Below are 56,012 nucleotides of genomic sequence, written 5' to 3'. Positions count from 1 at the left end.
TCGCGGGGCTGCCCGGCCTGAGCACCACGGCGGAGCGGATCACCGGCTACCGGCACGGTCTGGCGCGGGCCGGACTCCCCTACGACGAACGGCTCGTGGCGCACGGCGACTCCCGGACGGAGGCGGCCGAGGCGGCCACCCACCGGCTGCTGTCGCTCGGGGCTCCGCCGGGCGCGCTGGTCACCGCCGACAACGCGATGACTGTCGGCGCGCTGCGCGCCCTGCGCGACCGGGGCCTGTCCGTGCCCGACGACCTCGCGCTGTGCTGCTTCGACGACTTCTCCTGGGCGGATCTGTTCACACCGCGGCTCACCGTGATCGCGCAGCCGAGCAAAGAGATCGGGGCCACGGCCGTCCGGCTGCTGCTGGAGCGGCTGGCGTCCCCGCACCGCGAGAGCCGCACCGTCCGGCTTCCTTCCGCGTTCGTCCACCGCACCTCGTGCGGCTGCCCCTCCGGCGTTCCGCGCGGTGAGGGCCCCGAGTCAGAGTCAGCGTCACCGAGGAAAGGACCCGAGTCGTGATCGTCGTCGCCGGTGAGGCCCTGATCGACCTGGTGCCGCAGGGCTCCGGTGCCCTGGCGGATCTGCTGCCGCGCCGGGGCGGCGGCCCCTACAACACGGCGGTGGCGCTCGGCCGCCTCGGCTCCCGCACCGCGTTCTGCTCCCGCGTCTCCCGGGACGCGTACGGCGAGGCTCTTCTCGACGGGCTGGTGGACGCCGGCGTCGACGTGTCGTGCGTCCAGCGGGGCGGCGAGCCGACGACCCTGGCCGCCGCCACGATCGGGCCGGACGGCTCGGCCGCGTACTCCTTCTACGTCGAGGGCACCGCCGACCGTCTCTTCACGACCCCGGACCGCCTCCCCGACGAGACGCGGGCGGTGTCCTTCGGTACCTGTTCCCTCGTCCTGGAACCGGGAGCGAGCGCGTACGAGGAACTGTTGCGGACCGCCGCCGCGCGAGGCGTCCTCACGGCACTCGACCCGAACATCCGCGCCGGTCTGATCCCCGATCCGGACGCCTACCGCGCCCGTTTCAAGAGCTGGCTGCCGTCGGTGTCGCTGCTCAAGCTGTCCGAGGAGGACGCCCGGTGGCTCGGCGGCACCCCGCTCGAATGGCTGGCGGCCGGTCCCTCGGCGGTGGTGATCACACGGGGCGGCGACGGTCTCACCGCGTTCACCCCGGACGGCTCGGTGCACTCCGTGCCGGGCGAGCGGGTGGACGTGGTGGACACGATCGGCGCGGGTGACACGGTGAACGCGGCGCTGCTGCACGGCCTGGCCGTCCGCGACGCCCTGTCCCCGGCCGCGCTGTCGGAACTCGGCGCCCGGGGCTGGACCGAGCTTCTCGGCTTCGCGGCCCGTGCGGCGGCCGTCACCTGCTCCCGCGCCGGAGCCGAACCGCCGTACGCCCGCGAACTCGGCGACCTCTAGGAACCACTCCGGACAGGTGCCCCCGGCCCGGACCATGATGTGCGGGGCCGCCGACCTCTCAACGGACGGCGCCCCGCGGGGAGTTCCCACGGGGCGCCGCCTTGGAGACTCGGCCTGTCCCACGCGTCGGACAGGCCGCGTCAGGCCTTCCGGGCCCGCGTGGTCTTCTTCACGGGGGTCGCCTTCTTAGCCGCCGCCTTCGTGGCGGTCTTCTTCACGGCGGCCGTCTTCTTGGCCGCCGTGCCGTCGACCGTCTTCGTGGCCGTCTTCCGTGCCGTCGTCCCGGCGGCGACCGTCTTCCTGGCGGCCGTCTTGCGGGGGGCCTTCACGGGGGCGGCGTCGCTGATCCGGTCGGCGCCCAGGATCTCGCGCAGGAACTTGCCGGTGTGGCTGGCCGGGACGCCGGCGACCTCCTCGGGCGTGCCCTCGGCGATCACCAGACCGCCGCCGTTGCCACCCTCGGGGCCCATGTCGACGACCCAGTCCGCGGTCTTGATGACATCGAGGTTGTGCTCGATGACGATGACCGTGTTGCCCTTGTCGACCAGGCCGGACAGCACCGTGATGAGCTTGCTGATGTCCTCGAAGTGCAGACCGGTGGTCGGCTCGTCGAGGACGTACACGGTGCGGCCGGTGGAGCGCTTCTGGAGCTCGCTGGCGAGCTTGACGCGCTGCGCCTCGCCGCCGGACAGCGTCGGCGCGGACTGACCGAGCCTGACGTAGCCGAGGCCGACGTCGTTGAGGGTCCTGAGGTGGCGGGCGATCGCCGGAACCGCCTCGAAGAAGTCCAGCGCCTCCTCGATCGGCATGTCCAGGACCTCGGAGATGGACTTGCCCTTGTAGTGGACCTCCAGGGTCTCCCGGTTGTAGCGCGCCCCGTGGCAGACCTCGCAGGGGACGTACACGTCCGGCAGGAAGTTCATCTCGATCTTGATGGTGCCGTCGCCCGAGCAGTTCTCGCAGCGGCCGCCCTTGACGTTGAAGGAGAAGCGGCCGGGCAGATAGCCCCGCACCTTCGCCTCGGTGGTCTCGGCGAACAGCTTGCGGACGTGGTCGAAGACTCCGGTGTACGTCGCCGGGTTGGAGCGGGGCGTACGGCCGATGGGCGACTGGTCGACGTGCACGACCTTGTCGACGAGGTCGTCGCCGTCCACGCGCGTGTGGCGTCCCGGCACGTTCCTGGCGCCGTTCAGCTCGCGGGCCAGGTGGGTGTACAGGATGTCGTTGACCAGGGTCGACTTGCCGGAGCCCGACACGCCGGTCACGGCGGTGAGGACGCCCAGCGGGAAGGACACGTCGATGTCCCGGAGGTTGTTCTCGCGGGCTCCGTGCACGGTGAGCCTGCGCCCGGGGTCGACGGGACGCCGGATGTCCGGCGTCGGGATCTGCCGCTTGCGCGACAGGTACTGCCCGGTCATCGACTCCTTGTTGGCGAGGAGCTCCTTCAGCGGACCGCTGTGCACGACCTTGCCGCCGTGCTCGCCCGCGCCGGGACCGATGTCGACGACCCAGTCGGCGACCTTGATCGTGTCCTCGTCGTGCTCGACGACGATGAGCGTGTTGCCCATGTCGCGCAGGCGGACGAGGGTCTCGATCAGCCGGTGGTTGTCCCGCTGGTGCAGACCGATGGAGGGCTCGTCGAGGACGTACAGGACGCCGACGAGTCCGGAGCCGATCTGGGTGGCCAGGCGGATGCGCTGCGCTTCGCCTCCGGAGAGCGTTCCGGCGGCGCGGTTCAGCGACAGGTAGTCGAGGCCCACGTCGACCAGGAAGCGCAGCCGTTCGTTGACCTCCTTCAGCACGCGCTCGGCGATCTTCTTGTCGCGGGCGTTGAGCTTCAGCTGCCCCAGGAAGTCCGCGCAGTCGCTGATGGACATGGCGGCGACCTCGGCGATGGACTTCTCCATCACCGTGACGGCGAGGACCAGAGGCTTCAGACGCGTGCCCTGGCAGGTGGGGCAGGGCACCTCGCGCATGTAGCCCTCGAAGCGCTCACGGCTGGCGTCGCTCTCGGACTCGCTGTGGCGCCGCTTGACGAAGGGGACGGCCCCCTCGAAGGGCGTGGTGTACACGCGCTCGCGTCCGTACCGGTTGCGGTAGCGGACCTCGATCTGCGTCTTGTGGCCGTACAGGAGGGCCTTCTTCGCGCGCTGCGGCAGCCCGGCGAAGGGGATGTCGGTCCGGAAGCCCAGCGCGTCCGCGAGGGCGCCGATCAGCCGGCCGAAGTAGTCCTTGGTGTGCCCGTGCGACCAGGCGTGGATGGCGCCCTCGTCGAGGGACTTGTCCTCGTCCGGGACGATCAGCTCGGGGTCGACCTCCATGCGCGTACCGATGCCGGTGCACTCGGGGCAGGCGCCGAACGGCGAGTTGAAGGAGAAGGAGCGGGGCTCCAGTTCCTCGAAGGAGAGGTCGTCGTACGGGCAGTACAGGTGCTCCGAGTACATGCGCTCGCGCTCGGGGTCGTCCTCGGGGAGGTCGACGAAGTCGAGCACGACCATGCCGCCGGACAGGCCGAGGGCGGTCTCCACGGAGTCGGTGAGACGGCGCTTGGCGGAGTCCTTCACCGTGAGACGGTCGATGACCACCTCGATGGTGTGCTTCTCCTGCTTCTTCAGCGTCGGCGGCTCGCTGAGCTGGATGGTCTCGCCGTCGACCCGGGCACGGCTGTACCCCTTGGTCTGGAGGTCGGCGAAGAGGTCGACGAACTCGCCCTTGCGCTCGCGCACCAGCGGCGACAGGACCTGGAAGCGGCTTCCCTCGGGGAGCTCCAGCACCTTGTCGACGATGGCCTGCGGCGACTGGCGCGAGATGGGACGACGGCACTCGGGGCAGTGCGGCTTGCCGATGCGCGCGAAGAGCAGCCGCAGGTAGTCGTAGACCTCGGTGATGGTGCCGACCGTCGAGCGCGGGTTGCGCGAGGTCGACTTCTGGTCGATGGAGACGGCCGGGGAGAGACCCTCGATGAAGTCCACGTCCGGCTTGTCCATCTGGCCGAGGAACTGCCGGGCGTACGAGGAGAGGGACTCCACGTAGCGCCGCTGGCCCTCGGCGAAGATCGTGTCGAAGGCGAGGGAGGACTTGCCCGACCCCGACAAGCCCGTGAACACGATGAGCGAGTCGCGCGGGAGGTCGAGCGAGACATTCTTCAGGTTGTGCTCGCGCGCTCCACGGACGATGAGACGGTCGGCCACGCCGGTCCGCACCTTTCTTCAGAGAAGTGACAGGGGCCGCGGGCCCCCGTCATCTCAGACTAGGGCGAGCCACTGACAGCGCCGGTTGCTTTCGCTGGTTCACAACAATCCCGGACCGTCCAGCATGCCCGACGCCACCGTCGAGCCTATAGCACGTGCATTCGATTTAAGGGCGGGGCCGACCTGCTTCACCCGAACGTGTGGTGGAGCTAGGGTCGACGGCATGATGGATCATGTGCGCGACCTGGCGTCTGTACGTGACGCTACGGAACGACTGCTCAGCGCGGTCGCCGAACTGGACAACGCCGCAGCGGCCGAGCCGTCACGGCTTCCCGGCTGGAGCCGCGGTCATGTGCTCGCCCACCTGTCCCGCAACGCGGACGCCCTGGTGAACGTTCTGGAGGGGCGCCCCATGTACGCCTCCGCGAGCGCCCGGGACGCCGACATCGCACGGGACGCGGGGCGCCCCCTGGACGTGCAGCTCGCGGACCTGCGCAAGAGCGCGGCCCTCTTCGAGGACACGGGAGCCGCCCCCGCTGACTGGTCCCGCACGGTGGAGCTGCGCAACGGGGTCACCGACTCCGCGGCCCGGGTGCCGTTCCGGCGCTGGGTCGAGGTCGACCTGCACCACGTCGACCTGGGGATCGGGTACGAGCTGGAGGACCTGCCGGAGGAGTTCACGGCCCGGGAGATCGACTTCCTCGCCGAGCGCTTCGCCGGCCATCAGGACGTGCCCGCCACGACCCTGGACGCGGGCGACGGCCGGACGCGGACCACGGGCGGCGGCGCCGGGGGCGGACCGGTCGAGGTCCGGGGCACCGCGGCCGATCTGCTCGGCTGGCTCTGCGGCCGCCGCGACGGCACGGCACTGACGGTCCGCGGCGGCCCTCTTCCGGCCCTGCCTCCGCTATAGGCTGCCGTCATGACGTACAGCGGAGCGGTGACGGTCGGCGGCCCTGCCGACGTGCACGAGCTGCAGGACCTGATGATCTCCAAGGTCGCGGTCGGCCCCATGGACAACAACGCGTATCTGCTGCGCTGCCGGGCCACCGACGAGCAGCTCCTGATCGACGCGGCGAACGAGGCCTCGACGCTGCTCACCCTGATCGGTGACGACGGCATCGCGTCCGTCGTGACCACCCATCAGCACGGCGACCACTGGCAGGCGCTCGCCGAGGTCGTGGCCGCCACGGGCGCGCGGACCTACGCGGGCAGGGAGGACGCCGACGGCATCCCGGTGCCGACGGACGTCCCCCTCGGGGACGGCGACACGGTCCGGGTGGGGAACGTCGAGCTCACCGCGCGCCACCTGGTCGGCCACACCCCGGGCTCGATCGCGCTCGTCTACGACGACCCGCACGGGCATCCCCACGTCTTCACCGGCGACTGCCTCTTCCCCGGCGGCGTGGGCAACACGCGCAAGGACCCGGAAGCCTTCGCGCGGCTCCTCCACGACGTCGAGACGAGGATCTTCGACGTGCTGCCGGACGAGACCTGGGTGTACCCGGGCCACGGCGACGACACGACGCTGGGCGCCGAGCGCCCTCACCTGCCGGAGTGGAGGGCACGGGGCTGGTGATCCACCGGCCGGAGCGGGGCGGTCCCGAAGAGGGAAGGCCCCGCTTCTCGGCCTCGGCACCCGGGTCGCGGGAGGCGGCCGCACCGCGTGGGTTCACACCGTTGCAACACCCGTTCCCACCATGCGGACAATCAGCCCTGTGACCTGGACAAACAGCTGCTGCGCTGTCACTCTCCCGCCATGTACCGACCTCGACGCGCCCTGCGCCCCGCCCTGTCCGCCTGCACCGTGGCCCTGTTCGCCCTCGCCGTGGGCTGCGCTCCGCAGCCGCAGAGCACGGCGTCCGGCAAAGCCTCCGGGAGCACCGCCGAGAGCTGCGCCAAGGGCTCGTTGAGCACCCGGACCTCCGGCAAGCTCACCGTCGCCACCGACGAGCCGGCGTACGACCCCTGGTTCAAGGACGACAAGCCCGCCAACGGAAAGGGCTTCGAGTCGGCGGTGACGTACGCCGTGGCACGGCAGCTCGGTTACGCCGACGGCGATGTCGTCTGGCAGAGCGTTCCCTTCAACAAGGCCTTCGCTCCCGGCACCAAGACCTTCGACTTCGACATCAACCAGGTGTCGATCAGCGCGGAACGCAAGAAGGCCGTGGACTTCTCTTCCGGTTACTACGACGTGCGCCAGGCGGTCATCGCGCTGAAGAACTCCAAGGCCGCGAAGGCGACTAGTCTCGCCGACCTCAGGAAGCTGAAGCTGGGCGCGCAGGTCGGGACCACCAGCCTGGACTACATCGACGACGTGGTGAAGCCGACCGCCGAACCGGCCGCGTACGCGAAGAACGACCAGGCCAAGTCCGCCCTGAAGAACGGTCAGGTCGACGCCATCGTCACCGATCTGCCGACCGCCTTCTACATCACGGCCGCCGAGGTGACCGACGCGAAGATCGTCGGGCAGTTCGAGAACAAGGGCGGCACGCCGGAGCAGTTCGGTCTCGTCCTCGACAAGGGCAGCGCGCTGACCTCCTGCGTGACCAAGGCCGTGGACGCCCTGCGCGCGGACGGCACGCTCGCGAGGATCGAGAAGCAGTGGCTGTCCGAGGCCGTCGACGCCCCGGTGCTCAAGTGACCGCGACGAAGGAGCAGTCGGGCGAGGACGGCCCCGAGGGAGAGATGCCCCCGGAGGGAGCGCACGGCGGGGACGTGCGCCGGGCGGAGGGGTCCGAGGACGGCACGCCCGTACCGGGCCTGCCCCGGAGCAGGACGGCCGAACCCGACCCGCCCGCCGGTGCCGCGCCCGGACGGAGCGAGATGTACGTCCCGTCCCGGCGGAGGATCGAGCGCGAGCGCCACAAGCGCGGCCGGGCCCGCCGTTCGGCAGCCGTGGCCGCGCTCTCCACGCTCGTCACGGCCCTCGTGCTCTACCTCGTCGTGGTCAATGCCCCTGGCTGGCCGCGTACGAAGGAGACGTTCTTCGACGCCTCGTTCGCGCGGGAGGCCCTCCCCAAGGTCCTCGACGGGCTCTGGCTCAACCTGAGGCTGTTCGTGGTGTGCGGTGTCGTGGTGCTCGTGCTGGGCACCCTGACGGCCGTGGCGCGCACGCTGAAAGGGCCGGTGTACTGGCCGGTCCGCGCCCTCGCCACCGCGTACACCGACTTCTTCCGCGGTCTGCCGCTGATCATCTGTCTCTCGATCGTCGTGTTCGGCGTACCCGCGCTCCAGTTGCAGGGCGTCACCACGGACCCCGTCCTCCTCGGCGGAGCGGGCCTGGTGCTGACGTATTCGGCGTACGTCGCCGAGGTCGTCCGCGCCGGCATCGAGTCCGTGCATCCCTCGCAGCGGGCCGCGGCGCGCTCCCTGGGCCTCACCACGCGGCAGACCCTTCGTCATGTGGTGCTGCCCCAGGCCGTACGCCGGCAGGTCCCGCCGCTCCTCAACGACATGGTGTCCCTCCAGAAGGACACCAGCCTCGTGTCGATCGGCGGCGCGGTGGAGGCGATGCGTTCCGCGGACATCATCGTCGGCCGGAGCCTCAACTACACCGCCTACGTCGTCGCGGCCCTGCTCTTCGTGGCCCTGACCATCCCGATGACACGCTTCACCGACTGGGTCACCGCCCGCATGGACCGGCGCCGCGGCCAGGGAGGCATCGTATGAGCACGGCACCCGTACCCGACGGCCCGCTGCTGCGGATGGAGTCCGTCCGCAAGACCTTCGGCGACTCGGTGGTCCTGCGGGACGTCAGCCTGGAGGTCGCCCCGCACACCGTCACCACGCTGATCGGCGCGTCCGGCTCCGGGAAGTCCACGCTGCTGCGCTGCGCCAACCTCCTGGAGGAGGTGGACGACGGGGCGATCTGGCTGGACGGCGAGGAGATCACCGACCCGCGGACCGACCAGGACGCGGTCCGCCGGCGCATCGGCATCGTCTTCCAGTCCTACAACCTGTTCCCGCACATGACGGTCCTGGAGAACGTCACCCTCGCCCCGCGCCGCGTGCACGGGGTGAGCCGTGGGGACGCCGAGACCCACGCGCGCGAGCTGCTCGAACGGCTCGGGCTCGGTGCCAAGGCGGGCGAGTACCCGGACCGGTTGAGCGGTGGCCAGCAGCAACGGGCCGCGATCGTCCGCGCCCTGGCCGTGCGCCCGCGGCTGCTCCTCCTCGACGAGATCACCGCCGCCCTCGACCCCGAGCTCGTGGGCGAGGTCCTGGACGTGGTGCGTGACGTGAAGGAGGACGGCATGACCATGGTGCTGGCCACGCACGAGATGAGCTTCGCGCGCGAGGTCTCGGACCAGGTCTGCTTCCTGGAGGACGGGGTGATCCTGGAGCGCGGCACGCCCGAGCAGGTCTTCGGCGACCCGCGGCAGGAGCGCACACGGCGCTTCCTGGGACGGATCGTGGAGGCGGGGCGCCTGTGACGGCGGGCGGACACGCGCGGCCGGACGTCCAAGGCCTCCCGTGTCCGCCCGCTCCGTCCTGATCGGGCCACGGGCGGGAATCCCGTGCTCAGGTGTCCGCCCGGCCCGTTCCCGCCAGCGCCGCCACCCGCTCCACCCCGAACGCGTACCCCTGCACACCGCAGCCCGCGATCACCCCGTCGGCCCGCAGCGAGACGTACGAGTGGTGCCGGAACTCCTCCCGCTGGTGGATGTTGGAGATGTGGACCTCCACCACGGGAAGCCCGTCGCAGGTGTTGAGGGCGTCGAGGAGGGCGATGGAGGTGTGGGAGTACGCGGCCGGGTTGATCACGATCCCGGCGTGGTGCAGCCGGGCCTCGTGGATCCAGTCCACCAGCTCGCCCTCGTGGTTGGACTGCCGGAAGTCGACCGTGCCGCCGTGCGCGGCCGCCGTCTTCACGCACAGCGCCTCGACGTCCGCCAGCGTGTCGGAGCCGTAGATCTCCGGCTGCCGCTGCCCGAGGAGATTCAGGTTGGGCCCGTTGAGAATCATGATCGGGGCGCTGGCGAGGGTGCGGGGCACGTTTCCTCCGGTCCTTCGGTTCTGCCGGCCCGTCAAGGACCGCTGCTCGACCCCGGTTTATCACGATGCGCCGACCAGCCGGCGGCTCGTAGTCTCCGGCCATGACGACGCCCGCGTACCCTCCCAAGCCCGTACCCGGCGACCGGATCGCCGTGATCTCGCCGTCCAGCGGTCTGCCCGGCCTCCTCCCGCTGCCCCACGAACTGGGCCTGGAGCGGCTGCGCGAGGAGTTCGGTCTGCAACCGGTCGAGTACCCGGCCACCCGGAGGATGGGCTCGACCCCGCGGGAACGGGCCGACGACATCCACGCGGCCTTCGCCGATCCGACGGTCAAGGCGGTCATCGCGTCCATCGGGGGCGACGATCAGATCACCGTACTTCCCCTGCTGGACCGCGAGTTGATCAGGACGAACCCGAAGCCGTTCTTCGGGTACAGCGACAACACGAACCTCCTCCTCCACCTGTGGAACACCGGGATCGTCGGCTATCACGGCGGGACGGTGATGTGCGAGCTCGGCCGGCCCGGCGCCATGGACCCGCTGACCGCGGAGTCGCTGCGGGCCGCCCTGTTCACGTCCGGCCCCTACGAGCTGCGCCCCGCCGACCGCTTCCGGCAGGTCGACGTGCCCTGGGACGAGCCGGAGAGCTTCCTCGCCGAGCCGCCGACCGAGCCGGGCACGGGCTGGAGCTGGATCCGCCCGGACCGGGTGGTCGAGGGCCGCTCCTGGGGCGGCAACATCGAGATCCTGTCGTGGCTGCTGATGGCCGACCGCGAGATCGCCCGCGATCCGTCCGTGTACGACGGTCACGTGCTGTTCCTGGAGACCTCGGAGGAGATGCCCACGGCCGACGAGGTCTTCCGGATCCTCCGCAACATGGGCGAGCGCGGGCTGCTGGGGCGCTTTCCGGCGCTCCTCATGGGGCGCCCGAAGGCCTGGTCGTTCGCCCGGCCCCTCGACCCCGAGGCCAGGACGCGCTACGCCCGGGACCAGCGCGAAGCGGTCCTGCGCGCCATCGACGTGTACGCCCCTGACGCGATGGTCGTCTTCGACGTGGATCTCGGCCACACCGACCCCCAGGTCGTCATCCCCTACGGCGGAACGGTCCGCGTCGACGGCCCGGCCCGGCGCATCACCGTCACCTACTGACACACGCCGCGCTCCCGTGCGCCCCCGTAACCGCCGATCACTGTGGGTAGTTGATCCGGCATGCACGACGTACGCACCGTAAGGACGCCCTCCATGCTGCGGCTCGCGGCCGCCTCGCTCATCGGGACGGCCGTCGAGTTCTACGACTTCTTCGTCTACGGGACCGCGGCGGCGCTCGTCCTCGGGCCCCTGTTCTTCCCGACGTTCTCGCCACTGGCGGGGACACTGGCCGCCTTCGGCACGTTCGGCGTCGGGTTCCTCGCCCGTCCGCTGGGCTCGGTGCTGTTCGGGCACATCGGGGACCGGCACGGTCGACGACCGGTCCTGCTGGCGTCGCTGCTGCTGACCGGCGCGGCGACCGTCGCCGTCGGCTGCGTTCCGGCCTACGACCGCATCGGCGCCGCGGCACCCGTACTGCTGCTGGTGCTGCGTTTCCTTCAGGGGCTCGGGCTGGGCGGTGAGTGGGGCGGGGCCGTGCTGCTGACGGTCGAGCACGCGCCCGCCGGGCGGCGCGGGCTGTGGTCGAGCTTCCCCCAGATCGGCCCTTCGGTGGGGTTCGTGCTGGCCAACGGTGTGATGCTGGCGCTGTCGTCGCTCCTGTCCGACGCGCAGTTCGCGCAGTGGGGCTGGCGGATTCCGTTCTGGGGAGCGGGGGTGCTGGCCGTGGCGGGGCTGTGGCTGCGCGGTTCGCTCGACGAGAGCCCGCGGTTCCTCGAAATGGGTGACCGCGCGCGCGTGCCGCTCGCCGAGGTGGTGCGCGACCACTGGCGGCTCGTCCTGCTGACGGCCGGCGGGCTCGCCGTCGGCTACGCCGTCTTCTACGCGGTGACGACCTGGGCGCTCGCCTACGGCGTCGAGCGGCTCGGTGTGAGCCGCACCGTCATGCTGACCTGCATCATGGCCGCCGTGGTGCTGCAGGGGTGGCTGACTCCCCTGGCGGCGCTGCTGGGTGACCGCTACGGACGGCGGCCCCTGTGCATGGCGGGCTGCGCCGCCTGCGCACTGTGGATGTTCCCGATGATCGGCCTGCTGTCTACCGGTGAACCGCTGCTGATGTTCGCCGGTTTCCTGGTGGCGCTCATCGCCTTCATCACCATGTTCGCGGTGATCGCCGCCTACCTCCCGGAGCTGTACGAACCGCGGGTGCGCTGCACGGGCGCGGCCGTCGGCTACAACCTGGGCGGTGTCCTCGGGGGCGCGCTCACACCGGTCGTGGCGACGGTGGTGGCGAGCGGGGAGCGCGTGCCCTGGGGTGTCGCCGCCTATCTGACGGGGATCGCGCTGCTGAGCCTCGGGTGCTTCGCCCTGCTGCCGGAGACCCGGCCGGTACCCAGACTGTCCGCCGTACCCGTCACGGAGTGAGCACCGCCGGCCCGGCGCCCGCCGGTCCGGTCAGGGGTTGACGGCCAGTTCCAGATAGGCGGCGAACAGGACCAGATGGACGCCTCCCTGGAGCGGGGTGGCGCGCCCGGGCACGACCGTCAGGGAGCTCACGACCACGGTCAGCGCGAGCAGCACCATCTCGGTGGCGCCGAGGCCGAGAACGAGCGGTCCGGAGAGCCAGAGCGAGGCCAGGGCGACGGCGGGGATGGTCAGTCCGATGCTGGCCATCGCGGATCCGAGGGCGAGGTTCAGGCTGGTCTGCACCCGGTCCCGGCGGGCGGCGCGCAGTGCCGCGATGGTCTCGGGGAGCAGCACCAGCAGGGCGATGATCACACCGACCACGGAGTGGGGCATGCCGGCCGCCTCGACCCCGGACTCGATGGTGGGCGACACGCCTTTGGCGAGGCCTACGACACCGACCAGGGCCAGGCCGAGGAGCCCCAGGCTGACCCTGGCCTCGCGGGCGGAGGGCGCGTCGGCGTGCTCGTCCACGTCGATGACCTTGCCCTGCTGGGTGATCGGCAGGAAGTAGTCGCGGTGCCGGACGGTCTGGGTCGCCACGAACAGGCCGTACAGCACCAGGGAGGCGACCGCGGCGAAGGTGAGTTGCGCGGAGGAGAACTCCGGGCCCGGCTTGCTGGTGGTGAAGGTCGGGAAGACGAGGCTGAGTGTCGCGAGCGTCGCGACGGTCGCGAGGGCGGCTCCTGTTCCTTCGGCGTTGAACACGGCGAGCCCGTGGCGCAGCGAGGCGACGAGCAGGCACACGCCGACGATCCCGTTGCAGGTGATCATCACCGCGGCGAAGACGGTGTCGCGGGCCAGTGTCGAACTCTTGGCACCGCCGTCCGCCATCAGGGTGACGATGAGGGCGACTTCGATGATCGTGACCGCGACGGCGAGGACGAGGGATCCGAAGGGTTCCCCGACCCGGTGCGCGACGACCTCGGCGTGGTGCACCGCGGCGAGCACGGAACCCGCGAGGACCAGAGTCACCAGGGCGACGACGGCGCCCGGCAGGTCGCGCCCCCAGGTGAACGCCAGCAGCACCACCGCGATCACGGGCACCACGGCGGTCCACCGTGTCACGAGTGATCCGAGCCGAACGATCATGCCGCGATCGTCGCAGCCCCGGACGTCCCCCGCACTCCGGCGGTGCGGGGGCGTTCGTCGTCGTGTGTCACGCGGTCAGGCGTCAACGCTCTCCTTCGAGGCGCTCTCCGCGCGCTCGCGTGCCGCCTGCTTCCTGGTGGCGGCGAGGCTGGTGATCGTCGTGACCACCAGGACCGCGCAGATCACGCCGAGGGAGACCGGGATGGATATCTCGGGGACATGGACGCCGGACTCGTACAGCGCGTGCAGGACGAGCTTGACGCCGATGAATCCGAGGATGACGGACAGGCCGTAGCTGAGGTGGACCAGCTTCTTGAGCAGGCCGCCGATGAGGAAGTACAGCTGGCGCAGGCCCATCAGCGCGAAGGCGTTGGCCGTGAAGACGATGTACGGGTCCTGGGTCAGGCCGAAGATCGCGGGGATCGAGTCGAGGGCGAAGAGCACGTCGGTGGTGCCGATCGCCAGCATCACGACCAGCATCGGCGTCATGACGCGCTTGCCGTTCTGACGTATCCACAGCTTGGTGCCGTGATAGCGGTCGGCCACGCCGAACCGTCGCTCGGCGGCCTTGAGGAGCTTGTTCTCCTCGAACTCCTCGTCGTCCTCGTCGGCACGGGCCTCCTGGATCAGCTTCCAGGCGGTGTAGATGAGGAACGCGCCGAAGATGTAGAAGACCCACGCGAAGTTCGCGATGATCGCGGCGCCCGCGGCGATGAACACCGCGCGCAGGACGAGCGCTACGAGTACGCCCACCAGGAGCACCCGTTGCTGGTACTTCGAGGGCACCGCGAACTTCGCCATGATCAGGACGAAGACGAAGAGGTTGTCGACGCTCAGGGACTTCTCGGTGATGAAGCCGGCGAAGAACTCTCCGGCGGGCTGTCCGCCGGCGAAGAGGAGCAGTCCGAGTCCGAACAGCCCGGCGAGGGCTATCCAGACGACCGTCCAGATTCCGGCTTCCTTGATCGATACGTCGTGCGGCTTGCGGCCGATGAAGAAGTCGACCGCGATCAGTGCGGCCAGCCCCACGATGGTCAGGACCCACAGGGTCAGGGAAACATTCACTGCGCCTCCGGCAGTACGTAACGGCAGATTTCAGCGTCGTTCGCCACCGGAGGTCTCTTCCACCCGCGGCCGCCCGGGCGCCGGATGCGCCTCGGGAGCCTGCGGGCCGACGCCCCGGGATTCAGGTTCGATCCGTATTGACGGGTGCGTCGCAGCAGGTAGGGAGTACTCCCCTCCGTATGGAAAAAGAGTACCCGAATCACCAAGGAAAGGTAAAGAGACTAGTAAAAGAAGGACCAAATTCCCTGGCCAGAGGGCTTTACGATTGCTTGGTGAGTGGCTCGGTCCCCGTGTTCGGCGGGGCCGCGAGGGTTCCGGACCGCCGGGGCCGGGTCAGCGGTTCCAGGACCGGCGGGCCGCCGCCACCTGGGCGAGAACCTGCTGGAGCACCTGGCTGTTCGCCGGCACCAGCGCGGGCTCGTACGTCCACGCGTGTCCCACCCACGGATCGGCGAGATGGTCGTCGGGCACCGGCGTGATCCGCAGCAGCGACCGCCAGAGGGGGTCGAGCAGCGGTCCGTAGGCCGCGGCGTCCTCCCGGTCCGCCACCATCATCAGATGGACACCGACGGCCGGTCCCTCGTCCGCCAGGTAGCGGAGCTGGGTGACGGCCCGGTCGTCGAAACCGTGCGGGAAGTCGTTGACGATCAGCAGTTGCTCGGCGGTGTCGAGATCCGGCGGCAGCGAGTCCGCCGCTCCCCCGCGCAACGCCATCTGCACCAGGTCGACCCGCTGGGTGAGGCGGTTCAGCACGTCCGCCACGCCCTTGGCACCCGCGGCAGGAGCACTGCCGAGCACTCCGGACCCCGTCAGGGGCGCCAGGGACGAGGCTCCGGTACCGGCAGGGTCGATGACATGCACGGTGAACTCGCCCGCGGGATAGACCGCGAGCAGCCGGGCCGCGTGTGCCACGGCGGTATCCATGGCCAGCCGGCGCACCTGGTCGGAATCGGCGAGCGTGCCCTCCAGGGAGGTGCGGCCGCTGTCGATCCACAGGCCGCGCTCCAGGGGCAGGCGGACCAGCATCGGAATGCTCAGGTTCTCGGTCTCGGGCAGCCGGAGGTCGCCGAGCCGCAGCGCCATGGGTATCTCCATGGGGGCGCGGTAGCCGTGCCAGACCGGGTTGTCCCAGCGCGCGTAGGCCATCGGGAGCGCGGGCTCCACGACCTCGGCCTCGGCGGTGAGCTGGGCGAGGTCCCGGTCGAGGGCGGCCCGGGCCTGGTCGACCAGCCGGGCGTGTTTGGCACGGGCGGCTTCGCGAGCGGCGTCGCCCTGCCCCCCGATCCGGCTGCGCGGGTCGGAGAGAACCTGGTCGAGCTCCTTCTCCATGCGGGAGTCGGCGAAGTCCACGGCGCTGCGGTACGCGGCGACGGTCCTGGCCAGGTCCTCGAACATCCCCCAGACCTGGTTGTACAGCCGCTCCTCCATGGACCAGCCGGTCGCGTCGCCCGCGACCGGCTGCGCGGGTTCTCCGGGCCGGCCCGGCGGAGCGGTCGGCGGGGGTGGCGGCGGAGCGGCGGTCTGCCGTCCGGGGTGGCTGTAGTCGACCGGGCCGCCGGCGGTGGGCGACGCCGGGGCGCCCGCGGTGGGCGCGGGCTGCGCGGAGCCCGCTGGACGACCGGTCCCGCCGGCCGTGGCTCCCTGCGGAGCGGGGGTGTACGGGGTCTGCTGCGGCGGCACGGTCCCGGCGGCTCCCTGGGGCCCGGCTCCGGGGCGGGTCTGGTCCGGTCCCTGGGCCGGGGCGGCGGCCTGTCGCGACCGGTCCGTGTCCGGGGTGCGCGGCGGGGGCGCGGCCACCGACCGCGCCATGCCCCGGGCCACCGCGTCGTTGATGCTGCTGGCGAGCTGCCGTGCCTCGGGGAGCCCCTGGTCGGCGAAGAGGTCGGCGAGTCCGCCCGCGTAGCCCTGGCCGACCGCGCGCACCTTCCAGGCACCCTGCCTGCGGTAGAGCTCAAGGGCCACGACGGCGGATTCGGTGTCCAGTCCGGTGACGGTGTAACTCGCGACTTCCGTACCGTCGAGGCCGGTCACCGCGACGAAGGGGGCGGCGACGGCCCCGAACCGGACCGGTCCGCCGACGCCTGCGGGCAGCGCGAGCAGCACACTGACCCGGTGCACGTCCTGCGGCAGGGCGCCCAGGTCGAAGGCGAGCCGGTGGTCGGCCGCCGCCTGCCGGGACACTTCGAGTCCGGGAAGCGTGGGCGCGCCCGGGTGGGCCACCCACTCGACGCCCCGGACCTTCCCCCGCTCGTCGCTGAGCGTGGCCCCCGCCACGATCGGCTTGCCGGCCGAGATACGGACCTCGAGACGAACCTGGGAGAGCGGGTGGTTCTGCCCCCTGACCAGCTCGGCCGTCATCGCCTTGTCCCCCTGTGTCCCCGTGTGCGTCTGTGCCGGCCGCTCAGAGGTGCGGCAGGATGGCGGGCATCAGGTCCTGGAACGTGCGGCCGTTGGCCGGTGTGCCGAGGGCCGTCATCTGCCAGCCGCTCCCGGAGCGGTGCACCTTCGCCATGATCTGGGCCGTGTACTGGCCGCCGCCCGCGAGGGTGTAGCGGGCGAGTTCCTGGCCGTTGGTCTCGTCGACCAGGCGGCAGAACGCGTTCTGCACTTCCTGGAAGGTCTGGCCCGTGAAGGAGTTCACGGTGAAGACGATCTGGTCGACGTGGACCGGGACGCGCTGGAGGTCGACGAGGATGGACTCGTCGTCGCCGCCCTGGCCGGCGCCGCCGACCAGGTTGTCACCGGTGTGCCGCACCGAGCCGTCGTCGCTGACGAGGTGGCGGAAGAACACGACGTCGACGGGCTGCTTGTCCGCGAACAGCACGGCGGACGCGTCGAGGTCGATCTCGCGGGTGCGCGAACCGAACAGGCCGCGCCGGGGGGCCGCCTGCCAGCCGAGTCCCATACGGACCGCGGTCAGCGTGCCCCCGTCGTTCTTCTGCAGACTGATGGCCTGACCCTTGGTCATGTTGACCGTCACGCGCTGTCCCCTCTCGAACTGTCCCCTGTTGCCGCGGAATCCGCGGATGAACAGAACCCTACGCAGCGGCACTGACGGCGCCGAACCCTGGGCCGCACTTTGTGTCGGTCTTGCAACACATCATGTGCCGGCCGGGGTCCGGTGCCGTCGACGCGGCCGTCAGGCGATTCCCGCCTCCTTCATCTGCCGCAGTTCCTTCTTCATCTCGGACACCTCGTCGCGCAGCCGGGCCGCGATCTCGAACTGGAGGTCGGCCGCCGCGGCGCGCATCCGTTCCGTCAGGTCCTCGATCTGCTGGGTGAGTTCGGCCGCGGGACGGTCGGTCGGCACCGCGGTCTTGTCCTTGGCGGACTTGGCTGCACGGGTCGCCTTGGCCCCCAGCGCGGGGACGGGGGCCTTGGCGCCCTTGCCGTCCTTCGTCTTCCGGTAGCCGGAGCCGAGCAGCTGCTCGGTGTCGACGTCCTCGCGGGCGATCTGCGCCACGATGTCGTTGATCTTCTTGCGCAGTGGCTGCGGGTCGATGCCCCGCTCCTTGTTGTACGCGATCTGCTTCTCCCGGCGGCGATTGGTCTCCTCGATGGCCTTCTCCATCGCCGGGGTGATCTTGTCCGCGTACATATGGACCTGGCCGGAGACGTTGCGTGCCGCGCGGCCGATGGTCTGGATGAGGGAGGTTCCCGAGCGCAGGAAGCCCTCCTTGTCGGCGTCGAGGATCGCCACCAGGGAGACCTCGGGGAGGTCGAGGCCCTCGCGCAGCAGGTTGATGCCGACCAGGACGTCGAACTCGCCTGCGCGCAGTTCTCGCAGCAGCTCGACGCGGCGCAGGGTGTCGACGTCGCTGTGCAGGTAGCGCACCTGGATGCCCAGTTCCAGGAAGTAGTCGGTGAGGTCCTCGGCCATCTTCTTGGTGAGCGTGGTGACCAGGACGCGCTCGTCCTTCTCGGTGCGCAGCCTGATCTCGTGCACCAGGTCGTCGATCTGGCCCTCGGTGGACTTGACGACCACCTGGGGGTCGATCAGGCCGGTGGGGCGGATGATCTGCTCGACGTGGCCGTCGGAGCGGGAGAGCTCGTAGTTGCCCGGGGTCGCCGAGAGGTAGACGGTCTGGCCGATCCGCTGCTGGAACTCCTCCCACTTCAGGGGGCGGTTGTCCAGGGCGGAGGGCAGCCGGAAGCCGTGGTCGACGAGGGTGCGCTTGCGGGAGGCGTCGCCTTCGTACATCGCGCCGATCTGCGGGACGGTGACGTGCGACTCGTCGATGACGAGCAGGAAGTCGTCCGGGAAGTAGTCGATCAGTGTGTTCGGCGGGGAGCCGGGCTCACGGCCGTCGAAGTGCATCGAGTAGTTCTCGACACCGGAGCAGGACCCGATCTGGCGGAGCATCTCGATGTCGTACGTCGTCCGCATGCGCAGGCGCTGGGCCTCCAGGAGCTTGTTCTGCTTCTCCAGCTCGGCGAGGCGTTCCCCCAGCTCCTTCTCGATGTCGTTGACGGCGCGCTCCATGCGCTCGGGGCCCGCCACGTAGTGGGACGCGGGGAAGACGTAGATCTGCTCGTCGTCGCTGATGACCTCGCCGGTGAGCGGGTGCAGCGTGGACAGGGCCTCGATCTCGTCGCCGAACATCTCGATGCGGACCGCGAGCTCCTCGTAGACCGGGAAGATCTCGATGGTGTCGCCGCGGACCCGGAAGGTGCCGCGGGCGAAGGCGACGTCGTTGCGGGTGTACTGGATGTCGACGAAGCGGCGCAGCAGCTGGTCGCGGTCGATCTCGTCGCCGACCTTGAGGCTGACCATCCGGTCCACGTACTCCTGGGGAGTACCGAGGCCGTAGATGCAGGACACCGAGGCGACCACGACGACGTCGCGGCGGGTCAGCAGGGAGTTGGTCGCGGAGTGGCGCAGGCGCTCCACCTCCTCGTTGATCGAGGAGTCCTTCTCGATGTAGGTGTCCGACTGCGGGACGTAGGCCTCGGGCTGGTAGTAGTCGTAGTACGAGACGAAGTATTCGACGGCGTTGTTCGGCAGCAGCTCGCGGAACTCGTTGGCCAGCTGGGCGGCCAGCGTCTTGTTCGGGGCCATGACGAGCGTGGGGCGCTGGAGCTTCTCGATCATCCACGCGGTGGTGGCGGACTTGCCGGTGCCGGTCGCGCCCAGCAGGACGACGTCCTTCTCACCCGCGCGGATGCGCTTCTCCAGGTCGGCGATGGCCGTGGGCTGGTCACCGCCCGGCTGGAAGTGGCTGACGACCTCGAAGGGCGCCACCGAACGTTCGATCTTGGATACGGGCCGCATGGATCCACCGTACGACCCCGCACTGACAACCGGGCCAGATCACCTGCTCTGCGGGGTCCGCGACCGGCGGTACGCGCCTTCCCGCACGGGGCGGACGGCCGGACGACGGCCGGTGTGCGCGGGTCCGGGGTGGGCCGGGACGCCCGGCAGCCGGATCTCCGCGGGACGCCGGTCGGGCTTGCCCACGACCATCTGCGGATCGAACATCACGACGACGCCCGCGAGGCAGAGCAGGGCGAGGGGGCCGATCATCATGGGCGCGAGCAGCGCGGCGGCCGAGTCACCGGCGGGGGTGCCGCCGGCCGGACCGTGCAGATGGACGGTGAGCGCCGCCATGCCCGTGTAGTGCATGCCGCTGACCGCGAGCCCCATGACGAGGCTCGCACCGACGCTCCAGAGGAACCCGCGCACCTGTCCCGCGGCCCAGAGGGCGGCGATGGCGGCCACGACGGCGATGACGACCGAGGCGGCGACGGTGAACGTGTTGTAGGCGAGCTTCCCGTTGAGGCGCATGCCGGCCATGCCCAGGTAGTGCATGGAGGCGATGCCCAGGCCGGTGACGGTCCCGCCGGTGAAGAGCGCCGGTCCGGCGGCGCCCTGGTAGCCGACGATGAAGATCCCGGCGCCGACCATCAGGACGGCGACGCCCAGGCTCGCGAACGTCGTCGGCCGGTCGTAGTGGACGGGGCTCTGCTCGACCGTGAATCCCATCATGGCGATGAAGTGCATGGTCCAGATGCCCGAGGCGATGGCGACCGAGCCGAGGGCGAGCCATCCGGCCCGCCAGGAGCCCGCGGCGCACATGGATCTGGTGGTGCAGCGAAGGCCCAGTGCCCCGCCCAGGCAGGCCATGAAATACGCCACCAGCGGTGTGACGAGTCCGTAGCTGAAGCCGTCGACCGTGCCTTGCATGCGCGGCTGCCTTTCCCGCCCTGTTGCTCATGGAACCGACCGAAACGCCCCCGCGGCCCGGGCCGCCGGAGCGGACCGGGTTGAGGCAGAGAGTACGACCCCACCGGAATGGTCGAACGATAATCCTGCAAACAATCACGACCTCTCCCCAGTTGTGCGCCGACAGCGAGCGGACTTGGACAACTCCATTCAATCCGCGGCCATCTCGCTTCCCCTCCCCGTCGACTCTCTGCTGTCAGTCTTGTGCTGTACGTGATCGCCCGACGCGAGGAGAACGCATGCACGCGCGCGTTGCCGCCGCCACGACCGCCGCGCTTCTTGGGGGAGCCGTTCTGATACTGCCCAGCCCGCACGCCAAGGCCGGCGGCCGGATCGCGGCACCGCTGGTCGTCGCCCACCGCGGCGCCTCGGCGTACGCTCCGGAGAACACTCTGGACTCCATCGACCGCGCGGCCGAACTGGGCTTCGACTGGGTCGAGAACGACGTCCAGCGCACCCGCGACGGGCAGCTGGTCGTGCTCCACGACGCCTCTCTGGCGCGTACGACGGACGCCAAGGAGGTCTATCCCGGCCGGAGCCCCTGGAACGTCAAGGACTTCACCGCGGCCGAGATCTCCCGCCTGGACGCCGGGAGCTGGTTCGGCCCCCGGTTCGCGGGCGCGAAGGTTCCGACGCTGCGGGAGTACATGGAACGCGTCTCGCGCAACCACCAGAAACTCGTCCTGGAGATCAAGAACCCCGAGCTCTACCCGGGCATCGAGCGGCAGACACTGAGGCTGCTGAACAACGAGGGCTGGCTCGACCCGGTGCACCTCCGGGACAGGCTGATCGTCCAGAGCTTCAGCGCGGACAGCGTCCGGACCGTGCACCGGCTGCGGCCCGGCATCACGACGGCGTTCCTCGGGACCCCGCCCGTCGCGCGGCTGCCCCGGTACGCGCGGTTCACCGACCAGATCAACTCCGATCACCACGCCCTGTCGCCGGACTACGTCTCGGCGGTCCACAGGCTCCACGGCCCGCACGGTCCGATGAAGGTCTTCGCCTGGACCGTGGACGACGCGGCCACCGCGCGGCGGCTGGCGGGCTTCGGCACGGACGGCGTCATCACGAACACGCCCGACGTGATCCGCGCCGCTCTGCGCTGACGCGCTGTCGTCCGGTGCGCGGACGGGTTCCGGCCGCGCACCGGGCATTGTCGGTGGCGGGCCGTACGGTGGGTCGCATGGACAGCCACGGGCGGTACGGGCAGCGGATCGTGTGGTGCGTCGTCGGCACGGACATCGGTCCGCTCCTCCTCGCCGCGACGCCCCAGGGCCTGGTCAACGTCGTCTTCCACGCCTCGGGCAAGGTGCGCGAGACGGCGCTCGGCCGGCTCGCGTCCCGGCTGGGCGGCGAACCCGTCGAGGAGCCCTCGTCGCCGCTGCTGGCCGAGGCGATACGCCAGGTCGAGGCGTACTTCGCGGGCGAGCGGCACGACTTCGACCTGCCGCTCGACTGGTCGCTGATCTCGGGGTTCAACCGTCAGGTGCTGCGGGAGCTGAACTCGGGTGTCCCGTTCGGCTCGGTCGTGGCCTACGGCGACCTGGCCGGGAGGGTCGGAGCGCCGGGGGCGGCCCAGGCCGTGGGCGTGGCCATGGGCTCGAACCCGCTGCCGGTCGTGGTGCCGTGTCACCGGGTGGTCGAGAGCGACGGAGGCATCGGCGGTTTCGGGGGCGGTCTGGAGACCAAGCGGAAGCTGCTGGCCCTCGAAGGGGTCCTCCCGGAGCCCCTGTTCTGAGGCCGCGGTCGGCGGCCTGCGTCAGGGGCCCCGGTGGAGGGTCCGCTCCGCCATAGGCCGTCGCGTGCTCCTCGGAAGCCGTCAGAGGGTGATGTGGTACGCCTTGCGCAGCGTCTCGTGGACGGTCCACGTCGTGCGGTCGCCCTCGCGCAGGAACGCGGCGTCACCGGGGCCCACCTCGATGACGTCACCGCCCTCCACCTCGATCGTGGCGCGACCGCTGACCACGACGAAGAGCTCGTTGGCCTCGGTGTCGGTCACGACGCCGGGCGTGATCTGCCAGATGCCGCGCAGCTGCTTGCCGTCGGCGGACTCCCACAGGACCTTGCCCGTGACGGCGGGGTCACCGGAGACGATCTGGGCCGGGTCCAGCGGCTCGGGTTCGAGCTCGGCGTCGGGGATGTGCACGGCGAACGACGGTGTGGCCTGGGAGTTCGTGTTCATGAGCGGACACCCTAAGGGCTTGCCCTTGGCCCGGGCTGCCGGGGGTCGGCCCCTCGGCCGTGCCGGAACCGCTGTGAGAGGAGGGTTTGACCGGGCGCGCCGCCCGCCAGAGATCCAGGGACGGGAACGTCGACCGACGACAGGAGGCAGACGCGTGATCGTGACGTCCGAAGAGGTGCGGGAGGCGCTCGACGCACGGCGGCCGGTGGTGGCCCTGGAGTCCACGATCATCGCCCACGGGCTGCCCCGCCCGCGCAATCTGGAGGTCGCCCTCGAACTGGAGGAGGTCGTCCGCGCGGAGGGCGCGGTACCCGCGACGACCGCGGTCCTCGACGGCCGGCCGCTCGTCGGCCTGGACAAGGGCCAGCTGGAGCGGGTCGCGAACGAGGACGGCATCCGCAAGCTGGGCCATCGGGACCTGCCGCTCGCGGTGGCCGCCGGAGCGAGCGGGGCGACGACCGTGTCCGCGACGGCGCTGCTGGCGGCCCGGGCCGGCGTGCGGGTCTTCGCCACGGGAGGCCTCGGCGGAGTGCACCGCGAGTGGACCGTCACCCAGGACGAGTCCGCCGATCTGGGTCTGCTGGCGCGCACCCGGATCACGGTGGTGTGCGCGGGAGTCAAGTCGATCCTGGACGTGCCCGCGACCCTCCAGCGGCTGGAGACGCTGGGCGTGGCGGTCGCCGGGTACGGCACGGACCGGTTCCCCGGCTTCTATCTGTCCGACTCGGGGCACCCCGTGGACTGGACCCTCGACTCCCCCGAGCAGGTCGCGCGGGTGATGCGTGCCCAGGACGCCCTGCACGCGCCCGACTCGTCGCTGATCGTCGCGAACCCCGTCCCCGAGGAGGAACAGCTCGATCCGGCCCTGCACGCGCGCGTACTTGCCGAGGCGCTGGAGGCCTGCGCGTCGGAGGGAGTGACGGGCCAGGCTGTGACACCGTTCCTGCTCGCCCATCTCGTCCGGGGCACGGACGGCGCCTCGCTGGCCGCCAATCTGGCGGCGGTACGAGGCAACGTGCGCCTCGCGGGACGGATCGCGGCGGCCTGGGCGGAGGTGTGAGCGACACCGGCCGGGACGGCCCGGCCGATAGGCCCGGACCGGCGGACCGGGCCGGCCCCCGCGACGGCGCACTGCTCGTCGTCGGGGACGTGGTCACGGATGTGGTGGCCCGGCACAGCGGCCCACTGGCGCCCGGCACCGACACGGTCGCCGCCGTCCGGACCGTACCGGGCGGCGCGGGTGCCAATGTCGCCTGCTGGGCCGTGTACGAGGGCTGCGCCGATGTGCGGCTGCTCGGCCGGGTGGGCCGCGACTCCGCCGCGTGGCACGAACGCGAACTCACGGCGGGCGGGGTACGGCCCCTGCTGGTGACCGATCCGAAGGCACCGACCGGGACGGTGATCTGTCTCGTGGACGGCGGCGCCTCGGCGGAGCGCACGTTCCTCACGGACAGCGGAGCCTCACTGCGGCTGGCACCGGAGGACTGGTCGCCCGACCTGCTCGACGGGGTCGCGCGGCTGCATCTGTCGGGCTATCTGTTCTTCTCCGCGCCCAGCCGCGCGCTGGTGTCGGTGGTCCTGGAGTCGGCGCGCACGCGTGGCGTTCCCGTGAGCCTCGACCCGGCATCGGCGGGATTCCTCACCGCGCTCGGCGTGGACCGCTTCCTCGGACTCTGCTCGGGCGTGGACGTCCTGCTGCCCAGCCGCGACGAGGCCTGCCTGCTGACCGGACTGTCCGATCCGGCCGAGGCGGCCGCCGAACTGAGCCGCCGGTTCCCCCTGGTCGTCGCCAAGCTGGGGAGTGACGGCGCCCTGGTCGCCCGCTCCGGGTCCGTCCGGGCACATGTCCCGGCGGCCCGGGCGACACCGCGGGACACCACGGGTGCCGGTGACGCGTTCACCGGCGCGTTTCTCGCGTCCCTGCTCGCGGGGTCCGGACCCGGGGAGGCCGCGAGGGCGGGGTGCGCGGCCGGGGCGAAGGCCGTGGAACGGGTCGGCGGACGGCCGCCGACAAGAGCTCCCGGCAAGGAGAGCGAGGAGAGTGCGGAGATCGAGGAGTGGGAGGAGAAGGAGAGCAGCGGGGCCGCCGACGCCTGGGCCGGACGATGACGTACCCGTCTGCCGGCACGGCGTCCCGCCCCGCGCCGACGCTCAGCTCTTGCGCCCCCAGACGGAGATCATCGGCGCGGTCGCCAGGTCCATGGAACCGGCGGCCACGTTCGCGAGGTGCTCGTCGATCTCCTCCTGGGTGGCCAGGCCCGCGGTGACGAGCTGGTCGCGGATCTGACGGACCGTGGCGGCTTCCAGCGCCGTGCAGGCCGGTGAGGCGACGGGGAAGTACGCGTCGGCCTCCACGCCCGAGAGGCCCGCCTCCCGGAGCAGCCGCGGAAGCTTGCGTCCGTAGGCGAGGTCGGCACCGCGTTCGGCGAGCAGCTTGCGGAAGCCGTGGCGCAGCCGGTTCGCGAGGCGCTGCTCGGGGCCGTACTCCTCGGGGCAGAGCAGCGGCTGGAGGGCGGGATCCGCGTCCTCGACGAGAAGCCGGCCGCCGGGCCGCAGGGCCTTGATCATCGACTGCAACGCACGTTCCCGGTCCGGCACATGGACCAGTACGAGCCGGGCGTGCACGAGGTCGAAGCCCTCCCCCGGCGGTTCCTCGGCACCGACGTCGTGGACGCGGACCTCCACCGGCGGGCGTGCCACGGAGGCCGCCCACGAGGTGTCGATGTCGGTGGCGACGACCTTGCCCGTCGGGCCGACCTTCTTGGCGAGCCAGGACACGACGGACGTGCCGCCCGCCCCGACCTCCCAGCAGCGCCAGCCGGAGCCGACGCCGAAGCGCTCCATGTGCCGGAACGTCGTGGGGTCGAAGAGAGTGGCGAGGGCCTCGAAACGCCGGCCCGCCTCCGTCTGCTGGTTGTCGAGGAGATATCCGTCGGCTCGCGTCATGGGGAGATCATCCCAGCCGACCCGCTCGTCGCGGATCGGCGACGCTCCCGTTGTCGGGACGGACGCCGGGCTGCCCTTCGGCACGAACGCCGGGCTGCCCTTCGACACGGACGTCAGCCGGGCTTTCGGGACCGACATCACCCAGCTCGTCCAGACGAACATCGGGCTGCCCGGCCCACCCACTCGCCGGAACGGAACCTTCCGTTCCCACAGCCTTTTCCGGTCTTCGGCCGGGCCTGGCAGACTGGCGCGCCAGGCGCAGAGTGCGGCCGGAGGAGATCCACGCGAGGAGATCCAGATGTCCATGGCAGGGAATTTGCGGAGGGTGACGGCTCTCGGCGCGGTCGACGGCCTCCGCAGAGTGGCGCGGCTGACACGGCGGAGCCGCCGTGTCGACCTCAGTCACCCCGCCCGGTCGCCGCTGGGCTCCGCGGTGGTCAACTGCGTCGCCTACCGGGACGGTGTACGGATCCCCGAGGGCCGGGATCTGGTCGACACCGTGCAGCGGATCCGCAAGCGCGACGAGGGATTCGTCTGGCTCGGGCTGCACGAACCGACCGATGTGGAGTTCGCGGACATCGCGGAACTCTTCGACCTGCACCCCCTGGCCGTCGAGGACGCGGTGGAGGCGCATCAGCGTCCGAAGCTGGAGCGGTACGGCGACACGCTGTTCGCGGTGTTCAAAACCGTCTGCTACGTCGAGCACAAGGAGCTGACGGCGACCAGCGAGGTGGTGAACACCGGCGAGATCATGGTGTTCGTCGGTCCGGACTTCGTCATCACCGTGCGGCACGGACGACACGGTTCGCTCGGCCCGCTGCGTGAGGAACTGGAGTCCGACGCCCGGCAGTTGTCCAAGGGCCCGGCCGCGGTGCTGCATGCGATCGCGGACCATGTGGTCGACGACTTCGTGCACGTCACGGACTCGGTCCAGGCGGACATCGACCAGGTCGAGGCCGATGTGTTCGCCGAGAACGGCGCACGCGCCGACGCCGGCCGCATCTACCAGCTCAAGCGTGAACTCCTCGAACTGAAGCGGGCGGTGGTCCCTCTCTCCCGGCCCGTCCAGGAGCTGGCGGCCCGGCCGGCCCGTGTGGTCGACCCGGAGATACAGGCGTACTTCCGTGACGTCTCCGACCATCTGCTGCGGGTCACCGAACAGATAGCCGCCTTCGACGAGCTGCTCAACTCGATCCTTCAGGCGCATCTCGCGCAGGTGACGGTGGCGCAGAACGAGGACATGCGCAAGATCACGGCATGGGCGGCGGTCATCGCCGTCCCCACCATGGTCTGCGGCGTCTACGGCATGAACTTCGACAACATGCCCGAACTGCACTGGAAGTTCGGCTACCCGATCGTCGTCGGCGTCATATCCATCGGCTGTCTCGTCCTCTACCGAGGTTTCCGGCGCAACGGCTGGCTCTGAGAGCGCGCCCGAGAACCGTCCGGTCGGGCCAGCCGGAACGAAGGGACCGGGGGAACGAGTAGCGGGTAGGGATCGAGGGGTGGTCGGGGTCAGCCCGTCGCGTCGGCCGTGCCCCGCGAGTAGACGCTCTCCACCCAGGCGGCGAGCTGTTCGTCGCTGACGTGCTGGGCGAGGTCGGCCTCGCTGATCATTCCGACGAGCCGCTTGTCGTCGATCACCGGAAGCCTGCGGATCTGGTGCTCCTTCATCTCCTGGAGCACCTCGCCGACATCGGCGCCCGCGTCGATCCAACGCGGTGTGCCGTGGGCCATCTCGCCGGCGGTGACCCGTGCGGGGTCATGTCCCATGGCCACACAGCCGACGACGATGTCGCGGTCCGTGAGAATGCCGCAGAGGCGATCGTCCTGGTCGCTGATGGGCAGCGCCCCCACGTTGAGCTCGCGCATCAGCTGGGCGGCGCGGTCCAGGGTCTCGTGCGCGGGGATCCACTGGGCACCCCGGTGCATGATGTCTCCGGCGGTGGTCATGACGTACCTCCCTGTACCGGACGGCCGGAGCGGCGCGGGACGCACCGCTGGTCCCGGCGCCCCTCATTCTCGCCGCGCCCCGGGGGCCACGCACCTGGATCTACGGCCGGCGTGATCGGCCGGTCCGGGCCCGGTGGTGAGCCGTCCCCGGTGCGGGTCAGCCGTTCCAGGCCGGGTGGCGGGGGTCGTCGGCCCGTACCAGGACGTCGGCCGCGGTGTCCGGGCCCACCTCGCTCTCGTAGCGGGCGAACGCGGGGAGAGTCCACTGCTCGGACTCGGGGGTACGGCGGCGGAGGGCGCCCGGGGAGAGGAGGACGTGGACGCTGAGGTCGAACGGGAACCAGTGACGCAGAAGGAGGGGGCCGTGGAGCAACAGGACTCCACCGGGCGGGAGTTGGACGTAGGGACTGCGGGTGGCCCGGTCCGTGGCGGGGTCCCGGAGGTCGGGCAGGACCCTGCCGTCGCCGCCGGGTTCCAGGGGGCCGAAGACCTCGCGCCACAGAGCGCCGGTGTCGAACCAGCCGTCGTAATAGGCCTCGACGTCCTGGTGACCGTATTCGAGCCGGAGCGAGGCGGGACGCAGGAAGCCCTCCGCGCCGACGACCAGCGAGGGACGGCCGCGGACCCGCAGTGCCTCGAGGACGCGGCGCGCGAGGTCGCCGGGGCGGGCGGCCGGTGCCCCGTCGAAGGCGACACGCGGCCAGGGGCTGCCGTCCTGCGGCTTCAGGTCGAGCAGACGATCGGCGAGGTGGTCGCCGAGCCGTTCCCAGGTGATCGCTTCGAGTCGCACGGCACCCATGATGCCGCGCGCCCGAAGGGACCCGGTGGTCGCGCCCCACGACGTAGATGTGGCACCGGTCCGGGGAAAGAACCGCGTATGGCACCGATCGCCGAACCTCCGCACCGGAACGGGCTTCTCGTCGTCCAGCCGCTCAGGAAGCGGCACTGCGTCGAGTGCCGGAACGGGCCGCTCCCGCTGCTGGTGCTGGAGGAGGGCGCACCTCGCTGTCTGGACTGCGCGGATCTCGGACATCTGGTGTTCGTGCCGCGCGGTGACACCGCGCTCACCCGCAGATCGCGGGAGGGCAGCGCGCTGTCGGCCGTGGTGGTGCGGTTCAACCGGCGGCGCGGACGCTACGAACGGCAGGGGGTCATGGTCGAGGAGGCGGCGCTGGCCCTGGCGGAGGAGCGGTGCCTGGCGGACGCCGAGGCGCGGCGGCGGCGCCGGGCACGGGACGCGCGGCGCAGGGAGGCGGAGGACGTCCGCTTCACGGAGGCGTTCGCACGGGAGATATCCCGGCTGTTTCCGCACTGTCCGGCCGACCGGGCCAGGGCGATCGCCGCGCATGCCTCGGTGCGCGGCAGCGGACGGGTCGGGCGGAGCTCGGCCGGCCGCGCGCTGTCCGAAGCGGCGGTGACCGCGGCGGTCCGGGCGTCGGTACGGCACACCGAGACGCCGTACGACCAGCTGCTCATGAGCGGCGTCTCGCGGTACGAGGCGCGCCGCCGGATCGCGGCCACCGTCGACACGAGGCTCTGGGAATGGCGTGACGGCATCACCGCGCAGGCCTGGCCGAGTTCACCGCGCGGCCCTGAGCGAGTGTGAAGGTGGTGCGGGTGGGACAGGTGGTCGGCGGGCGTCGGGAGACGGTCGCGCCCTGGTGCGCGCCGCGTGGTCATGGCCGTGCCGGGCGCGGAGGATTTCGCTTGAGATGACGGCCGGTGCTGTGCAGGCTCTTGGATCCGGCCGGTTCGACACGGGAGTGGACATGATCGATGGACCGTATTTCGTGCTGACCCTGCTGGGGGTGCTCGGCTGCGGGCTGGTGGCCGGGGTGTTCTGCGGGTTCTCGACCTTCGTGATGAGAGCGCTCGCGCAGTTGCCTCCGGCGCAGGGAGTCGCCGCGATGAACGCGATCAACGTCGCCGCGGTCCGTCCCCCGTTCATGCTGGTGTTCCTCGGGTCGGCGGTGCTGTGTTCGGTGCTGGCGGTGGTGACGTTCGTCCTGCTGCCGGCCGACGGGACGGTGGAACTGCTGCTCGGCAGCGCGCTGTATCTGTTCGGGGCGTTCGGGGTGACCATCGCGGCGAACGTTCCCCGCAACGAGGCGCTGCGGAAGCTGGCCCCCGGCTCACCGGAGGCCGACGCCTACTGGCCCATATTCGTGCGCCAGTGGACGATGTGGAACCACGTCCGCACCGCCGCCTCGGCCGCCGCGGCCGTGTCGTACGCGCTCGCCCTCACCTGAGCCGGACGCCCCGGTCCGCCCGTCCACCGGGCCCGCGGTCGGCACCGCCCGGGCCCTGCCCGTGTCCGTCCTCGTCCGGGGCGCCGGCCCGCCGTCCTCCGGGGCGGCGGCGTGTGCACGGGGGACGTATCGTGGCGGGAAAGGAGTGCTGCCCGGATTCCGTGGCCGACCAGGCCCGACGGCCGTGCTGCTCCGGTCCCCGTACGCGTCCATGAGGGAGACGGCCATGGCCGATCCCAAGGGTTTCATGACCACACCCCGCCAGGAGTATCCGCGCCGGCCCGTGTCGGAGCGGGTGCGGGACTGGGACGAGGTGTACGTTCCCGGAGGCCTGCTGCCGATCATCGAGAAACAGGCCGACCGCTGCATGGACTGCGGGATCCCGTTCTGCCACGAGGCGTGTCCCCTGGGCAATCTGATACCCGAGTGGAACGACCTCGTCTCGCGCGACGACTGGCGGGCCGCGAGCGACCGGCTGCACGCCACGAACAACTTCCCCGAATTCACCGGGCGGTTGTGCCCCGCCCCGTGCGAGGCGGGCTGTGTGCTGGCGATCAACCAGCCCGCGGTCACCATCAAGAACGTCGAGGTCGCCATCGCCGACCGCGCCTGGGCGGACGGTCTCACACCGCCGCGTCCGCCGGACCGTCTCTCGGGACGCACGGTCGCGGTGGTCGGGTCGGGGCCCGCCGGACTCGCCGCGGCGCAGCAGTTGACCCGGGCAGGTCACACCGTGGCCGTGTACGAGCGGGCCGACCGGATCGGGGGGCTGCTGCGGTACGGGATCCCCGCGTTCAAGATGGAGAAGCGGCATCTGGATCGTCGGCTGGCCCAGATGCGCGCGGAGGGCACCAAGTTCCGTACGTCGACGGCGATCGGGACCGACATCGGGGCCACCGAGCTCAAGGCCCGCTACGACGCGGTCGTCCTGGCGCTCGGCGCGACGGCGTGGCGTGAACTGGACGTACCGGGAAGGCAGTTGTCCGGCATCCACCAGGCGATGGAGTACCTTCCGCTGGCCGACCGCGTGTGCGAGGGGGATCTGGAGGTCTCCCCGCTGTCCGCGGCGGGCCGGCATGTGGTGATCGTCGGCGGTGGTGACACCGGCGCCGACTGTCTGGGTACGGCCGTGCGCGAGGGAGCCGCTTCCGTGACCCAGCTCGACATCTACGCGCAGCCGGACACCGGGCGCGACGAGGACGCCGAGCCGTGGCCGACGTATCCGAAGATCTACCGGCTCTCCGCGGCGCACGAGGAGGCCGGTGCGCTGGGCACCGCGCCGGCCGCGGACGCGGACGCCCGGCTCTTCGCCGCGTCGACACTGCGGTTCGACGGGGACGCGGACGGCAGGGTGCGCTCGCTGCATCTCGTCGAGGTCGACGGACAGCGCCGTCCGGTCCCCGGTAGCGGGCGGATCCTGCCCGCCGACCTCGTGCTGCTCGCCCTCGGCTTCAGCGGCCCCGACCGGCACGACGGCCTGATCGACCAGCTGGGGCTGGAACTGGAGCCGCGCGGCACGATCGCCCGGGGCGCCGACTTCGGCACGAACGTTCCCGGGGTGTACGCCGCCGGGGACGCGGCGCGCGGCCAGTCGCTCGTCGTCTGGGCGATCGCGGAGGGCCGTGCGGTCGCCTCGGCGGTGGACCGGGCGCTCAGCGGGGCGGGCCGCACGCGCCTGCCGGCGCCGATAGGACCGTACGACCGCCCCTTGACCGCTTAGCGGCCGGGCTGTCCGGTCGTGGCGGTCCATGAGCCGAAGGCTCGGTAAGTGATCAACTCGGAACCAAATTAAGGGAAGTGAGGAAAAGAGCAAACAAGTCGTTCAGGAGAGAAGGAAGTCCGCCTCCCCCGCTTTCGCACCCTCGATGAACGCGGTCATCTCGCCGGGCGTGTAGATGAGGGCGGGACCGTCCGGGTCCGCGGACTGGCGCACGGCGATGCGGCCGTCGGCGAGTTTCATCGCCTCCAGGCAGTTGCCGCCGTTGCCGCCGCTCCACGGCTTGTGCCAGCCCTCGCTGCCCAGTTCACGGGCGGGCATTCCGTTGTAGATGCGCACGTTGCCTATTCGCGGGTTGATGCGTTCCGGCGTGACGCGTTCCATTCACAGCTCCTTGCGGAGATCCCGGAGGATCTCCTTCGTGCGATGTGCCGTGGCGGCTTGGGCCGCCATGCGGTCCATGACCTCCAGGTGGGTGGCCACCTCGGAACGCGCGTCCAGGTAGACGGCGCCGGTCAGGTACTCGCTGTAGACCATGTCCGGGAGTTCCGGCATGGCGAATCGGAACAGCACGAAGGGCCCGTACGTGCCGGGGTGCGGCCCCGAGGAGAACGGGATCACCTGCAACGTCACATGGGGCAGCCTCGTGGCCTGAAGCAACTTGTCGATCTGCGCGCGCATCACCTCGGGGCCGCCGATGGTGCGGCGCAGCACCGTCTCCTCCATCACGGCCCAGATCCGGGGCGCGTCCTCGCGCGTGAGCAGATCCTGGCGCTGCATGCGCAGGGCCACATGGCGCTCGATGTCCTCGGGCCGGGTCTGCCCGATGGCACCCGCCTTCAGGACACCGCGTGCGTAGTCCTCGGTCTGGAACAGGCCCGGTATGAAGTGCGGTTCGTACGAGCGCAGCAGGGAGGCGGCGCCCTCCAGGCTGACGTGCATGGAGAACCAGTCGGGCAGGATGTCGTGGAACCGCTGCCACCAGCCGGGCTTGTTGGCGTCCTCCGCGAGCTGGACGAAGGCCTCGGCCTCCTGGTCCCCGACGCCGTAGGACTTCAACAGGAGCTGCAGGTAAGGGATCTTGAGGGAGACCTCGGCCATCTCCATCCGGCGGACCGTCGCGGGGGCGACACGCAGGATCCGCGCGGCCTCCTCCCGCTTGAGACCAGCGCGTTCCCGCAGGTCCAGCAGGCGCCGCCCGAGAACGACCTGGCCGACCGTCGGCGCGGACCGCGGTTCGCTCACGTCCCACCTCCACTGAGTCCGGGCAGCCCGTTCGGCGCCGTCCGGGTTCTTCCTCGTCCGCCTCGACGATCCCAACTGGCGCCGCTCGGCTTGCTGTTGCCAGCAGTGTGCCACGCGCCCCCACAGCGTCACACGGCACTCTGCATTTTTCAGAGTGAGTCTTGCCAAGTGTTCGCGGCGACGCGATAGTGGCAAGCGTGATTCCGTCCGCGCCGTTAGGAACAGACGCCGCCGGAGACCGGTTCGGTCTCCGTGCCGCCATGGGGCAGCACCCCGTTGCCGCCGCCGAGCGCCGGTTCCGCTTCGAGCTGGCCGCACACCCGGGCTCCGTGGCCCAGGCGAGACGCCTGACCCGGTCCCGCCTGTCCGCCTGGGCGGTGTGCGAGGACACGTGCGACACGGCGGCCCTCGTGGTCTCCGAGCTGGTCACCAACGCGATCGTGCACGCCGCCGGTCACCGTGTCGTGTGCGAGCTGCACGACGCGGGCGACCGTGTGCGCATAGCCGTGGGTGACGAGGGATGCGCTCCGGGCGAGCCGCATCCCTCACCGCAACGGCCCGACGAGGAGCACGGGAGGGGATTGCTTCTCGTCGCGGCAGTGTCCAGGGCCTGGGGGGCCCAGGACACCGGGCCCGGTCTGCTGGTGTGGGCGGAGATCCCCCGCTCGGCAGACCGGGCCGAAAACACGGCCGACGCCTTCGGGGAGACCCGGCCCGGACCGGGCGACGGCCCCGATGACCGGAGCGACCGGACCGGCCTTGTCGACGTAGACGGCCTGGACGGTCAGGACGACCGGAATGGTCAGGACGACCGGCACGGCCCGGGCGACCGGTACGACCGGCACGATCCGTACGCGCCACATCGACTGGACGCGCCCGAGGCCGGATTCGGGGCCGGGGCGCAGCCGGCCGCCCGGCTAGCCGAGGCCCTGCGGGGACAGGGCCCGCGCGACGCGGACACCGGCCCGCGCGCGGACCTCGGCTGGAGCGCGAAGAAGCCCCCGAACGACGGTCGGGGCACGGGGGCGGAGGGATCCTGGGGGGCGGGAACCGTGGGGAACCCCCAGCCTTTCTCCGCCCCGGGCGGCGGTGGGGACAGGGACCCGCGCCGCCGGGAGCAGGAACCGTACCGCTGGGAACAGAGTCGGAACCGGCATCGGGACAGGGATCGGGAGAGGCTGTGAGCCGTACGTCTGCGGCGGGACCCGCGGCGCGGGTTCTGAGCCTGGACACGTTGGTCCGCGTGAACCGCGGACGGCGACGGTCCGGGCCGCCGAGGCGTCTCCCCGTACCCGAGGGCATGAACGTGCCGCTGGGCTGCGACGCGGTGTCGGTGCCCGCCCGGTTCGGACCGCAGCTGCTGTCGCGGCTCCCCCGCGTGGGCTGCGTGTACGCCGACCCGGCGCACTGGTGGTGGATCGTTCCTTCCGACTCCGACGTCGCCCTGGAGTGGCCCGCGCCCGCCCACTACGCCGCGGGTGCCCTCGTGCCGGACTCACCTCGGATTCCCGGGCTCATCCACAAACCGGATGGCACGCTTCCGTATACCCCGCCGATCCCCCTGTATCTGGCCCTGTGCCAGGTCACGGGCACCACGCCCGCCTGGTCGCGTCCGATCAGCGCGTGAGGCCGTGTCGCGACCGGGGCGATCCGGGCGGCACACGCGGCCCGATCGCCCCCACGCGACCGATGCGACAGAGCCGAGCCGGCCGACCGGGCCGAGCCCGGCGAAGGGCGGCCGGCGCCTTGCCCTCTCACTCGACGCCGTCGGCACCGCCCACGACGACGAGGAACGCGTCGGACGCGAGATCCATGACGACCTCGGCCGCCTGGCCCTCCTGACGGCGCGCCTGCGCGAACTCCTCCGCGGGCCACGACCCGCGTGGTCCGCCGGCGGGAAAACGCTCCAGCACCATTCGCCCGTTCACCCTTGACCTCCAAGTAGCGCTGCTGTGGAGAGTTAAACGCCTCCGATGGGGTGAACGGCTCTGGCAGTGACGGTACTGAGACGAAGTCGACACCGGGCGGCAGAACGAGGAGCGGAACGGAGACCGGAACCGGGAGCAGGACGCAGGGCGGGTCGGAGACCGGAACGGAGGGCGGAACCAGGAGCGGGTCGAGGGCCCGCACTCAGTCGAGGGGCCGCACTCATCGGACCGGAGCCAGGACCTTCCGTCGCTCGGCCAGTTCGCCGAGGAGTTCGGTGATCCGCTCGGTGTGGCGGGGTGTGAGCCGGCCGGTGTCGTCGAGCTGCACGGCGCACGCCGTGGTCGTGTCGACGAGCCGTTCCAGGGTGGCGGCGACCGCGGCCGTCCCCTCGGAGTGCCGCGCCAGGGCGGGCAGTTCGGCCGCGGCCAGGTCGATGGCGGCCCGGGCCTCGGCGAGCGCCCGGTAGGCCTCCCGGCGCAGGACCCAACGGCCCGCCCGGTCACGGGCCGTGCCGTCGCCCAGCACATGGGCGAGATAGACGTCCGCCGCCTCACCGGCCCTGGTGAGTCGCGCCCGTACGGTCCCGCCGCGCTGTCCGAGCGTCGGCAGATGTCCGACGAGCAGCACGATCGCGCAGGCCAGCAAGGTCTCCACGATCCGGTTCCAGGAGGCCTGCGGCTCGCCGCCGGCCATCACGAGGGCGAGGACCAGGACCGTGACGACGGCGGTCTGCGCGGCGAAGTGCCGGGTGGCGACGGGGATCAGGGCGCCGCTGACCGCGACCAGGGCGACGAACCCCTCCGGGCTCGGCAGGACCAGGGCGAGCCCCGCGAAGGCGATAGCGCCGAGGACGGTTCCGGCCGCCCGGCACAGCACGCGCGAGGCGAGCGGTCCCAGATCGGGCTTGACGAGGAAGACGGCGGTCGCGGGGAGCCAGTACCAGTGCGGATGGTTGCCGTACCAACGGGCGTGGTGCAGGAGCTGGGCCACGGCGACGCTCGCGCCGAAGCAGAGGGCGACCCGGATCCCGTACTCGCGCCCGGCGGAACCGAGCGCGGTGCGCATCAGGGAGGAGGCGGTACGCCGTCTGCTGTGCAGGGCGTTGCCGAAGCCCCGGTCGAAGGTCTCGGCGGCGTGCAGCAGCGCGTCGTGGAGGGCGCGCAGCGCGGGCACGACGGGTGCGCTCCCGAGCGGGCCGGACCGGGCGCCGGGGACGGCGGGCGCCGGCAGGGGCCCGGTGGGCGCTCCGGTGCGGACGGCGTCCGCGAGCCGCCGGGGGCCTTCCGCCGCCCGTGCGGGCACGGCCTCGCCGGCCCAGGCGAGCGCGGTCGCGGCCTCGGCGAGGGGCAGGGCGGCGGCGTACTGCGCGTGCAGCCGTCGCTCGGCCCCGGAGCTGGCGTACCGCCGCAGCCGGGGCCCGTCGAGCGCGTCCTGCGCCTGGTCGAGGGCGGCGGTCAGCGCGACGCGCCGCCGGGTCGCGTCGGGTCCGCCCGCGGCGAGCAGGAGCAGGGCGACGGCCTCGTACACACCGGCGACGGCGTCCCGCTCCCCGTCGAAGCGGTAGTCGCCGGTGTTCACGGCGGTCGTGGGCAGCGCGAGCCGCAGGACGAGCAGCCAGCCGGCTCCGCCGAGGAAGAGCAGTGCGCGTACCCACCCCGGTTCGGGCAGGGGCATTCCGGCGCCGATGGCCGAGGTGACGAGCAGCTGGGTGCCGGCCCCGGAGGCCACGGGTCCCACGGCGCTGACGGCTCCGGCGAGCAGTCCGAGTCCGGTCAGGAGGAGGGTGAGGGTCACGGCGCCGGTGTGCTCTCCGGCGTACGAACCGATGAGCAGACCGGCGGCTCCGGCGAGGGCCGGTACTCCGAGCCGTTCGACGGCGACGCGCCGGCTGCCCGGCCGGTCGTTGATCCCCGCCAGCATGGCGCCGAGCGCGGCGATCACTCCGAGTGGGGTACGGCCGCACAGCACGGCCACGAGCAGCAGCGGGCCGGCGGCCAGCGCACCTCGTAGGACCGCGTTCCAGGGGACCGGTCCGCGCTGGGCCCGCAGGGCATGGGCGAGCCAGGGGGGTACGGCGAGGGGGGTGGGGCGCACGGGGCTCCTGTCGGGCGAGGGCGGGTGCCTTCGGGCGACGTCGGCCGGGCTCGTGTCATGACCAGGGTAGTGCTCGTCGTCCGTGGACCACGAACGCGGGGATTTCCGCGATGTGACATTTCACGGGACGGGTGCTTCGGGAGGGAGGGAGGAGGAGCGGGTCCGAGGGCGTAGCCGGCCCCCGGACCCTGAGATGCCACCATGTCGCGCGCCGGCACGCTTGAGAACCCAGGTCAGTCGTTATGTCGCCGCGTCCTGCCTTTGGACCACCACGCATCGAGCTGCGCGGACTGGACTTGAACCAGCATCTCGGCGTACTGGGGCCTGGGCCCGGTCGATCCGGCGATCGGCGGCGAATGCTGAGTCTGGAGCAATAGTCTGAGATTGATCGCGGTCTGCCTCTGCCGGATTGGGCTACCGCGGCGCGTGGCACTCCCCGGACGGGAGTGCTCGGTGGTGCCGCGGGGAGGACTCGAACCTCCACTGGAACCGCGCATTCACGACAAGCCTCAGGTTCAGCTTGCGCTCCTCGCGCACCCCGGCCGTGGTGCGTGGTGGCCGGGGAGTTCAGAGGCTACCCCTGGGCGAACAGGTAGCCGAAAACCGCGTCGCCGACGCGCTGGTCGACGACGTCCGTGCCGTTGGCCTCCTCGCGGGCGAACTTGACCGCCTGCTGCAACTTCTCGACCCGGCCGAGGAGTTCGTTCACCCGGCGGGCGGGCAGGGCGCCGGAGAACTTGACGGTCGTCCAGTAGCCGACGGGGATGTCCTCGTAGTACACCTCGACCTGGGCCGGGTGCTTCTCGGTGGCCTCGGCCTTGACGTGGTTCCGGGGGACCTTCTTCGTACGAAGGGTGCGCACCGGCTCGGTCTTCCAGGCATCGGTGGACGGGTCTCGTACCCAGGACTCGGAGGCGTCGAGGACGGGCAGCTTCCGCACGAAGGTGGTGATGTCGGTGAGCTGCTTCTCCAGGAAGAGCAGATAGGACACCGGGACCTCGGCGACGAGCACCCGCCCGTCCACCACCACGTCGGCCCTCGCCGCGCAGTTGGCCCAGTCCTTGGTGGCGGTCACGTCGAAGAGCCGGGTGAGGGTCGCCGCGGTGTCCCGCAGCACGTCCTCGGCCTGCACCTGGACACGGGTCGACTCGGGCGGCAGCTGCTCGCCCTCCTCGTCCTTCGGCTGATAGGTCCGCGAGATGCCCGCGAGCAACGCGGGCTTCTGGAGGCCGTGATGAGCAGCCGTCAGGTCCTGGTGGGACTTGGACTTGATGCCCTTCTCCACTGCGATGATCTGATTGAGTTTCACCACGCCGGTGACCGTAGCAGCGGGCGGGACGATCGTTCGAGGCATTATTCGCACGGACGGCGACGGCTCCCGCGTGACCGTCGTGGCCGTGCCCGTTCCCGCTCCCGCGTGACCCGTCGCGGCCACGCTCGCACCCGGGTGCATGCGGCGGTAATCGGGATGCGTGGGCCGTGGCCGCGCGCGCATCATCGGGAGGTTGTCCTTCGCCTCGCCGAGCCCGTCCACAGGGAGTCCCCATGGTCCAGCGTGTCACTGTCCCCTCTCTCTTCACTCCGCCCGTCTACGCGCACGCGTCCGTCGTCGAGGCCGGGACGAAGCTGGCCTTCCTCGCCGGTTCCGTGCCCCTCGACGCCGACGGGAACCTGGTCGGCCCGGGCGATCCCGTACGCCAGGCCGAGCAGGTACTGGCCAACCTCGACGAGCAATTGCGTGCCGTGGGGAGCGACATGGCCCATGTCGCGTACACCGACGTGTACGTCGTCAGCACCGAGACCGCCGTGCTGTCCGCGGTCTGGGACGTCGTCGAGGCGTCGGGGCTGAGTATCGGCCCGCATTCCTCGACCCTGCTCGGGGTGGCCTGCCTCGGGTACACCGGACAGCTCGTGGAGATCACGGCGACCGCGGTCGTCCCCGAGGCGTAGCCGACGGTCGCCCCGGCGTGTGACCGGCGGCTACGAGCCGCGGGTCGTCAGACCCGCCGCCCCCGCCGCCTCGCGCAGCACCTGCCGCAGCATCGCGGGCGTGAGCCGTCCGGTGAAGGTGTTCCGCTGGCTGACGTGGAAGCAGCCGAAGAGCTCGACGGAGGCGGGGCCGGTACCCGGCCCGTCCGGTTCGGGCTGTCGTACGAGGGTCACCCGGGCCCCGTGGGCGAACGCCGGTCGGGGCCGCGGGACCGTCCACCCCGCCGCCGCGAAGGCGGGCAGCGCGGCCTGCCAGCCGAACGCCCCGAGGACGACCACCGCGCGCAGGGTCGGCCGCAGCAGCCCCAGTTCCCTGACGAGCCAGGGCCGGCACGTGTCCCGCTCCCCGGGCGTCGGTTTGTTGGCGGGAGGCGCGCAGTGCACGGGGGAGGTGACGCGCACCCCGTACAGCTCCAGTCCGTCGTCCGCGCTCACCGAGGTGCCCCGCGAGGCGAGCCCGACGTCGTGCAGTGCCGCGTACAGGACATCGCCCGACCGGTCCCCGGTGAACATCCGCCCGGTGCGGTTGCCGCCGTGCGCGGCGGGCGCGAGCCCGAGGACGAGGAGGGCGGCGTCGGGCGGCCCGAACCCCGGCACCGGGCGTCCCCAGTACGTCTGGTCGGCGAAGGCGGCACGCCTGACGGTGGCCACCTCCTCGCGCCAGGCGACCAGCCGCGGACAGGCCCGGCAGCCGACGATCCGCGTGTCGAGGGCGGTGAGGTCGGCGGAGCGGGCCGCGCCCGCCTCCGGAGTGCCGCTGTCCACGTCACCACCGTACGACCGCCCGGCCCGCGCCCGGCCCCTGTTCGCGCCCCTCACCCTTCCCTCTCCCCCGCCGGGCGCCCTACCCGCCCCGCCGCTACGTCATCTCCGCGCCGAGCGCCAGGAACCCGCAGATCAGGAGGAAGAGGATGGCGAGGAGGGGCCAGATGAAGCGGAGGTACTTGTCGTAGCCGACCTTCGCGAGGGCCACGCCTCCGATGGTGACGGCCGTGGTCGGGACCCACAGGTTCATCCAGCCGCTGGCGGCCTGCCAGGCTGTGACGACGACGGCACGGGAGACACCCGCGAAGTCGGCGAGCGGGGCCAGGATCGGCATGGCGAGGGTCGCGTGGCCCGAGGTGGAGGGGATGAGGAAGGCCAGCGGCAGGTTCACGACGAAGACGATGATCGCGAAGAGACTGGAGCTGGTTCCCTCCACCACTCCCTCGATCGAGTGAAGGACCGTGTCGGTGATCTTCGAGTTGTTCATGATCACGGTGACTCCGCGGGCCAGCACGATCACCAGCGCGGGTGACATGAAGTCCGCGGCGCCCTGGACGATCGTCGCGCTCAGCTTCTGCTCGCCCATCCGCGCCACCACACCGACCAGCACCGCCGCGACGAGGAACAGGGCGGCCAGTTCCGGGAAGGACCAGCCGAGCTCGAACCCGTACGGCCGCGCGTCCGCCTTGCCGGTGAGCGCGCTGGACCACGGCACGACGGAGAAGATCATGAAGGCGAAGACGAGCCCCGTAGTGACGAGGACCGCCTTGTGCAGCCCGGTCAGCTCGGGAACCTCACCGGCCGCTTCCCGGGCGTGCTCGCGGTCCCCCGGCAGGAACCCGGTGATCGAACGCTCCGGAACCTTCTGCACCCGGCGCGCGTACCGGATGACATAGGCGATCGTGACCGCCGTCAGCACCACCCACATCACGAACCGCAGCACGATGCCGTCGCCGAGCGAGATGCCGGCGGCGGACGAGGCGACGCCCGTGGCGAACGGGTTCACCGTCGAGCACAGCACTCCGATGCCGGCGCCGAGGATGATCGTCCCGACCGCCACCATCCGGTCGTAGCCCAGTGCCAGCATCAACGGCACGATCAGCCCGTAGAACCCGAGCGTCTCCTCGGCGAAGCCCTCCACCGTGCCCAGCACCGAGAACACCAGCATGATGCCCGCGATCAGCAACGCCCCACGCGCCCGCAACCGGTGGGCGAGGAGGCCGATCCCCCGGTCGAGCGCGCCCGTCGCGAACACGACCGTGATGAACGCCCCGATGGCGAGCACGAAGAGGAACACGCCCGCGCTGCCGTACAGTTCACCGGCGAAGTCCGGCCCGACCTGCGTGGTCTTCTCGTCCAGGATTCCGTAGAGGCCGTTGACGGGCGAGAGGAACAGGTCGTTGAGGCGGTCGACGAAGCTCTGCCCCGAGTCGACCCGGTGATACGTGCCCTGGATCGGCCTGCCCTCGGGCGTGCGGTCGTACTGGCCCGCCGGGATCAGGAACGCCAGCGCCCACACGGCGATCGTGACGATCGCGAGGACGGTCAGCGCGCTCGGGAACGTGAACCCGCGCCGGTGCGGCGGCTCCTCGGTGGCGGGTGCCTCGGTACCGGTCGGGGTGGTCACCGGGCCGCCCCGCCCCGGCTCACGCGTCCGCCCGGACGCGGAAGCCGTTCGCGTACTCCCGCACGAACGCGCACATCGCCACCACCGTGTTGCGCAGTTCCGAGAGCAGGACGCGCTCGTTCGGGGCGTGCAGGTTGCACATGCTGTCCTGCGCCCCGAAGAGCAGCACCTCGGCGCCGGGGGCGGCCCGGGCGAGCCCGTTGACCAGCGGGATCGACCCGCCGGTCGCGACGTACGACGCCTCCTCGCCCCACGCCTCGCGCAGCGCGGTGAGCGCGGCGCGATAGGCGGGACCGCCGGTCGAGGCCTCGTAGCCGGGGCCCGTGTCGCCCGGGGTGACGGTGAGCGCCACGCCGAAGGGCCGCAGCGAGCGGAGATGGTCGACCAGCATCGCCCGCGCCTCCTTCGCGTCCTGGCGCGGGTGGAAGCGGAGGTTGAGCTTGGCGCGGGCGTACGGGACGACGGCGGAGGCCGCGTGCTCGACGCCCGGCGCGTCCAGACCGATGACCGTGATCGCGGGCCCGCTCCACAGCCGCTCGCCGAGACTCCCGCTGCCGACCAGCGGCACCCCCTCGCAGACCCCGGCGAGCTCGCGGAACTCGTCCTCGGTGTACGTCGTTCCGCTCCACGGCTCACGTCTCAGCCCCGCCACGGCCACGTCGCCGTGCACGTCGTGCAGCGTGGACAGGGCGGTCAGCAGCACGACCAGCGCGTCCGGCGCGGCCCCGCCGAACTCACCGCTGTGCCGGGGCTCCTGAAGGGTGCGCACCTCGACGACGACCTCGGCCGCGCCCCGCAGCCCTGTGGTCAGGGTGGGGGTGCCGGGGCGGAGGTTGCCGAGATCGGCGATGACCATGGCATCGCACGCGAACCGCTCGGGATCGCCGGGCGGATAGTCGTCGAAGGGGCTGCCGTACTCCTCCTGCCCCTCGAAGACGATCTTCACCCCGACCGGGGGCCGCCCCTCGTACGCCCGGAGCATGCCCAGGTGAGCGATCACATTGGACTTGTCGTCGGCGATCCCTCGGGCCCTGAGCCCGCCCTCGACGGGTGTCGGCTCGAAGGGTGGCGACAGCCACAGCTTCTCGTCGCCGGGCGGCTGGACGTCGTAGTGCGAGTAGAGCAGGACCGTCGGCGCGGAGGGGTCCGGCGGCGGGATCTCTCCGAAGATCACCGGGGCGGTACCGGGGAGATCGATGCTCTCGATCCGCTCCACCCCGGCGTCCCGCAGCAGTCCCACGAGGAGATCGTGGGCCTCCCGCACCGGCTCTTCCGGGAAGCCGGGGAAGGCGACGGAGGGGATGGCCGCGAGGCGCTCCAGATCGGCGCGCAGACCGTCCATCAACGCGTCGACCTTCGCTGCTGTCTCCACCCTCGGTCCCCTCTCCTGTTCCCGGCGCGACTTCACCGACAGCCTCCGCCCGCCGGGAGGGGGACGCATCCGGTGTGGTCCGTGCGACGGAAAAGGCATGCGGTGTGCCGGGCCGCGGGCATTAGAGTCGGGACATGGCTTCTCAGGGTGCTGACCGGGAGACGAAGGGCGCGGGCTCGGGTACCGCGGGCGGGCGCGGCGCGGCCGGCGCGAAGGCCGCCACGCCCGACTCGGGATCCGGCCCCGGGACCACCTCCGAAGGCGCTTCCGGCCCCGGCCGCCCCCGTACCGCTTCCCGGAGCGGCTCCAGCGCCGCTCCCGAGACCGGCTCAGGCGCCGGTGCGAGTGCGGGTGCCGGAGGCGGAGCCGATGCCGGAGGCGCGCACCGGACCGACGCCGAGGCCGGTTCCGGAGGCGGCACCCGTGTCCGTGCCGGTGATGGCACCGAGGCCGGAGCCGGTGGCGCCGGTGCGAACGCCGCCGCCGTCCAGGCCGCCGTCGCCGCCGGACCCGCCGGAGGCGAGAGCGTACGGGTCGACGCCTGGATCTGGTCCGTCCGTCTCGTCAAGACCCGCTCGATCGGTGCCACGGCCTGCAAGGGCGGCCATGTCCGGGTCAACGGGGAGCGCGTCAAGCCCGCTTACTCGGTGCGTGTGGGCGACGAGGTTCGGGTCTGGCACGAGGGCCGTGAACGGGTCGTCGTCGTGAAGCGTGTGATCCGCAAGCGGGTCGGTGCCCCCGTGGCCGCCGAATGTTATATGGACAACAGCCCGCCGCCCCCGCCGCGCGAGGCCGTGGCTCCGGCGGGTGTCCGGGACCGGGGCGCGGGACGCCCGACCAAGCGGGACCGGCGCGAGCTGGAACGCCTGCGCGGAATGCAGACGGGTTCGTCCGGCCCCGTCCGGACCGTGGGCCCCGCAACGGGACCCACCGGCTCGACCAGGTCCCCGGGCACGCCGGGCTCCGGCGGCTCCTCCCGCCACTGAGGCCGCTCCCGCCCGCCGCTCCGTCATGACGCCTGTCGTGACACCGGCCGTCACACCCGGCGTGACTCCTGCCGTCACACCCGACGTCCGGTCCGCAGGCGCACCAGGCGGACCAGTTCGGCGGTGTGGCCGCGTCTGGCCCAGGCGATCAGGCCGAGCGGCAGCATCAGGATGAGCGGGGTCGCCACGTAGGGGCCGTGGACGACGGTGACGTTGACGATGAAGGCGCCCACCATCAGCGCGCTGAGCGCCATCGCGGCCACGGAGTCGAGGAGGGGGATCAACAGGGCGATTCCTCCGGCGAGTTCGAGTGCGCCGATGATGTACATGCCGGTGTGTCCCCAGCCCAGCTTGTCGAACGCCTCCGTCGCCGAGGGGTGGGCGATCAGCTTGGGAAGGGCGCTCGCGAACGCGTAGAACAGGCCGAGGACGACCTGAAGGGCGGTCAGGGAGACACGGGCGGCCCGGGATCGGGGAGTGACGGGGCCCGGGGTGGTGCTGAGGGGAAGACTGGTCTGGGACACGGTGGTCTCCTGTGGGATGCGGTGGGTGCTTTCACAGGGGTAGACCGGGGAACCGCAGGGAACTCATCGGCGGCGAAGGGGATTTGTGCCGCCGGGGGCCGCGGCTCTCACCCCTTCACGGCTCTCACCCAGATCCCGTCCTCCGTCAGATACCGGTCGACCTTGAGACCCGCCTCCGCCAGCGCCTCTTCGAAGGCGTCCTTCGTCAGGGCGCGGGACAGGAACGTCTGGGTCCAGACGGCGTCCGGGAACGTGTACTCCACGCGCACCGAGTCGACCCCGTCCCCGACGGGTTCGGACGACAGGACGCGGACGACCAGTCCGGACGGGTCCTTGCGCTCGCGGGGCACGTCGGTGTGGTAGTTCTCCCCCTCTCGCTGGATCAGAACACAGCCGTCGTCGGCGACATGGCGGGCGCAGGTGGCGAGGAGCGCGCGTCTCACCCGGACGTCCCCGGCGTGCACGAGGAACGACGCCAGCAGGACGACGTCGAACGTCTCGCCGAGGTCGAGGTCCTCGATGCTGCTGTGTATCCGGCGGGCCCCTCGGACATGGCCGAGCATGTCGACGGACTCGTCCACCGCGGTCACCGCGAACCCGAGTTCCAGGAGCGGGTGGGTCATCCGGCCGGCCCCGCTGCCCAGTTCCAGGATGTGGGCGGCGGCGGGCACGGCGGCGGTGATGATGTCCGGTTCGGTTCCGACGGGCAGGCGGGTGTAGAGCTCGACCGCGCAGCCGTCCGGTGTGATGGCACCGGGTCCCGTGCCCTCGTATCCCTCACGCATTTCGATCCTCATACCCGTCCAACGGACGGCCTCCGCAGGCCCGTTCCTCCCCGCCCTCACTCGTTCGAGTGACATGTTCGAGAGGGCCTACAGCGCGAACCAGCCGCGCCCTCCGTACCAGTGCCCTCCGTCGCGCAGATGGTCGGCCACCGCGCGCTCGACGCTGTTGCGCCGCGGGAGTTCGTCGAGCGGGAGTTCCGGATCGCCGAAGACGAAGCCGATGGGCAGGGTGTCGTCCGGGGTCCGCTCCCCGGGCAGCAACTGGAAGCGGTCCTGGAAACGGATGATGTTGGAGTCGGCGGGCAGATAGCGCTTCAGCTGCGGGTCGAGCAGCCAGGAGTCGCAGACAGCCGTCTCATGGCGCTCCTCGGGGTAGTGGCGGGCGAAGAACTCGCGGGCCAGGGCGAGCGAACGGTCGCACGCGGCAGGGGAGAGCGGGCCGCGGAAGTCGGTGATGTGCAGGCTCAGGCAGGGCGTGCCGGGGTCCGGAGCCGGTCCGGTCGCCGCGAGGGCCGCGGCCGTGCGCCGTCCCAGCAGCACCCGCTGGAACTGGAGCCGGCCCAGCTGGAACAGCTCTCCGTGGAAGTGCAGGGCGATCCACCAGGGGAACAGCAGTCCCGGGCCGCCGGTCCTTCGATGGTGCACGGACACGTGCCGGCCGAGGTCGGCGAGCGTGCGCCGCGAGACGTCCTCGGGCACCCCGCGGTCCCGGTGATGGGCGCGGACGTAGGGGAGCGCCACGATGAAGACGTAGAGATGGAAGCAGCGTCCGAGAAGCCCCGCCGTCTCGGGGAAGGCGGGCGGCTCCCAGCCCTTCCCTATGTCCCCCATGTCCCGCACGAAGCGGGTCACACAGCGCGCGAGGAGGGTCATGGCCCCCGGATCGGCGGCCAGCCGGGCGCGCAGGGCGACGAGATCGTTGATGTGTTCATGGGGCACGGACAGGTCGAGCAGGATGTCCGGCAGCGCGTCGGCGTCCGGGAGCACCGCTTCCCGCAGGTCGGAGCCCTCGCTCTCCAGGTCTCTCAGCCATTCGGCGGTCCTCGCGTCCGACCGCAGCGCCTCCAGCAGCACCGTCGCCTCCCCCGGCGGCCGGCGTGCGACCGCTCTCCCTTGGTGAACGTGCACCACGAAGAGTACGTTTCCTCGTAGGAGTGGTGATCCTGATGCGTACGGGCAGTGAACCGGTCACAGCGCGCAGTGCCCTGCGGATGCGCCTCTGGCTGAGCGTATGGGGCCTGATCTGGGCCATCTTCGGGACGGTCGTGTTCATCCTGGTGGGGCAGCCCGGATGGGCTGCCGCGTGCGCCGCGCTCTGGGTGATCGTCACGGTCGACATGACCATGATCCTGCGGCACATCAGAGAGGGCCCGCACTACCAGCCGGGGCGTGACGTCCCCCCGTACGAGCCCGTGGACGAGCGGCGCCGCTACCGGCCGCCGGAGCGCCGTCGTCCGTCGAGGCCGTCGCATCCCTGAAGCGGCCGGACCGTGGCGCCACCGCGCATGGGCGCGCGCATCCGCGCGGAGCCCCGCGGTGCCCCTTGCGGGTCCGCCCCACGGATCCGCTCCGGTCGGACGCTCTAGACGTCGAAGCGCGCGGCTTCCAGATACTGCGGCTTCGGGTCGAGCGCCGCCGCCAGTCTGAAGTGCCGCTTCGCCTGCTCGGGGCGCCGCTGACGCTCGTAGGTGCGGGCGAGCGCGAAGTGCGCGAACGCGTTGTCCGGCTCGCGTTCCAGGACGATCGTGAACTCCAGCTCGGCGGGCCGCAGTTGCGCGGCGGCGAAGAAGGCACGCGCGCGCAGCAGCCGGGCCGCGGTGTTCTCCGGGTGGGCGGCGATGACAGGGTCGAGCAGTTTCACCGCGCCCCGCGGGTCGCGCGCGGCGAGCAACTGCTCTGCGGCGCGGAAGTCGATGACGTGCGTCTCGGGAGTACGTCCGATCGAACCGCTGGTCTCGGGCACGGCAGATTCCTTCCCTCGCTGCACGGGTTCAACGCCCCTTCGACGGGACGCTATTCCTGGGGCAGGCGGGCTCTGCGCACGAGTTCTGCCCATACGTCCCGAACGCGCCGCTCCAGTTCCTCCAGCGGCACGTCGTTGTCGACGACGATGTCCGCGATCGACAGACGCTTGTCGCGGGAGGTCTGCGCGGCCATGCGGGCGCGGGCGTCCTCCTCGGTCATACCGCGCAGCCGGACGAGGCGGTCCATCTGGGTCTCGGGGCGGGCGTCGACGACGACCACGAGGTCGTACAGCGCGGCCAGTCCGTTCTCCGCGAGCAGCGGCACGTCGTGGACGACGACGGCGTCCTCCGGCGCGGCGTCCTCCAGGGCGCGTGAGCGGGCGCCGACGAGGGGGTGCACGATCGAGTTCAGGACGGCGAGCTTGTCCGGGTCGGCGAAGACGATCGAGCCGAGCCGGGGCCGGTCCAGGGCGCCTTCGGAGGTCAGTACGTCCTCGCCGAAGGCCTCGACGACCGCCGCCAGGCCGGGAGTTCCGGGCGCGACGACCTCTCTCGCGATCCTGTCGGCGTCGATCAGTACCGCGCCGTGCTCCACGAGCAGTCGTGACACTTCGCTCTTGCCGGCGCCGATACCGCCGGTCAGGCCCACCTTCAGCATGCCTCGCAGCTTAGGGCCTGCCACTGACAGTCCCTCCGTCCGGGAGCCCGGAAACCCCCGGAGGCCCGGAACTCCTGGGAAGGAGGGATCAGCCCTCGCCTTCGCGTTCCGCGAGGAAACGCTCGAACTCCTGGCCGATCTCGTCGGCCGAGGGGATGTCCACCGGCTCCGCGAGCATGTTGCCGCGGCTCTCGGCGCCCGCGGCGGCGTCGTACTGGTGCTCAAGTCCCTGGACGAGCGCGACGAGTTCCTCGTCGCCCTCCTGGATCTGGCGGTCGATCTCGGTCTGCGTGCGGTGCGCCTCGGTCCGCAGGGCGTGCGCTATCCCGGGGAGCACCAGGCCGGTCGCGGCGGTGATGGACTCCAGGACGGTCAGCGCCGCGTCCGGGTACGGGGAGCGCGCGATGTAGTGGGGCACGTGGGCGGCGACACCGAGGACGTCGTGGCCGGCTTCGATGAGGCGGTACTCGATGAGCGACTCGGCGCTTCCGGGGACCTGCGCCTCGTCGAAGGGGCTGCGGTGGCCGGGCACCAGGTCGGTGCGGTTGCCGTGCGGGGTGAGGCCCACCGGGCGGGTGTGCGGGACGCCCATGGGGATGCCGTGGAAGTTGACCAGGAGCCGGACCCCGAGCCGCTCCACGATCTGCTGGACGGCGGCGGCGAAGCGCTCCCACTCGGTGTCCGGTTCGGGTCCCGACAGCAGCAGGAAGGGCGCGCCGGTGGCGTCCTGCACGAGCCGCACCTCCAGGGTCGGCTCCTCGTACTCGGTCCAGCGGTCGCGCTTGAAGGTCAGCAGCGGACGGCGGGCGCGGTAGTCCACGAGCCGGTCGTGGTCGAAGCGGGCCACGACCTGGTGGGGCAGCGATTCGAGCACCCGGTCGACGATCTGCTCGCCGGTCTCGCCCGCGTCGATGTATCCGTCGAAGTGGTAGAGCATGACCAGACCGGCCGACTCCTGGGCGAGCGCCATGTCGACCACGGCCAGGCCCTTCGGCTCCCATGCGTACAAACCCTGCGGATCAAGCACTGTGACCGCTCCTCCTCGTGTTCGTACTGCACAACGTGGCACGGAGCGCCGACATTCCCGTCCGGTGCCGGCATCGGGGAGCGAAGTGGGTGGGCGGAAGGGAAGCATGCCCGGTGGAAGGCGGGTCCACCGGACGGCAGGGGCGGAGGGCGGCCCCACCGGGACGGAATCGGCGGAGGGCGGGCCCACCGGACGAAAACGAAGTGGACCCGCACCGGATCGGTGCGGGCCCACTTCTTTCAGCTACTTGCTAGCGGTGAGCTTTCAGCTCTGGCCGCCGGCGAGCTTCTCGCGGAGGGCGGCGAGCGCCTCGTCCGACGCCAGGGCGCCGGAGTTGTCGTCCGACTCCGAGGAGTAGGAACCGCCACCGGAGGCGGCCGGAGCCGCGCTCGTGGAGGTGGCACCCTCGGCCTCGGCCTGCGCGTCGGCCTCGCGGGACTTGATGACCTGAGCCTGGTGCTGCTCGAAGCGCTGCTGCGCCTCGGCGTACTGGTTCTCCCACACCTCGCGCTGAGCCTCGAAGCCCTCGAGCCAGTCGTTGGTCTCGGGGTCGAAGCCCTCGGGGTAGATGTAGTTGCCCTGGTCGTCGTACGACGCGGCCATGCCGTACAGGGTCGGGTCGAACTCGACCGAGGCCGGGTCGGCACCGAAGGACTCGTTGGCCTGCTTCAGCGAGAGGCTGATGCGACGACGCTCGAGGTCGATGTCGATGACCTTGACGAAGATCTCGTCGTTGACCTGGACGACCTGCTCCGGGATCTCCACGTGGCGCTCGGCCAGCTCGGAGATGTGGACCAGACCCTCGATGCCCTCGTCCACGCGGACGAACGCACCGAACGGAACGAGCTTCGTGACCTTACCCGGGACGACCTGACCGATCTGGTGCGTCCGGGCGAACTGCTGCCACGGGTCTTCCTGCGTCGCCTTGAGCGACAGGGAGACGCGCTCGCGGTCCATGTCGACGTCGAGGACCTCGACGGTGACTTCCTGGCCGACCTCGACAACCTCGGACGGGTGGTCGATGTGCTTCCAGGAGAGCTCGGAGACGTGCACCAGACCGTCGACGCCACCCAGGTCCACGAAGGCACCGAAGTTGACGATCGAGGAGACGACGCCGGAGCGGACCTGACCCTTCTGGAGGGTGGTGAGGAACGTCTGGCGAACCTCGGACTGGGTCTGCTCCAGCCAGGCGCGGCGGGACAGGACCACGTTGTTGCGGTTCTTGTCCAGCTCGATGATCTTGGCCTCGAGCTCCTTGCCCACGTAGGGCTGGAGGTCGCGGACACGGCGCATCTCGACGAGAGAAGCCGGCAGGAAGCCACGGAGGCCGATGTCGAGGATGAGACCACCCTTGACAACCTCGATGACGGTGCCGGTGACGATGCCGTCCTCTTCCTTGATCTTCTCGATGGTGCCCCAGGCGCGCTCGTACTGGGCACGCTTCTTCGAGAGGATCAGGCGGCCTTCCTTGTCCTCCTTCTGGAGGACCAGGGCCTCGATCTCGTCGCCGACCTTGACGACCTCGTTCGGGTCGACGTCGTGCTTGATCGAGAGCTCGCGGCTCGGGATGACACCTTCGGTCTTGTAACCGATGTCGAGCAGGACCTCGTCCCGGTCGACCTTCACGATGACGCCGTCGACGATGTCGCCGTCGTTGAAGTACTTGATCGTCTCGTCGATCGCGGCGAGGAAGGCTTCCTCGTTACCGATGTCGTTGACCGCAACCTGCGGGGTGGTGGCGGTGGTCTCGGTGCTGCTCGTCATGTGGGAAAGGGCTCCGGTACGGACAGTGAGTCGTAGGTACTGCTTACGCCGGGAGCCCGTTTCGCCCTGTAGAAGCCGGACAGCCAAGGAAGCGCCCGACCCGGCACAGCCGGAAGGCGCCTCGAGAACCGAGGGGACATACATACAGATGCGAGCACAGCCTGCTATGTCTGAGGAGCGCAGGCCCGCAGCGCAACTTGTAGCATACGGGGGCAGCCGGGCAGGGTCAATGCGCGAAGGCGCACACCCGGGGCGGATCGCCGCAATCCCGGCACAAGACCTGTCTCACAAGGCCACGCGGGCAGTAGGACGCCTCTGTCGTGACACGCCCGAGACGGGTTGGACGGAAGAGTACGACGAGGGAGCCGATCATCCAAGAGCCCGAACCGTTCGAACCGGAAGCCACCCGACGTGACGCGGACCTCATCGAGAGTTCCCGGGCGAATCGGGGCTGGTGGGACCGGAACGCGGACGACTACCAGATCGAACACGGCACGTTCCTCGGCGACGACCGGTTCGTGTGGTGCCCCGAGGGTCTCGACGAGGTGGAGGCCGAGCTGCTGGGCCCCGCGGAGGACCTCAAGGACAAGGACGTCCTGGAGATCGGCGCCGGAGCGGCACAGTGCTCGCGCTGGCTCGCCGGACAGGGCGCCCGCCCGGTGGCCCTGGACCTCTCCCACCGCCAGCTCCAGCACGCGCTGCGCATCGGGGGCTCCGTTCCCCTCGTGGAGGCGGACGCGAGCGCGCTGCCGTTCGCGGACGGCTCCTTCGACCTGGCGTGCTCGGCGTACGGGGCGCTGCCCTTCGTCGCCGACCCGGTGCTCGTCCTGAGGGAGGTCCGCCGGGTGCTGCGCCCCGGAGGGCGCTTCGTCTTCTCCGTCACGCACCCGGTCCGCTGGGCGTTCCCGGACGAGCCCGGCCCCGAGGGCCTGTCGGTGTCGGCGTCCTACTTCGACCGCACCCCGTACGTGGAGCAGGACGAGGAGGGCCGCGCGGTCTACGTCGAGCACCACAGGACGCTCGGCGACCGGGTCCGCGACGTGGTGGCCGGCGGCTTCCGTCTGCTCGACGTGGTCGAGCCCGAGTGGCCCGCCTGGAACACCCAGGAGTGGGGCGGCTGGTCCCCGCTGCGCGGAAACCTCATCCCGGGCACGGCGATCTTCGTGTGCGAACGGGACTGAGGCGCGCGGCCTCCGCGGACCGACGCATGTGACCCCGGTGGAACGGACGGGGTCCAGGAGGGACGGTCCGAGGCGGGAAGCAGTGACGAAGGGGAGCCGGATCCACCGGCTCCCCTTCGTCGTACCGGGATGCGGCACGCGCGCGTGGGAGGCCGTCTCCGTTCGAGCCGACGCCACGGCCGCACCCGAGATGCACGCGCGCGTGCATCGCCGTCCCCGGGTTTGTGCGCACCCGGTCCGGCGCTCGTACGAGACTGGGGGCGTGATCCGTTACGAAGCCCTGGACGCGCTGCCCGTGCGCGGCGCCCTGCCCGCCGTGGACGAGGCCCTGGAGGGGCACGGCGGCGCGGTGCTGGTGGCGCCGCCCGGCACCGGCAAGACGACGCTGGTGCCGCTGGCCCTGGCGGGTCTCCTGGACGACGGGCGGCCCGCTCGGCGGGTGGTGGTGGCCGAGCCCCGCCGGATCGCGGCACGGGCCGCCGCCCGGCGGATGGCCTGGCTGCTGGGCGAGGAGGTCGGGGAGAGCGTCGGCTTCACGGTGCGCGGGGAGCGGGTGGTCGGCCCACGCGGGCGCGTGGAGGTCGTCACGACGGGGGTCCTGCTCCAGCGGCTCCAGCGCGACCAGGAGCTCGCGGGCGTCGACGTGGTGGTGCTCGACGAGTGTCACGAGCGGCATCTGGACGCCGACACGGTGGCCGCGTTCCTGCTGGACGTGCGGGCCGCGCTCCGTCCCGAGCTGCGTCTGGTCGCCGCCTCGGCGACGACCGACGCCGGGGGCTGGGCCCGGCTGCTGGGCGACGCGCCGGTGGTCGAGGCCCGCGGGGTGTCGTATCCGGTCGAGACGGTGTGGGCGCCCCCGGCACGCCCCGTACGGCCGCCGCACGGGATGCGGGTGGACCCGGCGCTGCTGACGCATGTGGCGTCCACCGTGCGCCGGGCGCTGGCCGAGCGCGGCGGCGACGTCCTGTGCTTCCTGCCCGGTGTCGGGGAGATCGCGCGCGTCGCCGGGCAGCTGGGCGGCATCGGGGACGTCGACGTGCTCCAGGTGCACGGGCGGGCTCCGGCGGCCGTGCAGGACGCGGTGCTGACGGCGGGTGCGCGGCGCCGGGTCGTCCTGTCGACCTCGGTGGCCGAGTCCTCGCTGACGGTCCCGGGGGTGCGCGTGGTCGTGGACTCGGGGCTGGCGCGCGAACCGCGAGTGGACCACGCGCGCGGGCTGAGTGCCCTGGCGACGGTACGGGCCTCGCAGGCGGCCGGACGGCAGCGGGCGGGGCGGGCCGGGCGCGAGGCCCCCGGCACGGTGTACCGGTGCTGGGCGGAGGCGGAGGACGGCCGTCTGACGCCGTTCCCTGCCCCCGAGATCAAGGTGGCCGACCTGACGGCGTTCGCGCTCCAGGCGGCCTGCTGGGGCGATCCCGGGGCGACGGGTCTTGCCCTGCTGGACCCGCCGCCGGCCGGGGCTATGGCGGCGGCGCGGGCGGTCCTGTCGGCCGTGGGCGCGGTCGACGCGGCGGGGCGGGCCACGGACCGCGGTGCGCGCATGTCCCGCCTGGGTCTGCACCCCCGGCTTGCGCGGGCCCTGCTGGACGCGACCCCGCTGGTGGGCGCGGCACGGGCCGCCGACGTGGTGGCCCTGCTGAGCGAGGAGCCCCCGCGCGAGTACGGCGACGACCTGGCCGCGGTCTGGCGCACCGCCCGGCGCGGCGGTGACGCCTACGGGGCCCGCTGGCGCGCCGAGTCCCGCCGTCTGCGGTCCGCGGCCGCCGGCCTCGCCTCCCCCGGGTCTTCCCCCGTCCGCGCCGGCTCCCCTTCCTCCCCTTCCCCTTCTGCCTCTTCCCCTTCTATGTCCTCCTCTTCTCCTGGCGCGTCGCACGCCTCCCGGAGCGCTCGGGCGGGAGAGCCGGGTCCCGTGGGGGACGGTGTGGAGGGCGGGGACGACGCGGTCGCCGGGCTCGTCGCCGCGCTGGCGTTCCCCGAGCGAGTGGCGCGCCTGCGGGGCGGTTCCCACCTCATGGCCGGCGGGACGCGCGCCGACGCCGGGGAGGGGTCCGTGCTGCGCGGTGCTCCCTGGATCGCGGTGGCGGTCGCCGACCGTCCCGTCGGCAGGGGGCACGCGCGCGTGCGGCTCGCGGCGGTGATCGACGAACCGACGGCGCGGCGGGCCGCCGCCGGTCTGCACGGCGAGGGCGAGGAGGTCCACTGGGCCGACGGCGATGTCGTCGCCCGGCGGGTGGAGCGGCTGGGCGCGGTGGAGCTGGCGATGCGACCGCTGCGGGACGCGGACCCCGGGCTCGTACGGGACGCGCTGCTCGAAGGGCTGCGGGAGGAGGGCTTCGGTCTCCTGCGGTGGTCGCCGGACGCCGAGGTGCTGCGCCGGCGGCTCGCGTTCCTGCGCCTGCGGCTCGGCGACCCGTGGCCCGACGTCTCCGACGACGCCCTTCACGCGCGCGTGGCGGAGTGGCTGGAGCCGGAGCTGAGCCGTGCCCGGCGCCGTGCCGACCTGGCGCGGATCGACGCGGGGCAGGCGCTGAACCGGCTGCTGCCCTGGGCCACCGGGGAGGCGGCCCGGCTGGACGAGCTCGCGCCGGAGCGGATCGAGGTGCCGAGCGGATCGAGGATCCGTGTCGACTACACCGACCCTGCGCAGCCGGTGCTCGCCGTGAAACTCCAGGAGATGTTCGGGCTCCAGGAGTCGCCCGCCCTCGCCGGCGTGCCCGTACTCGTGCATCTCCTGTCGCCCGCGGGCCGGCCCGCGGCGGTGACGTCCGATCTCGCGTCCTTCTGGAGGGACGGCTACAAGGGCGTACGGGCGGAGCTGCGCGGCCGCTATCCCCGGCACCCGTGGCCCGAGGACCCGGCGGCCGCCGAGCCGACGCGGTACACGAACGCGCGGCTCAGGCGCTGACGGGCTCGGGGTCGGCCGCCGGGGCGGGCGACGGTTCGTCCGGCCTCCGGCCGCGGGCCTCCAGGTACAGGGACAGGGACAGCAGGGCCGCGCCGAGGACCAGGAAGCCCCAGGGGAGGTAGGAGGTCATCATCAGGACGAGGGTGCGGTTGGACCTGACGAGGTCGACGGTGTGCCGGATGTAGTCCTCGCGCATCTTCACGTCCCCGGAGAAGGCGGTCACCTTGTCCCGGCCGCCCAGGAGTGTGCCGCCGCGCAGTTCCTCCTTGTGGATCTCCTCGCCGTAGACGGGAGCCCCGGTCACCGGCTCGACCCAGAACTTGCGGACCGTGGTGTACCAGCGGGTGGTGCCGGTCTTGGCGAGGGACGCGGGGGTGACGCCCTGGACGGGCATGATCCTGGGGAACTTCACCTGGGTCCAGGGAATGGTCTGTTCGAAGTAGTAGACCTTGATCCCACGGAAGCTCCGGGTGCCCTTGTAGTGGATGGGCGCCGAGGTGCGGGTCTGGGCGTCGAAGTACTCGTAGTCCCGTTTCTCGGTCCTGAAGGGCCACTTGAACTCGATGCCCTGGCGGGTGACGGGGTCCCCGTCGACGGACTCGCCGGTGGCGTGGACGGGTTCCTGGCTGTGCGCGTCGAAGATGTAGCGCTCGGGGAGCTTGGAGACCATCTTCCCGTCGGGGCCCTGGACGTAGGACAGGGAGTCCCAGACGACGACGTCACGGCCCGCGGCCCGCTCGATCTTCTCGGAGGCCTCGACGTTGCCCTTGAGGGTCTGCACGACGGTGACCTTGGAGACCTTCCTGGCCTTCATGGTGCCGTAGTCGAGCAGGGTCGCGTTCTTCGCCTCCAGCACCATGTCCTGGTACTGGCCTGCGGGGATCTTGGCCAGGCGCGGGAAGGCGTACCAGCGCAGCAGCGGGGACAGCGCCGCGAAGAACACGGCGAGCGCGAGCAGGATCAGGCTTGCCTTGCGGCGCATCTCGACGGCCCTCCCGGTGTGTGTCAGGGGTGCTGGGGGACGGTGGTGAGCAGCGGCTTCGGCGAGGTGTGTCCGGCCGGCGAGCCCAGGGCCGTGACGGTCAGGACCAGCGCGAGCGCCGCGGCGAGACCGGTCGCGGCGGCGATGAGGGCACGCATGCGGGCCTCCCGGGGCCAGGAGCTGATACATCGTCAGGTCTGGCACCGTAGCAACGGCCGGGCGAGATGAGAACACGCGCACCGCAACGGATCAGGGCGCCCTCGCGGCGTGAGCCGGGAGGGCGCCCTGGGAGCGAGCGCGGGCCGCTCGTGGCGGCGCGGTGCTACGAGGCGCTGGGGCTGGGGGCGGGAGTGGCGGGAGCGGCGGCGGCGACCGTCAGTTCGACGGTGATCGTGGCGCCGCCGGTGGTGGTGACGCGGAGCAGGTAGGTGCCGGTCGTGTCGTCGGCGTACAGCTTGGGGAGCTGGAGCGTGCCGTCGGCATCGGTGGTCAGGGTGGTGAGGGTGCGTACGGGGTTGCCGTCCGCGTCCTTGAAGTAGGGGCCCTGGTCGTTCGCGGTCGGGTCGTCGGCGGACTTGATCAGGGTCGCGGTGGCGGCGACCTTGCCCGCGGCGGCGCCCT

At 71.4% G+C, this 56,012-nt stretch carries 52 protein-coding genes and 2 pseudogenes (1 of these 54 running past the window's edge); 24 read left to right on the top strand and 30 right to left on the bottom strand.

Annotation, left to right across the window (positions count from 1 at the left end; genetic code table 11):
- Both ACFWI4_RS17270 and ACFWI4_RS17265 read left to right on the top strand, forming a co-directional pair.
- Nucleotides 1-521 carry the 3' portion of a LacI family DNA-binding transcriptional regulator gene (locus ACFWI4_RS17270; protein WP_387196643.1) on the top strand. 559 nt of this gene lie to the left of the window's left edge, so only the last 521 of its 1,080 coding nucleotides appear in the window; the start codon falls outside the window, past its left edge; it ends in the stop codon at nt 519-521.
- Nucleotides 518-1,429 carry a carbohydrate kinase gene (locus ACFWI4_RS17265; RefSeq protein ID WP_387196640.1) on the top strand — a complete coding sequence of 304 codons (912 nt, stop codon included), beginning with the start codon at nt 518-520 and terminating at the stop codon, nt 1,427-1,429. The genes ACFWI4_RS17270 and ACFWI4_RS17265 overlap by 4 nt, the downstream gene beginning before the upstream one ends.
- Nucleotides 1,430-1,569: 140 nt before the next feature.
- On the opposite strand, the gene uvrA is transcribed toward ACFWI4_RS17265, so the two are convergent.
- Complete coding sequence (gene uvrA, locus ACFWI4_RS17260; RefSeq protein WP_387196637.1) at nt 1,570-4,620, bottom strand: excinuclease ABC subunit UvrA; 3,051 nt, start codon at nt 4,618-4,620, stop codon at nt 1,570-1,572.
- Nucleotides 4,621-4,843: 223 nt separating this feature from the next.
- Between uvrA and ACFWI4_RS17255 the strand changes: the two genes are divergently transcribed.
- The 5 genes from ACFWI4_RS17255 to ACFWI4_RS17235 all read left to right on the top strand — a co-directional run bounded on the left by ACFWI4_RS17255 (nt 4,844) and on the right by ACFWI4_RS17235 (nt 9,056).
- Entirely contained in the window at nt 4,844-5,533 is a 690-nt protein-coding gene (locus ACFWI4_RS17255) for a maleylpyruvate isomerase family mycothiol-dependent enzyme (protein ID WP_387196634.1), read from the top strand.
- Nucleotides 5,534-5,542: 9 nt separating this feature from the next.
- On the top strand, nt 5,543-6,199 hold the full coding sequence (locus ACFWI4_RS17250) for an MBL fold metallo-hydrolase (protein ID WP_385406301.1): 657 nt from the start codon (nt 5,543-5,545) through the stop codon (nt 6,197-6,199).
- A 180-nt stretch (nt 6,200-6,379) separates the two neighbouring features.
- Nucleotides 6,380-7,264 carry an ABC transporter substrate-binding protein gene (locus ACFWI4_RS17245; protein ID WP_385406304.1) on the top strand — a complete coding sequence of 295 codons (885 nt, stop codon included), beginning with the start codon at nt 6,380-6,382 and terminating at the stop codon, nt 7,262-7,264.
- 182 nt (nt 7,265-7,446) lie between these two features.
- Complete coding sequence (locus ACFWI4_RS17240) at nt 7,447-8,292, top strand: amino acid ABC transporter permease (protein WP_387196768.1); 846 nt, start codon at nt 7,447-7,449, stop codon at nt 8,290-8,292.
- Nucleotides 8,289-9,056, top strand: coding sequence for an amino acid ABC transporter ATP-binding protein (locus tag ACFWI4_RS17235; protein ID WP_387196630.1), 768 nt, complete (start codon nt 8,289-8,291; stop codon nt 9,054-9,056). Before ACFWI4_RS17240 ends, ACFWI4_RS17235 begins: the two co-directional genes overlap by 4 nt.
- Nucleotides 9,057-9,144: 88 nt before the next feature.
- On the opposite strand, the gene aroQ is transcribed toward ACFWI4_RS17235, so the two are convergent.
- Nucleotides 9,145-9,618: a type II 3-dehydroquinate dehydratase gene (gene aroQ, locus ACFWI4_RS17230; RefSeq protein WP_387196627.1), complete on the bottom strand. Its 474-nt coding sequence runs from the start codon at nt 9,616-9,618 to the stop codon at nt 9,145-9,147.
- Between the two features lie 101 nt (nt 9,619-9,719).
- On the opposite strand from aroQ, the gene ACFWI4_RS17225 reads away from it, so the two are divergent.
- Both ACFWI4_RS17225 and ACFWI4_RS17220 read left to right on the top strand, forming a co-directional pair.
- On the top strand, nt 9,720-10,766 hold the full coding sequence (locus tag ACFWI4_RS17225; protein WP_387196624.1) for a S66 peptidase family protein: 1,047 nt from the start codon (nt 9,720-9,722) through the stop codon (nt 10,764-10,766).
- Nucleotides 10,767-10,859: 93 nt separating this feature from the next.
- Nucleotides 10,860-12,128 carry an MFS transporter gene (locus ACFWI4_RS17220; RefSeq protein WP_387196621.1) on the top strand — a complete coding sequence of 423 codons (1,269 nt, stop codon included), beginning with the start codon at nt 10,860-10,862 and terminating at the stop codon, nt 12,126-12,128.
- A 30-nt stretch (nt 12,129-12,158) separates the two neighbouring features.
- On the opposite strand, the gene ACFWI4_RS17215 is transcribed toward ACFWI4_RS17220, so the two are convergent.
- From ACFWI4_RS17215 to ACFWI4_RS17190, 6 genes are all read right to left on the bottom strand, one after another.
- Complete coding sequence (locus tag ACFWI4_RS17215) at nt 12,159-13,259, bottom strand: calcium:proton antiporter (protein WP_385406322.1); 1,101 nt, start codon at nt 13,257-13,259, stop codon at nt 12,159-12,161.
- Between the two features lie 75 nt (nt 13,260-13,334).
- Nucleotides 13,335-14,324, bottom strand: a complete 990-nt coding sequence (locus ACFWI4_RS17210; RefSeq protein WP_387196618.1) for a TerC/Alx family metal homeostasis membrane protein — start codon at nt 14,322-14,324, stop codon at nt 13,335-13,337.
- 333 nt (nt 14,325-14,657) lie between these two features.
- The gene (locus tag ACFWI4_RS17205; protein WP_387196615.1) at nt 14,658-16,682 is read right to left on the bottom strand and encodes a TerD family protein; all 2,025 of its coding nucleotides are present in this window, start codon (nt 16,680-16,682) and stop codon (nt 14,658-14,660) included.
- A 43-nt stretch (nt 16,683-16,725) separates the two neighbouring features.
- Nucleotides 16,726-17,304 (bottom strand): TerD family protein, encoded by a 579-nt coding sequence (locus ACFWI4_RS17200; RefSeq protein WP_387196612.1) that lies wholly within the window; start codon nt 17,302-17,304, stop codon nt 16,726-16,728.
- Nucleotides 17,305-17,463: 159 nt separating this feature from the next.
- Entirely contained in the window at nt 17,464-19,596 is a 2,133-nt protein-coding gene (uvrB, locus tag ACFWI4_RS17195) for an excinuclease ABC subunit UvrB (protein WP_387196610.1), read from the bottom strand.
- Between the two features lie 39 nt (nt 19,597-19,635).
- Nucleotides 19,636-20,508, bottom strand: a complete 873-nt coding sequence (locus ACFWI4_RS17190; RefSeq protein ID WP_387196608.1) for an MHYT domain-containing protein — start codon at nt 20,506-20,508, stop codon at nt 19,636-19,638.
- A gap of 278 nt (nt 20,509-20,786) precedes the next feature.
- Between ACFWI4_RS17190 and ACFWI4_RS17185 the strand changes: the two genes are divergently transcribed.
- Complete coding sequence (locus ACFWI4_RS17185) at nt 20,787-21,653, top strand: glycerophosphodiester phosphodiesterase (RefSeq protein ID WP_387196605.1); 867 nt, start codon at nt 20,787-20,789, stop codon at nt 21,651-21,653.
- A 77-nt stretch (nt 21,654-21,730) separates the two neighbouring features.
- Nucleotides 21,731-22,285, top strand: a complete 555-nt coding sequence (locus ACFWI4_RS17180; protein WP_387196603.1) for a methylated-DNA--[protein]-cysteine S-methyltransferase — start codon at nt 21,731-21,733, stop codon at nt 22,283-22,285.
- An 81-nt stretch (nt 22,286-22,366) separates the two neighbouring features.
- Here ACFWI4_RS17180 and ACFWI4_RS17175 read toward each other — a convergent pair whose 3' ends face one another.
- Complete coding sequence (locus ACFWI4_RS17175) at nt 22,367-22,729, bottom strand: cupin domain-containing protein (RefSeq protein ID WP_387196600.1); 363 nt, start codon at nt 22,727-22,729, stop codon at nt 22,367-22,369.
- A 154-nt stretch (nt 22,730-22,883) separates the two neighbouring features.
- Here ACFWI4_RS17175 and ACFWI4_RS17170 point away from each other — a divergent pair, with 154 nt between their 5' ends.
- Together ACFWI4_RS17170 and ACFWI4_RS17165 are read left to right on the top strand one after the other, a co-directional pair.
- Nucleotides 22,884-23,789, top strand: coding sequence for a pseudouridine-5'-phosphate glycosidase (locus ACFWI4_RS17170; protein WP_387196597.1), 906 nt, complete (start codon nt 22,884-22,886; stop codon nt 23,787-23,789).
- Complete coding sequence (locus ACFWI4_RS17165; RefSeq protein ID WP_387196595.1) at nt 23,786-24,838, top strand: carbohydrate kinase family protein; 1,053 nt, start codon at nt 23,786-23,788, stop codon at nt 24,836-24,838. Before ACFWI4_RS17170 ends, ACFWI4_RS17165 begins: the two co-directional genes overlap by 4 nt.
- A 42-nt stretch (nt 24,839-24,880) precedes the next feature.
- On the opposite strand, the gene ACFWI4_RS17160 is transcribed toward ACFWI4_RS17165, so the two are convergent.
- Complete coding sequence (locus ACFWI4_RS17160) at nt 24,881-25,675, bottom strand: methyltransferase domain-containing protein (RefSeq protein WP_387196592.1); 795 nt, start codon at nt 25,673-25,675, stop codon at nt 24,881-24,883.
- A gap of 298 nt (nt 25,676-25,973) precedes the next feature.
- Between ACFWI4_RS17160 and ACFWI4_RS17155 the strand changes: the two genes are divergently transcribed.
- Entirely contained in the window at nt 25,974-27,101 is a 1,128-nt protein-coding gene (locus ACFWI4_RS17155; protein WP_387196765.1) for a magnesium and cobalt transport protein CorA, read from the top strand.
- 89 nt (nt 27,102-27,190) lie between these two features.
- On the opposite strand, the gene ACFWI4_RS17150 is transcribed toward ACFWI4_RS17155, so the two are convergent.
- The gene (locus ACFWI4_RS17150; protein ID WP_385406359.1) at nt 27,191-27,628 is read right to left on the bottom strand and encodes a CBS domain-containing protein; all 438 of its coding nucleotides are present in this window, start codon (nt 27,626-27,628) and stop codon (nt 27,191-27,193) included.
- Nucleotides 27,629-27,785: 157 nt separating this feature from the next.
- A complete protein-coding gene (locus ACFWI4_RS17145; protein WP_387196588.1) occupies nt 27,786-28,427 on the bottom strand; it encodes a uridine kinase in 642 nt (213 codons plus the stop codon).
- 78 nt (nt 28,428-28,505) lie between these two features.
- Between ACFWI4_RS17145 and ACFWI4_RS17140 the strand changes: the two genes are divergently transcribed.
- From ACFWI4_RS17140 to ACFWI4_RS17130, 3 genes are all read left to right on the top strand, one after another.
- Nucleotides 28,506-29,234: a DUF2293 domain-containing protein gene (locus ACFWI4_RS17140; protein WP_387196585.1), complete on the top strand. Its 729-nt coding sequence runs from the start codon at nt 28,506-28,508 to the stop codon at nt 29,232-29,234.
- 163 nt (nt 29,235-29,397) lie between these two features.
- Nucleotides 29,398-29,877, top strand: coding sequence for a DUF1772 domain-containing protein (locus ACFWI4_RS17135; RefSeq protein WP_387196582.1), 480 nt, complete (start codon nt 29,398-29,400; stop codon nt 29,875-29,877).
- Nucleotides 29,878-30,103: 226 nt separating this feature from the next.
- Nucleotides 30,104-31,597 (top strand): glutamate synthase subunit beta, encoded by a 1,494-nt coding sequence (locus ACFWI4_RS17130; RefSeq protein WP_387196579.1) that lies wholly within the window; start codon nt 30,104-30,106, stop codon nt 31,595-31,597.
- Nucleotides 31,598-31,699: 102 nt separating this feature from the next.
- Here the strand turns inward: ACFWI4_RS17130 and ACFWI4_RS17125 are convergent, their stop codons facing one another.
- Both ACFWI4_RS17125 and ACFWI4_RS17120 read right to left on the bottom strand, forming a co-directional pair.
- Complete coding sequence (locus ACFWI4_RS17125) at nt 31,700-31,978, bottom strand: DUF397 domain-containing protein (protein ID WP_326788416.1); 279 nt, start codon at nt 31,976-31,978, stop codon at nt 31,700-31,702.
- On the bottom strand, nt 31,979-32,839 hold the full coding sequence (locus ACFWI4_RS17120; protein WP_385406375.1) for a helix-turn-helix transcriptional regulator: 861 nt from the start codon (nt 32,837-32,839) through the stop codon (nt 31,979-31,981).
- A 260-nt stretch (nt 32,840-33,099) separates the two neighbouring features.
- Between ACFWI4_RS17120 and ACFWI4_RS17115 the strand changes: the two genes are divergently transcribed.
- Both ACFWI4_RS17115 and ACFWI4_RS17110 read left to right on the top strand, forming a co-directional pair.
- Complete coding sequence (locus ACFWI4_RS17115; RefSeq protein WP_387196575.1) at nt 33,100-34,023, top strand: ATP-binding protein; 924 nt, start codon at nt 33,100-33,102, stop codon at nt 34,021-34,023.
- Nucleotides 34,020-34,466, top strand: a complete 447-nt coding sequence (locus tag ACFWI4_RS17110) for a hypothetical protein (RefSeq protein ID WP_387196571.1) — start codon at nt 34,020-34,022, stop codon at nt 34,464-34,466. Before ACFWI4_RS17115 ends, ACFWI4_RS17110 begins: the two co-directional genes overlap by 4 nt.
- Nucleotides 34,467-34,593: 127 nt before the next feature.
- Here ACFWI4_RS17110 and ACFWI4_RS17105 read toward each other — a convergent pair whose 3' ends face one another.
- The 3 genes from ACFWI4_RS17105 to ACFWI4_RS17095 all read right to left on the bottom strand — a co-directional run bounded on the left by ACFWI4_RS17105 (nt 34,594) and on the right by ACFWI4_RS17095 (nt 38,174).
- Nucleotides 34,594-34,767: a hypothetical protein gene (locus ACFWI4_RS17105; protein ID WP_261703432.1), complete on the bottom strand. Its 174-nt coding sequence runs from the start codon at nt 34,765-34,767 to the stop codon at nt 34,594-34,596.
- 220 nt (nt 34,768-34,987) lie between these two features.
- Nucleotides 34,988-36,862, bottom strand: coding sequence for an FUSC family protein (locus ACFWI4_RS17100; RefSeq protein ID WP_387196568.1), 1,875 nt, complete (start codon nt 36,860-36,862; stop codon nt 34,988-34,990).
- A gap of 574 nt (nt 36,863-37,436) precedes the next feature.
- A complete protein-coding gene (locus tag ACFWI4_RS17095) occupies nt 37,437-38,174 on the bottom strand; it encodes a hypothetical protein (protein ID WP_387196565.1) in 738 nt (245 codons plus the stop codon).
- Nucleotides 38,175-38,407: 233 nt separating this feature from the next.
- On the opposite strand from ACFWI4_RS17095, the gene ACFWI4_RS17090 reads away from it, so the two are divergent.
- Entirely contained in the window at nt 38,408-38,812 is a 405-nt protein-coding gene (locus ACFWI4_RS17090; protein WP_387196562.1) for a RidA family protein, read from the top strand.
- Between the two features lie 30 nt (nt 38,813-38,842).
- On the opposite strand, the gene ACFWI4_RS17085 is transcribed toward ACFWI4_RS17090, so the two are convergent.
- From ACFWI4_RS17085 to ACFWI4_RS17075, 3 genes are all read right to left on the bottom strand, one after another.
- Nucleotides 38,843-39,616 (bottom strand): uracil-DNA glycosylase, encoded by a 774-nt coding sequence (locus ACFWI4_RS17085; protein ID WP_387196559.1) that lies wholly within the window; start codon nt 39,614-39,616, stop codon nt 38,843-38,845.
- Between the two features lie 94 nt (nt 39,617-39,710).
- The gene (locus tag ACFWI4_RS17080; RefSeq protein ID WP_387196556.1) at nt 39,711-41,243 is read right to left on the bottom strand and encodes a YfcC family protein; all 1,533 of its coding nucleotides are present in this window, start codon (nt 41,241-41,243) and stop codon (nt 39,711-39,713) included.
- A gap of 19 nt (nt 41,244-41,262) precedes the next feature.
- Nucleotides 41,263-42,585, bottom strand: coding sequence for a M20/M25/M40 family metallo-hydrolase (locus ACFWI4_RS17075; RefSeq protein ID WP_387196762.1), 1,323 nt, complete (start codon nt 42,583-42,585; stop codon nt 41,263-41,265).
- 506 nt (nt 42,586-43,091) lie between these two features.
- Between ACFWI4_RS17075 and ACFWI4_RS17070 the strand changes: the two are divergent.
- A pseudogene (locus tag ACFWI4_RS17070) lies at nt 43,092-43,601 on the top strand (RNA-binding S4 domain-containing protein); the annotation flags it as partial.
- Nucleotides 43,602-43,675: 74 nt separating this feature from the next.
- Here ACFWI4_RS17070 and ACFWI4_RS17065 read toward each other — a convergent pair.
- From ACFWI4_RS17065 to ACFWI4_RS17055, 3 genes are all read right to left on the bottom strand, one after another.
- Nucleotides 43,676-44,125 (bottom strand): DoxX family protein, encoded by a 450-nt coding sequence (locus tag ACFWI4_RS17065; RefSeq protein WP_387196553.1) that lies wholly within the window; start codon nt 44,123-44,125, stop codon nt 43,676-43,678.
- Between the two features lie 107 nt (nt 44,126-44,232).
- Nucleotides 44,233-44,910 carry a class I SAM-dependent methyltransferase gene (locus tag ACFWI4_RS17060; protein WP_387196550.1) on the bottom strand — a complete coding sequence of 226 codons (678 nt, stop codon included), beginning with the start codon at nt 44,908-44,910 and terminating at the stop codon, nt 44,233-44,235.
- 87 nt (nt 44,911-44,997) lie between these two features.
- Complete coding sequence (locus ACFWI4_RS17055; protein WP_387196547.1) at nt 44,998-45,984, bottom strand: acyltransferase domain-containing protein; 987 nt, start codon at nt 45,982-45,984, stop codon at nt 44,998-45,000.
- Nucleotides 45,985-46,076: 92 nt separating this feature from the next.
- Here ACFWI4_RS17055 and ACFWI4_RS17050 point away from each other — a divergent pair, with 92 nt between their 5' ends.
- The gene (locus ACFWI4_RS17050; RefSeq protein WP_387196544.1) at nt 46,077-46,388 is read left to right on the top strand and encodes a DUF6343 family protein; all 312 of its coding nucleotides are present in this window, start codon (nt 46,077-46,079) and stop codon (nt 46,386-46,388) included.
- Between the two features lie 104 nt (nt 46,389-46,492).
- On the opposite strand, the gene ACFWI4_RS17045 is transcribed toward ACFWI4_RS17050, so the two are convergent.
- From ACFWI4_RS17045 to rpsA, 4 genes are all read right to left on the bottom strand, one after another.
- Complete coding sequence (locus ACFWI4_RS17045; protein WP_387196541.1) at nt 46,493-46,873, bottom strand: tetratricopeptide repeat protein; 381 nt, start codon at nt 46,871-46,873, stop codon at nt 46,493-46,495.
- 50 nt (nt 46,874-46,923) lie between these two features.
- On the bottom strand, nt 46,924-47,532 hold the full coding sequence (coaE, locus tag ACFWI4_RS17040; RefSeq protein ID WP_387196538.1) for a dephospho-CoA kinase: 609 nt from the start codon (nt 47,530-47,532) through the stop codon (nt 46,924-46,926).
- A gap of 88 nt (nt 47,533-47,620) precedes the next feature.
- The gene (locus ACFWI4_RS17035) at nt 47,621-48,559 is read right to left on the bottom strand and encodes a PAC2 family protein (protein ID WP_385406412.1); all 939 of its coding nucleotides are present in this window, start codon (nt 48,557-48,559) and stop codon (nt 47,621-47,623) included.
- Nucleotides 48,560-48,823: 264 nt separating this feature from the next.
- Nucleotides 48,824-50,323 (bottom strand): 30S ribosomal protein S1, encoded by a 1,500-nt coding sequence (rpsA, locus tag ACFWI4_RS17030; protein ID WP_339128754.1) that lies wholly within the window; start codon nt 50,321-50,323, stop codon nt 48,824-48,826.
- Between the two features lie 320 nt (nt 50,324-50,643).
- Between rpsA and ACFWI4_RS17025 the strand changes: the two genes are divergently transcribed.
- Nucleotides 50,644-51,504 (top strand): class I SAM-dependent methyltransferase, encoded by an 861-nt coding sequence (locus ACFWI4_RS17025; protein WP_385406415.1) that lies wholly within the window; start codon nt 50,644-50,646, stop codon nt 51,502-51,504.
- Nucleotides 51,505-51,766: 262 nt separating this feature from the next.
- Nucleotides 51,767-54,409: an ATP-dependent RNA helicase gene (locus tag ACFWI4_RS17020; RefSeq protein WP_387196534.1), complete on the top strand. Its 2,643-nt coding sequence runs from the start codon at nt 51,767-51,769 to the stop codon at nt 54,407-54,409.
- Here the strand turns inward: ACFWI4_RS17020 and ACFWI4_RS17015 are convergent.
- The 3 genes and pseudogenes from ACFWI4_RS17015 to ACFWI4_RS17005 form a co-directional block, all read right to left on the bottom strand.
- Nucleotides 54,399-55,391, bottom strand: a complete 993-nt coding sequence (locus ACFWI4_RS17015; protein ID WP_387196531.1) for a DUF3068 domain-containing protein — start codon at nt 55,389-55,391, stop codon at nt 54,399-54,401. The two genes, ACFWI4_RS17020 and ACFWI4_RS17015, sit on opposite strands and share 11 nt — an antisense overlap.
- Before the next feature lie 23 nt (nt 55,392-55,414).
- Nucleotides 55,415-55,549 carry an SPW_0924 family protein gene (locus ACFWI4_RS17010; protein WP_387196528.1) on the bottom strand — a complete coding sequence of 45 codons (135 nt, stop codon included), beginning with the start codon at nt 55,547-55,549 and terminating at the stop codon, nt 55,415-55,417.
- A 164-nt stretch (nt 55,550-55,713) separates the two neighbouring features.
- Nucleotides 55,714-56,012, bottom strand: a pseudogene (locus ACFWI4_RS17005) (lytic transglycosylase); the annotation flags it as partial.

The organism is Streptomyces sp. NPDC127038 (genome assembly GCF_042725875.1).
GTDB lineage: Bacteria > Actinomycetota > Actinomycetes > Streptomycetales > Streptomycetaceae > Streptomyces.
The sequence above is the reverse complement of the archived record's forward strand: the minus strand, read 5'-3'. Positions and strand labels throughout refer to the sequence as shown.

Bases quoted from the DNA above. Each gene is read 5' to 3' on its own strand.
- ACFWI4_RS17255 (WP_387196634.1), top strand. From the start codon at position 4,844: ATGATGGATCATGTGCGCGACCTGGCGTCTGTACGTGACGCTACGGAA.
- ACFWI4_RS17250 (WP_385406301.1), top strand. From the start codon at position 5,543: ATGACGTACAGCGGAGCGGTGACGGTCGGCGGCCCTGCCGACGTGCAC.
- ACFWI4_RS17245 (WP_385406304.1), top strand. From the start codon at position 6,380: ATGTACCGACCTCGACGCGCCCTGCGCCCCGCCCTGTCCGCCTGCACC.
- ACFWI4_RS17240 (WP_387196768.1), top strand. From the start codon at position 7,447: ATGTACGTCCCGTCCCGGCGGAGGATCGAGCGCGAGCGCCACAAGCGC.
- ACFWI4_RS17235 (WP_387196630.1), top strand. From the start codon at position 8,289: ATGAGCACGGCACCCGTACCCGACGGCCCGCTGCTGCGGATGGAGTCC.
- ACFWI4_RS17225 (WP_387196624.1), top strand. From the start codon at position 9,720: ATGACGACGCCCGCGTACCCTCCCAAGCCCGTACCCGGCGACCGGATC.
- ACFWI4_RS17220 (WP_387196621.1), top strand. From the start codon at position 10,860: ATGCTGCGGCTCGCGGCCGCCTCGCTCATCGGGACGGCCGTCGAGTTC.
- ACFWI4_RS17215 (WP_385406322.1), bottom strand. From the start codon at position 13,259: ATGATCGTTCGGCTCGGATCACTCGTGACACGGTGGACCGCCGTGGTG.
- ACFWI4_RS17205 (WP_387196615.1), bottom strand. From the start codon at position 16,682: ATGACGGCCGAGCTGGTCAGGGGGCAGAACCACCCGCTCTCCCAGGTT.
- uvrB (WP_387196610.1), bottom strand. From the start codon at position 19,596: ATGCGGCCCGTATCCAAGATCGAACGTTCGGTGGCGCCCTTCGAGGTC.
- ACFWI4_RS17190 (WP_387196608.1), bottom strand. From the start codon at position 20,508: ATGCAAGGCACGGTCGACGGCTTCAGCTACGGACTCGTCACACCGCTG.
- ACFWI4_RS17185 (WP_387196605.1), top strand. From the start codon at position 20,787: ATGCACGCGCGCGTTGCCGCCGCCACGACCGCCGCGCTTCTTGGGGGA.
- ACFWI4_RS17180 (WP_387196603.1), top strand. From the start codon at position 21,731: ATGGACAGCCACGGGCGGTACGGGCAGCGGATCGTGTGGTGCGTCGTC.
- ACFWI4_RS17175 (WP_387196600.1), bottom strand. From the start codon at position 22,729: ATGAACACGAACTCCCAGGCCACACCGTCGTTCGCCGTGCACATCCCC.
- ACFWI4_RS17160 (WP_387196592.1), bottom strand. From the start codon at position 25,675: ATGACGCGAGCCGACGGATATCTCCTCGACAACCAGCAGACGGAGGCG.
- ACFWI4_RS17155 (WP_387196765.1), top strand. From the start codon at position 25,974: ATGTCCATGGCAGGGAATTTGCGGAGGGTGACGGCTCTCGGCGCGGTC.
- ACFWI4_RS17150 (WP_385406359.1), bottom strand. From the start codon at position 27,628: ATGACCACCGCCGGAGACATCATGCACCGGGGTGCCCAGTGGATCCCC.
- ACFWI4_RS17145 (WP_387196588.1), bottom strand. From the start codon at position 28,427: ATGGGTGCCGTGCGACTCGAAGCGATCACCTGGGAACGGCTCGGCGAC.
- ACFWI4_RS17140 (WP_387196585.1), top strand. From the start codon at position 28,506: ATGGCACCGATCGCCGAACCTCCGCACCGGAACGGGCTTCTCGTCGTC.
- ACFWI4_RS17135 (WP_387196582.1), top strand. From the start codon at position 29,398: ATGATCGATGGACCGTATTTCGTGCTGACCCTGCTGGGGGTGCTCGGC.
- ACFWI4_RS17130 (WP_387196579.1), top strand. From the start codon at position 30,104: ATGGCCGATCCCAAGGGTTTCATGACCACACCCCGCCAGGAGTATCCG.
- ACFWI4_RS17125 (WP_326788416.1), bottom strand. From the start codon at position 31,978: ATGGAACGCGTCACGCCGGAACGCATCAACCCGCGAATAGGCAACGTG.
- ACFWI4_RS17115 (WP_387196575.1), top strand. From the start codon at position 33,100: ATGGGGCAGCACCCCGTTGCCGCCGCCGAGCGCCGGTTCCGCTTCGAG.
- ACFWI4_RS17090 (WP_387196562.1), top strand. From the start codon at position 38,408: ATGGTCCAGCGTGTCACTGTCCCCTCTCTCTTCACTCCGCCCGTCTAC.
- ACFWI4_RS17075 (WP_387196762.1), bottom strand. From the start codon at position 42,585: ATGGACGGTCTGCGCGCCGATCTGGAGCGCCTCGCGGCCATCCCCTCC.
- ACFWI4_RS17060 (WP_387196550.1), bottom strand. From the start codon at position 44,910: ATGCGTGAGGGATACGAGGGCACGGGACCCGGTGCCATCACACCGGAC.
- ACFWI4_RS17050 (WP_387196544.1), top strand. From the start codon at position 46,077: ATGCGTACGGGCAGTGAACCGGTCACAGCGCGCAGTGCCCTGCGGATG.
- coaE (WP_387196538.1), bottom strand. From the start codon at position 47,532: ATGCTGAAGGTGGGCCTGACCGGCGGTATCGGCGCCGGCAAGAGCGAA.
- rpsA (WP_339128754.1), bottom strand. From the start codon at position 50,323: ATGACGAGCAGCACCGAGACCACCGCCACCACCCCGCAGGTTGCGGTC.
- ACFWI4_RS17015 (WP_387196531.1), bottom strand. From the start codon at position 55,391: ATGCGCCGCAAGGCAAGCCTGATCCTGCTCGCGCTCGCCGTGTTCTTC.
- ACFWI4_RS17010 (WP_387196528.1), bottom strand. From the start codon at position 55,549: ATGCGTGCCCTCATCGCCGCCGCGACCGGTCTCGCCGCGGCGCTCGCG.